This window comes from Nocardioides silvaticus (assembly GCF_003160695.1).
GTDB lineage: Bacteria > Actinomycetota > Actinomycetes > Propionibacteriales > Nocardioidaceae > Nocardioides > Nocardioides silvaticus.
Map to the genome: position 1 here is coordinate 166916 of NZ_QGDD01000009.1, position 57096 is coordinate 224011.

At 71.9% G+C, this 57096-nt stretch carries 54 protein-coding genes (2 of these 54 only partly in view); 37 read left to right on the forward strand and 17 right to left on the reverse strand.

Going from position 1 to position 57096, the window contains the following annotated elements; genetic code table 11:
- The 11 genes from ileS to DJ010_RS18470 form a co-directional block, all read left to right on the forward strand.
- Nucleotides 1–755, forward strand: partial view of an isoleucine--tRNA ligase gene (gene ileS, locus DJ010_RS18420; RefSeq protein ID WP_109696636.1) — the final stretch only. 2479 nt of this gene lie to the left of the window's left edge; only the last 755 of its 3234 coding nucleotides appear in the window; the start codon falls outside the window, past its left edge; the stop codon is at nt 753–755.
- Nucleotides 755–1450, forward strand: a complete 696-nt coding sequence (locus DJ010_RS18425) for an AzlC family ABC transporter permease (protein ID WP_109696469.1) — start codon at nt 755–757, stop codon at nt 1448–1450. Before ileS ends, DJ010_RS18425 begins: the two co-directional genes overlap by 1 nt.
- Nucleotides 1447–1755, forward strand: coding sequence for an AzlD domain-containing protein (locus DJ010_RS18430; RefSeq protein WP_109696471.1), 309 nt, complete (start codon nt 1447–1449; stop codon nt 1753–1755). The genes DJ010_RS18425 and DJ010_RS18430 overlap by 4 nt, the downstream gene beginning before the upstream one ends.
- Before the next feature lie 4 nt (nt 1756–1759).
- Nucleotides 1760–2851 (forward strand): succinyl-diaminopimelate desuccinylase, encoded by a 1092-nt coding sequence (dapE, locus tag DJ010_RS18435; protein ID WP_109696473.1) that lies wholly within the window; start codon nt 1760–1762, stop codon nt 2849–2851.
- The gene (locus tag DJ010_RS18440; RefSeq protein WP_109696475.1) at nt 2848–3576 is read left to right on the forward strand and encodes an LOG family protein; all 729 of its coding nucleotides are present in this window, start codon (nt 2848–2850) and stop codon (nt 3574–3576) included. The genes dapE and DJ010_RS18440 overlap by 4 nt, the downstream gene beginning before the upstream one ends.
- Nucleotides 3569–4012 carry a DivIVA domain-containing protein gene (locus DJ010_RS18445; RefSeq protein WP_245927690.1) on the forward strand — a complete coding sequence of 148 codons (444 nt, stop codon included), beginning with the start codon at nt 3569–3571 and terminating at the stop codon, nt 4010–4012. The genes DJ010_RS18440 and DJ010_RS18445 overlap by 8 nt, the downstream gene beginning before the upstream one ends.
- A gap of 101 nt (nt 4013–4113) precedes the next feature.
- Complete coding sequence (locus DJ010_RS18450; protein ID WP_091024313.1) at nt 4114–4281, forward strand: DUF3117 domain-containing protein; 168 nt, start codon at nt 4114–4116, stop codon at nt 4279–4281.
- The gene (locus DJ010_RS18455) at nt 4278–5882 is read left to right on the forward strand and encodes a leucyl aminopeptidase family protein (RefSeq protein ID WP_109696477.1); all 1605 of its coding nucleotides are present in this window, start codon (nt 4278–4280) and stop codon (nt 5880–5882) included. Before DJ010_RS18450 ends, DJ010_RS18455 begins: the two co-directional genes overlap by 4 nt.
- Nucleotides 5879–6217 (forward strand): hypothetical protein, encoded by a 339-nt coding sequence (locus DJ010_RS18460; RefSeq protein WP_109696479.1) that lies wholly within the window; start codon nt 5879–5881, stop codon nt 6215–6217. The genes DJ010_RS18455 and DJ010_RS18460 overlap by 4 nt, the downstream gene beginning before the upstream one ends.
- A gap of 43 nt (nt 6218–6260) precedes the next feature.
- Nucleotides 6261–6632, forward strand: coding sequence for a MerR family transcriptional regulator (locus tag DJ010_RS18465; protein ID WP_109696481.1), 372 nt, complete (start codon nt 6261–6263; stop codon nt 6630–6632).
- 33 nt (nt 6633–6665) lie between these two features.
- The gene (locus DJ010_RS18470; RefSeq protein WP_109696483.1) at nt 6666–7673 is read left to right on the forward strand and encodes an aldo/keto reductase; all 1008 of its coding nucleotides are present in this window, start codon (nt 6666–6668) and stop codon (nt 7671–7673) included.
- Between the two features lie 15 nt (nt 7674–7688).
- On the opposite strand, the gene DJ010_RS18475 is transcribed toward DJ010_RS18470, so the two are convergent.
- A complete protein-coding gene (locus DJ010_RS18475) occupies nt 7689–8357 on the reverse strand; it encodes an O-methyltransferase (protein WP_245927693.1) in 669 nt (222 codons plus the stop codon).
- A 149-nt stretch (nt 8358–8506) separates the two neighbouring features.
- Here DJ010_RS18475 and sigE point away from each other — a divergent pair, with 149 nt between their 5' ends.
- Genes sigE through DJ010_RS18490 form a run of 3 tightly spaced genes read left to right on the forward strand, consistent with a single transcriptional unit; the run spans nt 8507 to nt 11081 of the window.
- On the forward strand, nt 8507–9118 hold the full coding sequence (gene sigE, locus DJ010_RS18480) for an RNA polymerase sigma factor SigE (RefSeq protein WP_281271148.1): 612 nt from the start codon (nt 8507–8509) through the stop codon (nt 9116–9118).
- The gene (locus tag DJ010_RS18485; protein ID WP_109696487.1) at nt 9115–9663 is read left to right on the forward strand and encodes an anti-sigma factor; all 549 of its coding nucleotides are present in this window, start codon (nt 9115–9117) and stop codon (nt 9661–9663) included. The genes sigE and DJ010_RS18485 overlap by 4 nt, the downstream gene beginning before the upstream one ends.
- 41 nt (nt 9664–9704) lie before the next feature.
- The gene (locus tag DJ010_RS18490) at nt 9705–11081 is read left to right on the forward strand and encodes a S1C family serine protease (protein ID WP_109696489.1); all 1377 of its coding nucleotides are present in this window, start codon (nt 9705–9707) and stop codon (nt 11079–11081) included.
- A gap of 3 nt (nt 11082–11084) precedes the next feature.
- On the opposite strand, the gene DJ010_RS18495 is transcribed toward DJ010_RS18490, so the two are convergent.
- Nucleotides 11085–11363: a helix-turn-helix domain-containing protein gene (locus DJ010_RS18495; RefSeq protein WP_109696491.1), complete on the reverse strand. Its 279-nt coding sequence runs from the start codon at nt 11361–11363 to the stop codon at nt 11085–11087.
- A gap of 101 nt (nt 11364–11464) precedes the next feature.
- Here DJ010_RS18495 and DJ010_RS18500 point away from each other — a divergent pair, with 101 nt between their 5' ends.
- Entirely contained in the window at nt 11465–12127 is a 663-nt protein-coding gene (locus tag DJ010_RS18500) for a flagellar biosynthesis protein FlgA (protein ID WP_146207398.1), read from the forward strand.
- A gap of 2 nt (nt 12128–12129) precedes the next feature.
- Nucleotides 12130–13326 carry a CpaE/TadZ family protein gene (locus DJ010_RS22150; protein ID WP_109696494.1) on the forward strand — a complete coding sequence of 399 codons (1197 nt, stop codon included), beginning with the start codon at nt 12130–12132 and terminating at the stop codon, nt 13324–13326.
- Between the two features lie 6 nt (nt 13327–13332).
- Here the strand turns inward: DJ010_RS22150 and DJ010_RS18510 are convergent, their stop codons facing one another.
- Together DJ010_RS18510 and DJ010_RS18515 are read right to left on the reverse strand one after the other, a co-directional pair.
- Nucleotides 13333–14700, reverse strand: a complete 1368-nt coding sequence (locus DJ010_RS18510) for a hypothetical protein (RefSeq protein ID WP_109696496.1) — start codon at nt 14698–14700, stop codon at nt 13333–13335.
- Nucleotides 14697–15062, reverse strand: a complete 366-nt coding sequence (locus DJ010_RS18515) for a cupredoxin domain-containing protein (RefSeq protein ID WP_245927694.1) — start codon at nt 15060–15062, stop codon at nt 14697–14699. Before DJ010_RS18515 ends, DJ010_RS18510 begins: the two co-directional genes overlap by 4 nt.
- A 159-nt stretch (nt 15063–15221) precedes the next feature.
- Between DJ010_RS18515 and DJ010_RS18520 the strand changes: the two genes are divergently transcribed.
- From DJ010_RS18520 to DJ010_RS22155, 3 genes are read left to right on the forward strand one after another with little or no spacing between them, the layout of a single operon-like run.
- Nucleotides 15222–16673 (forward strand): WS/DGAT/MGAT family O-acyltransferase, encoded by a 1452-nt coding sequence (locus DJ010_RS18520; RefSeq protein ID WP_245927696.1) that lies wholly within the window; start codon nt 15222–15224, stop codon nt 16671–16673.
- A 60-nt stretch (nt 16674–16733) separates the two neighbouring features.
- Nucleotides 16734–18362, forward strand: a complete 1629-nt coding sequence (pruA, locus tag DJ010_RS18525) for an L-glutamate gamma-semialdehyde dehydrogenase (protein ID WP_109696500.1) — start codon at nt 16734–16736, stop codon at nt 18360–18362.
- Nucleotides 18363–18387: 25 nt separating this feature from the next.
- Nucleotides 18388–18564 carry a hypothetical protein gene (locus DJ010_RS22155; RefSeq protein WP_158283059.1) on the forward strand — a complete coding sequence of 59 codons (177 nt, stop codon included), beginning with the start codon at nt 18388–18390 and terminating at the stop codon, nt 18562–18564.
- A gap of 4 nt (nt 18565–18568) precedes the next feature.
- On the opposite strand, the gene DJ010_RS18530 is transcribed toward DJ010_RS22155, so the two are convergent.
- Nucleotides 18569–19054, reverse strand: a complete 486-nt coding sequence (locus DJ010_RS18530; protein WP_109696502.1) for a DUF2505 domain-containing protein — start codon at nt 19052–19054, stop codon at nt 18569–18571.
- A gap of 1 nt (nt 19055) precedes the next feature.
- Nucleotides 19056–19538, reverse strand: coding sequence for a DUF2505 domain-containing protein (locus tag DJ010_RS18535; RefSeq protein ID WP_158283060.1), 483 nt, complete (start codon nt 19536–19538; stop codon nt 19056–19058).
- A gap of 59 nt (nt 19539–19597) precedes the next feature.
- On the opposite strand from DJ010_RS18535, the gene DJ010_RS18540 reads away from it, so the two are divergent.
- From DJ010_RS18540 to DJ010_RS18570, 7 genes are all read left to right on the forward strand, one after another.
- Nucleotides 19598–24529: an NAD-glutamate dehydrogenase gene (locus tag DJ010_RS18540; protein ID WP_109696505.1), complete on the forward strand. Its 4932-nt coding sequence runs from the start codon at nt 19598–19600 to the stop codon at nt 24527–24529.
- Nucleotides 24526–25239 carry a YggS family pyridoxal phosphate-dependent enzyme gene (locus DJ010_RS18545; protein ID WP_109696507.1) on the forward strand — a complete coding sequence of 238 codons (714 nt, stop codon included), beginning with the start codon at nt 24526–24528 and terminating at the stop codon, nt 25237–25239. The genes DJ010_RS18540 and DJ010_RS18545 overlap by 4 nt, the downstream gene beginning before the upstream one ends.
- Before the next feature lie 45 nt (nt 25240–25284).
- On the forward strand, nt 25285–27102 hold the full coding sequence (locus DJ010_RS18550; RefSeq protein WP_109696509.1) for an ABC transporter ATP-binding protein: 1818 nt from the start codon (nt 25285–25287) through the stop codon (nt 27100–27102).
- Nucleotides 27099–28922: an ABC transporter ATP-binding protein gene (locus DJ010_RS18555; protein WP_109696511.1), complete on the forward strand. Its 1824-nt coding sequence runs from the start codon at nt 27099–27101 to the stop codon at nt 28920–28922. The genes DJ010_RS18550 and DJ010_RS18555 overlap by 4 nt, the downstream gene beginning before the upstream one ends.
- Before the next feature lie 36 nt (nt 28923–28958).
- Complete coding sequence (locus DJ010_RS18560; RefSeq protein ID WP_211318871.1) at nt 28959–29684, forward strand: ABC transporter ATP-binding protein; 726 nt, start codon at nt 28959–28961, stop codon at nt 29682–29684.
- Entirely contained in the window at nt 29681–30757 is a 1077-nt protein-coding gene (locus tag DJ010_RS18565) for an ABC transporter permease (RefSeq protein ID WP_109696513.1), read from the forward strand. The genes DJ010_RS18560 and DJ010_RS18565 overlap by 4 nt, the downstream gene beginning before the upstream one ends.
- A 101-nt stretch (nt 30758–30858) precedes the next feature.
- A complete protein-coding gene (locus tag DJ010_RS18570; RefSeq protein WP_109696515.1) occupies nt 30859–32937 on the forward strand; it encodes a cation:proton antiporter domain-containing protein in 2079 nt (692 codons plus the stop codon).
- 169 nt (nt 32938–33106) lie between these two features.
- On the opposite strand, the gene DJ010_RS22945 is transcribed toward DJ010_RS18570, so the two are convergent.
- The 3 genes from DJ010_RS22945 to DJ010_RS18585 are packed head-to-tail and all read right to left on the reverse strand — an operon-like array spanning nt 33107 to nt 36627.
- Nucleotides 33107–34474 carry an FHA domain-containing protein gene (locus DJ010_RS22945; RefSeq protein WP_109696517.1) on the reverse strand — a complete coding sequence of 456 codons (1368 nt, stop codon included), beginning with the start codon at nt 34472–34474 and terminating at the stop codon, nt 33107–33109.
- A 1-nt stretch (nt 34475) separates the two neighbouring features.
- Nucleotides 34476–34952, reverse strand: a complete 477-nt coding sequence (locus tag DJ010_RS18580) for a hypothetical protein (protein ID WP_109696519.1) — start codon at nt 34950–34952, stop codon at nt 34476–34478.
- Between the two features lie 55 nt (nt 34953–35007).
- Nucleotides 35008–36627 carry an FAD/NAD(P)-binding protein gene (locus tag DJ010_RS18585; RefSeq protein ID WP_211318872.1) on the reverse strand — a complete coding sequence of 540 codons (1620 nt, stop codon included), beginning with the start codon at nt 36625–36627 and terminating at the stop codon, nt 35008–35010.
- A 259-nt stretch (nt 36628–36886) separates the two neighbouring features.
- Here DJ010_RS18585 and DJ010_RS18590 point away from each other — a divergent pair, with 259 nt between their 5' ends.
- Entirely contained in the window at nt 36887–37699 is an 813-nt protein-coding gene (locus tag DJ010_RS18590) for a protein kinase domain-containing protein (RefSeq protein WP_109696521.1), read from the forward strand.
- 114 nt (nt 37700–37813) lie between these two features.
- Entirely contained in the window at nt 37814–39469 is a 1656-nt protein-coding gene (locus DJ010_RS22950) for a hypothetical protein (protein ID WP_109696523.1), read from the forward strand.
- 88 nt (nt 39470–39557) lie between these two features.
- On the opposite strand, the gene DJ010_RS18600 is transcribed toward DJ010_RS22950, so the two are convergent.
- Nucleotides 39558–40448 carry a protein phosphatase 2C domain-containing protein gene (locus tag DJ010_RS18600; RefSeq protein ID WP_158283061.1) on the reverse strand — a complete coding sequence of 297 codons (891 nt, stop codon included), beginning with the start codon at nt 40446–40448 and terminating at the stop codon, nt 39558–39560.
- On the reverse strand, nt 40445–41143 hold the full coding sequence (locus DJ010_RS18605; RefSeq protein ID WP_109696527.1) for a vWA domain-containing protein: 699 nt from the start codon (nt 41141–41143) through the stop codon (nt 40445–40447). The genes DJ010_RS18600 and DJ010_RS18605 overlap by 4 nt, the downstream gene beginning before the upstream one ends.
- Nucleotides 41144–41255: 112 nt before the next feature.
- Here DJ010_RS18605 and DJ010_RS18610 point away from each other — a divergent pair, with 112 nt between their 5' ends.
- The 5 genes from DJ010_RS18610 (at nt 41256) to DJ010_RS18630 (ending at nt 47465) form a co-directional block, all read left to right on the forward strand.
- A complete protein-coding gene (locus tag DJ010_RS18610; RefSeq protein WP_158283062.1) occupies nt 41256–42584 on the forward strand; it encodes a protein kinase domain-containing protein in 1329 nt (442 codons plus the stop codon).
- A 9-nt stretch (nt 42585–42593) separates the two neighbouring features.
- On the forward strand, nt 42594–44477 hold the full coding sequence (locus tag DJ010_RS18615) for an FHA domain-containing protein (RefSeq protein WP_146207399.1): 1884 nt from the start codon (nt 42594–42596) through the stop codon (nt 44475–44477).
- Nucleotides 44478–44498: 21 nt separating this feature from the next.
- Nucleotides 44499–45041, forward strand: a complete 543-nt coding sequence (locus DJ010_RS18620; RefSeq protein WP_109696533.1) for a hypothetical protein — start codon at nt 44499–44501, stop codon at nt 45039–45041.
- Between the two features lie 77 nt (nt 45042–45118).
- Complete coding sequence (locus tag DJ010_RS18625) at nt 45119–45823, forward strand: YcnI family copper-binding membrane protein (protein ID WP_109696535.1); 705 nt, start codon at nt 45119–45121, stop codon at nt 45821–45823.
- Between the two features lie 10 nt (nt 45824–45833).
- Complete coding sequence (locus DJ010_RS18630) at nt 45834–47465, forward strand: copper resistance CopC/CopD family protein (protein WP_109696537.1); 1632 nt, start codon at nt 45834–45836, stop codon at nt 47463–47465.
- 3 nt (nt 47466–47468) lie between these two features.
- On the opposite strand, the gene DJ010_RS18635 is transcribed toward DJ010_RS18630, so the two are convergent.
- Nucleotides 47469–48371 carry a DUF8832 domain-containing protein gene (locus tag DJ010_RS18635; protein ID WP_109696539.1) on the reverse strand — a complete coding sequence of 301 codons (903 nt, stop codon included), beginning with the start codon at nt 48369–48371 and terminating at the stop codon, nt 47469–47471.
- A gap of 5 nt (nt 48372–48376) precedes the next feature.
- The gene (locus tag DJ010_RS18640; protein WP_109696541.1) at nt 48377–49489 is read right to left on the reverse strand and encodes a calcium:cation antiporter; all 1113 of its coding nucleotides are present in this window, start codon (nt 49487–49489) and stop codon (nt 48377–48379) included.
- Nucleotides 49490–49559: 70 nt separating this feature from the next.
- Between DJ010_RS18640 and DJ010_RS18645 the strand changes: the two genes are divergently transcribed.
- The 3 genes from DJ010_RS18645 to DJ010_RS18655 are packed head-to-tail and all read left to right on the forward strand — an operon-like array spanning nt 49560 to nt 53067.
- Entirely contained in the window at nt 49560–50540 is a 981-nt protein-coding gene (locus tag DJ010_RS18645; protein WP_109696543.1) for a phosphotransferase, read from the forward strand.
- The gene (locus DJ010_RS18650) at nt 50540–51118 is read left to right on the forward strand and encodes a TIGR03086 family metal-binding protein (protein WP_109696545.1); all 579 of its coding nucleotides are present in this window, start codon (nt 50540–50542) and stop codon (nt 51116–51118) included. Before DJ010_RS18645 ends, DJ010_RS18650 begins: the two co-directional genes overlap by 1 nt.
- An 11-nt stretch (nt 51119–51129) precedes the next feature.
- Nucleotides 51130–53067 (forward strand): TIGR03960 family B12-binding radical SAM protein, encoded by a 1938-nt coding sequence (locus DJ010_RS18655; protein WP_109696547.1) that lies wholly within the window; start codon nt 51130–51132, stop codon nt 53065–53067.
- A 12-nt stretch (nt 53068–53079) separates the two neighbouring features.
- Here DJ010_RS18655 and DJ010_RS18660 read toward each other — a convergent pair whose 3' ends face one another.
- Genes DJ010_RS18660 through DJ010_RS18675 form a run of 4 tightly spaced genes read right to left on the reverse strand, consistent with a single transcriptional unit; the run spans nt 53080 to nt 55974 of the window.
- Nucleotides 53080–53877 carry a hypothetical protein gene (locus DJ010_RS18660; protein WP_109696549.1) on the reverse strand — a complete coding sequence of 266 codons (798 nt, stop codon included), beginning with the start codon at nt 53875–53877 and terminating at the stop codon, nt 53080–53082.
- 20 nt (nt 53878–53897) lie between these two features.
- On the reverse strand, nt 53898–54566 hold the full coding sequence (locus DJ010_RS18665; RefSeq protein ID WP_109696551.1) for a hypothetical protein: 669 nt from the start codon (nt 54564–54566) through the stop codon (nt 53898–53900).
- Nucleotides 54567–54572: 6 nt separating this feature from the next.
- Nucleotides 54573–55277, reverse strand: a complete 705-nt coding sequence (locus DJ010_RS18670) for a hypothetical protein (protein ID WP_109696553.1) — start codon at nt 55275–55277, stop codon at nt 54573–54575.
- A gap of 7 nt (nt 55278–55284) precedes the next feature.
- Nucleotides 55285–55974, reverse strand: coding sequence for a DUF4190 domain-containing protein (locus tag DJ010_RS18675; RefSeq protein ID WP_109696555.1), 690 nt, complete (start codon nt 55972–55974; stop codon nt 55285–55287).
- Nucleotides 55975–56031: 57 nt separating this feature from the next.
- On the opposite strand from DJ010_RS18675, the gene DJ010_RS18680 reads away from it, so the two are divergent.
- A protein-coding gene (locus tag DJ010_RS18680) for a winged helix DNA-binding domain-containing protein (RefSeq protein ID WP_109696557.1) crosses the window boundary here: on the forward strand, nt 56032–57096 show its 5' portion. It continues 135 nt past the right edge of the window; 1065 of the gene's 1200 nt are visible here — the first part of the coding sequence; it begins with the start codon at nt 56032–56034; its stop codon lies beyond the right edge, outside the window.

The following is a 57096-nucleotide window of genomic DNA, read 5'->3' on the forward strand; positions in this document are numbered from 1 at the left end:
TGCCGGGCGCCCCCGCCGACCTGGAGCTGGTCGCCGCGATGGACCAGGTCCGCGAGATCTGCTCCGCCACGTCCGCGCTGCGGAAGGCCGGCGGGCTGCGCAACCGGCTGCCGCTCGCGACCCTCACGGTGGTCGTCGACGACCCGGCGGCGCTCGAGGGGTTCACCTCGATCGTCGCCGACGAGGTCAACGTGAAGCGGGTGCGGCTGCTCGCGACGGACTCGTCCGAGGCGGCGTCGTACGGCGTCTCGCAGCGGCTCACCGTCAACGCGCGCGCCGCCGGTCCGCGGCTCGGCAAGGACGTGCAGACCGCGATCAAGGCGTCGAAGTCGGGCGACTGGTCCGTGGCCGAGGACGGGTCGGTCGTCGCCGGCGGGCTGGCGCTGCTCGAGGGCGAGTACACGCTGGAGACCGTCGTCGGCGACGCGTCGGACGACACGGCGACCGGCATGCTGCCCGGTGGTGGGTTCGTCGTGCTCGACACCGCGGTCACCCCCGAGCTGGCCGAGGAGGGACTCGCGCGCGACCTGGTGCGCGCGGTCCAGCAGGCCCGCCGCGACGCCGGCCTCGAGGTGACCGACCGGATCGCGCTGACGATCGGCGGCGGTGCGGCCGTGCAGGCGGCCGCGCGGACGCACGAGTCGCTGATCGCCAACGAGACCCTCGCGACGTCGTACTCCGTCGTGGAGGCCGACGGCGGCACCGTGACGGTGGGCGAGGGCGAGCAGGCGTCGCTGGCGGTCGCCCGCGCCTGATGCTTCCTACCGACAACGGCGACCGGAAGGTCGTCGTCGACTCGCTCGGCGTCGGCATCGCAACGGGCGCCTACGGGGTGTCGTTCGGTGCGGTCGCGACCGCCTCCGGCCTCGACGTGTGGCAGGCCTGTGTGCTGTCGCTGCTGGTGTTCACCGGCGCCTCGCAGTTCGCGTTCGTCGGCGTCGTCGCGGCGGGCGGTGCGCCGTTGGCCGGTACGGCGACCGCGGTGCTGCTCGGCAGCCGCAACGCCTTCTACGGCGTGGCGTTGTCGCCGCGGCTGCAGGTGCACGGCTGGCGCCGACTGCTGACGGCCCACCTCGTGATCGACGAGTCGACCGCGATGGGTCTCGGGCAGCCGGACGCCCGGCGGACGCGGCTGGCGTTCCGCGTCACCGGTGTGACGATCTTCGTGCTCTGGAACCTGATGACGCTGGTGGGCGCGGTGGCCGGGGAGGCGCTCGGCGACCCTCGCGCCTACGGCCTGGACGCCGCGGTCGGTGCGGCGTTCCTCGCGCTGCTGTGGCCGCGGCTCACCGCGTGGCCGCAGCGCCTGGTCGCGGTCGTCGGCGCCGGAGCCGCGGTCGGCCTGGTGCCGCTGACGGCCGCCGGCGTGCCGGTGATCCTCGGCGGCACGGTGGCCGTCGTGGTCGGAATGCTGCTGACCGGACCCCGGACGGCGGAGGAGGCGCCGTGAGCGCGCTCTGGGTGGGCGTGCTGGCCGCAGCCGCCGGCTGCTACGCGCTCAAGGTGGCCGGGCTGTCGGTGCCGCGGGCCCTGGTCGAGCACCCTGTGGCCGAGCGGGTGGCCGCGCTGATCCCGGTCGGCCTGCTGGCAGCGCTGGTCGCCGTGCAGGTGCTGGCCGACGGCCGGTCGCTGACCGTGGACGCGCGGGTGCTGGCCCTCGGTGCCGCCGTCGTCCTGCTGGTCGTGCGCGCGCCGTTCCTCGTCGTCGTGTTCGGGGCAGCGGCCGTCGCCGCGCTGGCCCGGCTGGTTGGATGAGGGCATGACCGCGCTCGATCTCACCGCCGATGCCGTCACGCTGACCCGGCAGCTCGTGGACATCGAGTCGGTGTCGCGCAACGAGCAGCAGATCGCCGACGCGGTCGAGACCGCCCTGCGCGCGCTGCCGCACCTCGAGGTGGTGCGCCGCGGGCACACCGTGGTCGCGCGCACCACACTCGGTCGGGCCAGCCGGGTGGTGATCGCCGGGCACCTCGACACCGTGCCGGTCAACGAGAACCTGCCGAGCCGGCTCGACGAGGCGACCGGGATCCTGCACGGACTCGGCACCTGCGACATGAAGGGCGGCGACGCCGTCATCCTCCGGCTCGCCGCCACCGTGACCGAGCCGGTGCACGACGTCACCTACGTCCTCTACGAGGCGGAGGAGATCGAGTCGGAGCTCAACGGGCTGCGGTTGCTGAGCGTGTCCGACCCCGACCTGCTCGCCGCCGACTTCGCCGTGCTGATGGAGCCGTCGAACGCGGTCATCGAGGCCGGCTGCCAGGGCACGTTGCGGGTGGACGTGCGCACCACCGGCGAGCGGGCGCACTCGGCGCGCAGCTGGCGCGGGGTCAACGCCATCCATGCCGCGGCCGACGTCCTCAACCGGCTCGCGGCCTACGAGGCCCGCAAGCCGGTCATCGACGGGCTGGAGTACCACGAGGGGCTCAACGCCGTCGGCATCCGTGGCGGCGTCGCCGGCAACGTGGTGCCCGACGAGTGCGTGGTGTCGGTCAACTACCGGTTCGCGCCCGACCGGTCCGAGGAGGAGGCGCTCGCGTTCGTGACCGACTTCTTCGCGCCGTACGACATCACGTTGACCGACTCCGCGCCGGGCGCGCTCCCCGGGCTCGACCGGCCCGCGGCCAAGGCGTTCATCGAGGCCGTCGGCGGTGCCGACGCCGAGGTGAACCCGAAGTTCGGGTGGACCGACGTCGCCCGCTTCACCACGCTCGGCGTGCCTGCCGTGAACTTCGGGCCCGGCGACCCGATGCTGGCGCACAAGCAGGAGGAGCACGTCCCCGTGGCCCACATCGAACGGTGCGAGCGCGAGCTGCGTGCCTGGCTCCAGGGCGAGGAGGCCCAGCGATGACCCGACGTAGCGGACCGGGCCCCCGCCCGAGTGCGGGCCGCCCGGTGGGCTCGACCACCGACCAGCGGCTGCTGGACAGCCGCGGCGACAGCGACTGGGTGCACACCGATCCATGGCGGGTGCTCAAGATCCAGGCCGAGTTCGTCGAGGGCTTCAACGACCTCGCCGAGGTCGGTCCGGCGATCTCCGTCTTCGGTTCGGCACGGATCCAGCCGGACCACCCGGCCTACCAGCTCGGAGTCGAGGTCGGCAGGGCGCTGGTCGAGGCGGACTTCACGGTCATCACCGGCGGTGGCCCCGGTGCGATGGAGGCCGCCAACAAGGGCGCCTCCGAGGCCGGCGGCGAGAGCATCGGCCTCGGGATCGAGCTGCCGTGGGAGGCCAAGCTCAACGACTACGTGAACTTCGGGCTGAACTTCCGCTACTTCTTCGTCCGCAAGATGATGTTCGTGAAGTACTCCCAGGGTTACGTCGTCCTCCCCGGCGGCATCGGCACCCTGGACGAGATGTTCGAGGCGATGACGCTCTCGCAGACGCTCAAGATCACGACGTTCCCGATCGTGCTCATGGGCGTCGAGCACTGGACCGGCCTGCTGGACTGGATGCAGGGCACGATGCTGAGCGACGCCCGCATCAAGCAGTCCGACATCGACATGCTCACCCTCACCGACGACGTGGAGGAGGCGGTGGCGCTGATGGTCGCCGCCCGGGAGCGTCATGCCTGAGGCGATGATGTGGGTCTTCGCGGGGCTCATCGTGCTGGCGATGGGCGGCATCGCGATGGTCGCGGCCGGCCGCGGCGAGCCGATGGGGCCGGCGTACGACGACCGGCCGGACGCGCGCGTCCCGCTGGACCGCCCCGTCACGGGCGACGACCTCCGCCGGGTGCGGTTCTCGTTGGCGTTCCGCGGCTACCGGATGTCCGAGGTCGACGCTCTGCTCGCCCGGCTGGCGCACGAGCAGGAGCAGCGGGCGGCCGGGCCGGTCGACCACCCGACACCCGATCGGCGGCCCTACCTCCCGCCCGCACCCGCCACCGCGGCACCGGTGGCGATGCCCGACCCGCAACCCGCCGTCGAGCCGGATCGCCGACCCGGCCGGCGGTTCGGGCGTCGGGCCGGCCGGCACTCGGGTCGGCACGCGGCCGCGCCGGAGGAGTGAGATGCGTGCCTCTGCTGCGCGGCTGAGGGCGCATAAGCGATAATGGCCACGGCAACCCAGGAAGAGCTGGGTGACAGTACTGACGGGAAGTGGGGTGCCGCATGGCGGCGATGAAGCCTCGGACCGGTGACGGTCCGCTGGAGGTCACCAAGGAGGGTCGGGGCATCGTCATGCGGGTCCCGCTCGAGGGCGGTGGCCGCCTGGTCGTCGAGCTGAACGCCGAAGAGGCGGGCGCGCTCGGCGATGCTCTCAAGAACGTGGTCGGGTGACCGCAGCCGTTCTTCCCAGCCAGGCTTCACCTCCCGAGTTCGCGCTGAGCGAGCTCCTCCCGGGGGCCATCGTCGGCGTCGACTGCGTCGCCGTGCCGGTCCTCCCCGCCGCGTCCGGCGATCCTGCTGACTCCGACGAGCAGGGCGTACTGCTCGGGCCCGGCGCTGCCGACCTGGTCGAGTCGACCGGGATCGACCTGCTCGCCGTCGCCGAGCTGCACCGGATGAGCGGTGCCGTCGGCGAGGTCGTCGAGGTCCCGGTGCCGCTCGGCACCGCTGCCAACCACGCCCTGCGCCTGGTCCTGCTGGTGGGCGTCGGCGACGCCCGTCCGGTCGACCTGCGCCGTGCCGGGGCGGCGCTCGCCCGGGCGGTCCGCGACCGGTCCGCCCTCGCCACGTCGATCCCGGCGGTGGCCGCCGACGGCGCCGCTGCGCTCGACGCGTTCGTCGCCGGCACCATGCTCGGGGCGTTCACGTTCCACTGGCGCTCCACCGGGCCGGAGCACCAGCCGGTCCGCCAGGTCGTCATCGCGACCGACGCAGGCACGCTGGACGACGTCGACCAGGGGGCGCTCCACCGCGCGGTCGCCATCGGCGGCGCCGGCTGGCGGGCCCGGACCCTCGCGACCGTCCCCAGCAACCTCAAGAACCCCGCGTGGCTCGCCGCGCAGGCCGATGAGGTCGCCGCGCGGGCCGGTCTCGACGTCCGCGTGTGGGACGAGGCCGACCTCGAGCGCGAAGGGTTCGGCGGCATCCTCGGCGTCGGCCGGGCCTCCGCGACCCCGCCGCGGCTGATCCGCCTCGACTTCACGCCCACGGGCGTCTCGGCCCGGGCCGCGAAGAAGCTCCCGCACCTGGTGCTCGTCGGCAAGGGCATCACCTTCGACACCGGCGGCCTCTCGATCAAGCCCGGACAGTCCATGACGTCGATGAAGCGCGACATGACCGGCGGTGCGGTGGTCCTCGCGACGATGGCCGCTCTCGCCGACGTCGGCTGCCCGATCCGGGTGACCGGCCTGGTGCCGGCCGCCGAGAACGCGATCTCCGGCTCGGCGCTCCGCCCGGGCGACGTGATCCGGCACTGGGGCGGGCGCACCACCGAGGTCACCAACACCGACGCCGAGGGACGGCTGGTGCTGGCCGACGCGATGGCCTACGCCGCCGCCGAGCTCGACCCGACGGTCATCGTCGACGTCGCCACCCTGACCGGTGGCATGAAGATCGCGCTCGGGCAGCAGATGGGCGGCTTCTTCGCCACCGACGACGCCCTGGCCGACGCCCTCCGCGAAGCCGGGGAGACGGCAGGTGAGCCGGTGTGGCGGTTCCCGCTCTACGCCGGCTACGAGGAGCGGCTCGCGTCGAAGGTCGCCGACGCCGACAACAGCGCCGGGGCGCCGCAGGCGATCACCGCCGCGCTGTTCCTGCAGCACTTCACCGGCGGGCGGCCGTGGGCGCACCTCGACATCGCCTCTGTCGGCGACGTCGAGAAGGAGCTGCACGAGTGGACCGTCGGGCCCTCCGGTTTCGGTGCCCGGCTGCTGCTCACCTGGCTCGGCCGGTCCGAGCCGCTCGCCGGCATCATGACGAAGGAGAAGAAGTGAAGGGCCTGACCGTCCGCTGGTCGCTCGCCGACGCACCCGAGGGGGTCGAGGAGCAGCTGGCGTCGTACGTCGCCGGGACCTCGCACGCCCGCTTCACCGGCATGCCCGGACTGGCCTACAAGACCTGGCGGTCGGTGCCGGGGAAGTGGTTCGAGGGTTGCTACGTCTTCGCGGACGACGAGGCGCGAACCGCGTTCCAGGAGACGTTCACCGCGGGCGCGGCCGACGCGCCGGGCTCGCAGATCATCGGCAGCCCGCCGATCCTGATCGAGGCGTGCGAGATCGTGGCGATCGCCGAGGGTGCCGCCGGGTTCGTCGCAGCGCCCCGCGCCTGAGCCGCCTTGACTTGGAGTGCACTCCAAGGCTGACACTGGGCGGATGAGCTTCACGATCGCCGAGGCCGCCGAGCGGTCCGGGCTGACCGCCCACACGCTGCGCTACTACGAGCGCGATGGTCTGCTGCTGACCGGCGTCGACCGGTCGGCGTCCGGCCACCGCCGCTACACCGTACGCGACCTGGCCTGGATCGAGCTCATCACCCGCCTGCGCGCCACCGGCATGCCGATCCGCGAGGTGCGGAAGTACGCCGCGCTGGTGCGCGCCGGCGACGGGAACGAGGCCGAGCGCCTGGCGTTGCTGGTCGCGCACCGGGAGCGGGTCGAGGCCCAGCTGGCCGAGGTGACCGCCCACCTGCGCGCGATCGACCACAAGATAGGCATCTACGAGGGAAAGGTCGAGCAGGCGTCTTGACTTGGAGCGCGCTCGAAGACGTTCAGTGGTCGCATGACCACCAAGAACCGCACTCTCGGTAGCGACTCGCATCTCACCGTCTCCTCTCTCGGCCTCGGCTGCATGGGCATGTCGGAGTTCTACGGCACCGCGGACGAGGACGAGGCGATCGCCACGATCCACCGCGCCTTCGACCTCGGCGTCACCTTCCTCGACACGGCCGACATGTACGGCCCGTTCACCAACGAGCAGCTGGTCGGCCGCGCGATCGCGGCCGGCTCCTTCGGCCGCGACGAGGTGCAGCTGGCGACGAAGTTCGGCAACGAGCGGCTGCCTGACGGCACCCGGGTCGGCGTCAACGGCCGTCCCGAGTACGTCCGCGCCGCCTGCGACGCCTCGCTCCAGCGGCTCGGCGTCGACGCGATCGACCTCTACTACCAGCACCGCGTCGACAAGACGGTGCCGATCGAGGAGACCGTCGGAGCCATGGCCGAGCTGGTCAAGTCCGGCAAGGTGCGGCACCTCGGCCTGTCCGAGGCATCCGCCGCCACCATCCGACGTGCCCATGCCGTGCACCCGATCACCGCGCTGCAGACCGAGTACTCCCTCTTCACCCGCGACATCGAGGACGAGATCCTCCCGACGATCCGCGAGCTCGGCATCGGCCTCGTCCCCTACTCGCCCCTCGGCCGCGGCCTGCTCACCGGCACCATCACCGCTTCCGCCGGCGCCGCCGGCGAGGGCGACCTCCGGCGCTCGGCGTACTTCCCCCGCTTCCAGGGCGATGCGCTGGCCGCCAACCTCACCCTCGTCGACAACGTCCGCGCCATCGCCGAGGAGAAGGACGCCACCCCCGGGCAGGTCGCCCTCGCCTGGGTGCTCGCCCAGGGCGACGACATCGTGCCGATCCCCGGCACCAAGCGGGTCCGCTACCTCGAGGAGAACGCCGCCGCGGCCGCCCTCGAGCTGACCGACGGGGACCTCGCCGCGCTCGAGAGGGCGGTTCCGCGGGACGCCGTCGTGGGCGACCGGTACGGCGACATGTCGACGGTCAACGTCTGACGGGTCGGCGGAGGATCAGGCGTCCGCCTCGGGGACCCATTCCTTCTTGGCCAGCAGGAGGCCGTCGCCGACCGGGAGGAGCAGCGGCACCAGCCCGTCGGTGGCGGTGATCTCCTGGGTGAGCGACCGGATCGCGACGGTCTCGTCGTCGCGGATCGAGGGATCGGCGACGCGGTCGTGCCAGAGGGCGTTGTCGAAGGCGACGACGCCGCCGGGGCGGAGCAGGCGAAGGGCCTCGGCGAGGTAGGCGCCGTACTCCCGCTTGTCGCCGTCGGCGAAGACGAGGTCGTAGTGACCGTCGGTCAGCCGGGGGAGCACGTCGAGCGCCCGGCCGGCGATGGTCCGGACCCGCTGCGGCGCGATGCCCTCGTCCTTGAACGTCTCGCGCGCCAGCCGCTGGTGCTCGGCCTCGACGTCGACGGTGGTCAACACACCGTCGGGGCGCATGCCGCGCAGCAGCCAGAGGCCGGAGACGCCCGCGCCGGTGCCGATCTCGACGACCGCCCGCGCGTCGAGCACGGCGGCCAGGAAGCGCAGGGTGGCGCCGACGCCGGAGCCCACCGCGACCGCACCGACCTCCTCGGCGCGGGCCCGGGCGGCGAGGAGCACGTCGTCCTCGACGACATAGGTCTCGGCGAAGGTCCAGCTGGCGGGGCTGATCGGATCGAGCGGTGAGTCGGCCACGAGGCCACGGTAACGGTCCGCGCAGCCGGAACATCGGGAACGCGCCGGTCGTTGGAACCGTCAGGAACGCTCAGGGACCCGACCGCGGTTTCACAGGGTTTCCTCAGGACACGGGCGTAGCGTCGAGGGACGAGGGAGGCAGCACCCAGGTGCGAAGAAGGGCAGGAACCATGAGTGCCGAACGGCCGGCTGCGGAGCCGACGCTCGACTGGGAGTCGATCGTCGAGCAGCACTCCGACCGCGTCTTCCGCCTTGCCCTGCGTCTGACGGGCAACCGCCACGACGCCGAGGACCTCACCCAGGAGGTCTTCGTGCGGGTGTTCCGCTCGCTGCACACCTACCGGCCCGGCACGTTCGAGGGCTGGCTGCACCGGATCACCACGAACCTCTTCCTCGACCAGGCCCGCCGCCGCCAGCGGATCCGCTTCGACGCGCTGTCCGACGAGCGCGCGGCGCGGCTCGCCAGCCCGGGCGTCGGGCCCGACGCGGCCTACGCCGACCGCACGTTCGACGACGACGTCGAGGCCGCCCTCTCCGCGCTCCCGCCGGAGTTCCGCGCGGCCGTCGTGCTCTGCGACATCGAGGGCCTCACCTACGAGGAGATCGCCGAGATCCTTGGCGCCAAGCTCGGCACCGTCCGTTCCCGGATCCACCGTGGCCGCGCCATGCTGCGCGCGGCGCTGGCCCACCGCGCCCCGCAGGGCGACCGCACCCGGTACGCCGGGCCCGCCCCTGCCGCCACCGAGGCGGGACGGTCATGATCGGTCACCTCGGGGCCCGCGCCAGCGCGCTCCTGGACGGCCAGCTCTCCCAGGCGGAGGCGGAGGAGGCGTGGGCGCACGTCTACGAGTGCCATGCCTGCCGTGACCTCGTCGAGCGCGAGGGCTGGGTGAAGACCCGGCTGGCCGGGCTCTCCGGCGGCGTGGGTTCCGCCTCGCCCGACCTCAAGGGATCGCTGCTCAACCTGACCCCCGGCGAGCAGTTCCTCGTCGACGCCGGCGGGCGCGGCAGCGTCCGACGCGGCATCGGCGTCGCGGTCCTCGGCGGAGGCGCGTTGGGTGCAGCGATGGTGGGGGTGCTGGCCCTCGGGTTCGCCCCGGGCTCGCCCTCCAGCGACCGTCGTCCCCCCGCCCGCATCGAGACGCCCGTCGCCAGCGATGACGGCGCGACCGGGACCCCCGCTGAGCGGGCGTTCCCGGTGCACGTCAACACGCCGGTCGGCACCGCCGTCACCCTCGCCGACCCGGGCGGCCTCCCGGCCGCCGCCGTGGTGCCGGCCTGGGTACAGCAGCTGCTCCCGCAGTAGCCGAGCACCAGGCGTTAGTGACCATCGGCGATGATGGTTCCGTGAACGACGGACCCGATCAGGACCCCGGACAGCGCTGGGCGCCCCCGGGCGACGGCGCGACCCCGCCGGTCCCGCCCGGCCCGCCCATGGAGCCGGTCGAGCCGACCTCGGCCGACCCGTCCCACGCCGAGCCTGTCTTCTCCGACACCGCACCGATCCAGACGTCAGTGGTGGAGCCCGTGGCCCCCGGCGCCCACCGCGCCGCCTATCCGCCGCCCCCGCCGACCCAGCCCCTAGCCCCGTCACCCGCGGCGTCACCCGCGGCCGGGCGCAACCGGCCCTCGGGCTGGGTGTGGCCGGTCGTCGCCGCGACCGCGCTCGTCGTGGGCGTGGTCGGTGGCGTGGTCGGCGGCATCGGCTACGCGCAGTGGGACGACGAGGAGCAGCGAGCGACCGTCCCGACGGTGGACTACGCCGACCTCGAGACCCAGGCGCCGCTCGAGAAGCCCGGCAGCGTTGCGCGGGTCGCCCAGGAGGTGCTGCCCAGCACGGTCCAGATCGTCGCCGAGTTCGAGGGGGCCGAGGCCGGGGCGACCGGCTCGGGCTTCGTGCTCGACGACAAGGGGCACGTCGTCACCAACAACCACGTGGTCGCCGATGCCGCGGAGAACGACGGCCCGATCGAGATCGTCGACCAGGACGGCAACAGGCAGAACGCGACCGTCGTCGGCCGCAGCCCCGTCTACGACCTCGCGGTGCTCCACGTGGCCGGCGCCGAGGACCTCAAGCCCGCCGCGCTCGGCAAGTCGCGCGCGCTGCGCGTGGGGGAGCCGGTGGTCGCCATCGGCGCCCCGCTCGGCCTGAGCTCGACGGTGACCTCCGGCATCGTCAGCGCGCTCAACCGGCCGGTGACGACCGGCAGCACCGCCGACGACTCCTCCTACATCAACGCCATCCAGACCGATGCGGCCATCAACCCCGGCAACTCGGGCGGACCGCTGGTCAACCTGAAGGGCCAGGTCGTCGGTGTGAACTCGGCGATCGCCACCAACGGCGGCGGCAGCTTCGACGACGAGGCCGGCAACATCGGTGTCGGCTTCGCGATCCCGGTGGAGCAGGTCATCACGACGGCGCAGCAGATCCTGGACTCGGGAGAGGCTCAGTACCCGGTCATCGGCGCCCGCGTGCAGACCGGCGGCCCGGCCGAGTACGACGGCGCCACCATCGACGAGGTCCTCGCGGACTCTCCGGCCCAGGACGCCGGGCTCGAGAACGGCGACTTGGTCACGCACGTCAACGGCGTCCGCGTCACCGACGGCATCGGGCTCATCGTCGCGATCCGCACCCACCTGCCGGGCGAGACCATCGAGTTCACGGTCACCCGCGACGGCGACGAGCAGACGATCGCGGTCACCCTCGACGGCGAGGTCGGCTAGGCGCTAGCCGGCCTCCCCGGCCTGCTCCGGCTCGTCGACGACCGGCTGGTCCGGGGTCTCGGTGTCGACGAACGGGTGCCGCTCGACGTACTCCTCGGTCGCGCGGTAGAGGCCCGCGATGTACTCCTCGAGCTTCTCCGCCTCCACCCGCCACTGACCGCGCCCGCCCAGCTTGATCGCCGGCAGCTCGCCGCGCCGCACCAGCGCGTAGACCTGCGCGCTCGAGGTGTTGAGGGTCTCGGCGACGTCGGTCAGCGTGAGGAAACGGGGGGGCCCGGCCATGGCGCCCATCGTCGCACCGTCCCGGGCGCGATCGCAGCACCGCCCCGCGGGCTGTGGACGAGCAGGTGACGCGGCGGCCTGCGGCGCTGCATCATGTGCTCGTGTCCAGTCTCGGGAAGGCGGGCACGTCGACGCCTCCGGTCGCCACCCGCGCGACCCGGGCGGGGTGGCGTGACCCGCGGTTGTGGATCGGCCTGCTGATCGTGGCCGGCTCGGTGGTGCTCGGGGCGCGCCTGCTCGCGGCTGCCGACGAGTCGGTGCCCGTCTGGGCGGTCGTGGGAGATCACGGCGCCGGTGCGCCGGTCGGGAGCGACGACGTCGTCGCGGTCCGGGTGCGGTTCTCCGACGACGGCGACCTCGACCGCTACCTGCCCGCCGACGAGCCTCTGCCCGACGGCATCGTCCTCGCTCGCCCCATCGGCGGCGGCGAGCTGCTGCCGAGAGCGGCGATCGACGCCGACTCGGACGCCGGCACGGTGCAGGTGCCTCTCGACCTGGACCCGAGCCGCGTGCCGCCGTCGGTCGGCGCGGGCTCCGTGGTCGACGTGTGGGTCGGCGGCACCGGCGTCCGCGGCAACCGCGTGGCGGGCGAGGTGGCGCTCTCCGCGGTGACGGTGGTCGCGGCGCCGCCCGTCGAGGAGAGCTTCGCCGTCACCGGCACCCGTCAGCTCGTGCTCGCGGTCGCCGAGGACGACGTCACCGACTTCCTCACCGCGCTCGACAGCCTGGACGACCCCGTCGTCCGCGTGCTGAACAGGGGCTGACGGTGATCGTCACCCTGCTCGTGTCGACCGGCGCGGCGTGGGAGGGCCCGACCCTCGCCGCGCTCAACGACCATCCCGGCGTCGTCGTGCTCAAGCGTTGCGTCGACCTCGACGACCTGCTGGCGACCGCCAGCGCCGGTCAGGCGCAGGTCGCCGTGCTCGGCGCCGAGCTGCCCGGCCTCGACGGGCCGACGGTCGGCCAGCTCCGGCAGTACGGCGTCCGCGCGGTGGCCGTCACGCCTGAGGACGACGTGGCGCGGGCGCACGCGCATCGGATCGGGATCGACGCCGTCGTCGCTCCCGGCGACGTCGACGACCTGGTGGCGGCCGTCCTGACCGACCCCGGTCCCGCGCTGGCGGCGCCGCCCACCCTGCCCCCGCCGTCCGCGGCGGCAGCGGACCCACCGAGCGCCACCCGCCCCGGCCGGGTGGTCGCCGTGTGGGGACCGGGCGGAGCGCCCGGCCGGACCACGCTCGCGACCGCGCTCGCCGCCGAGCTGGCCCGCCGTCGGCTGACGACGGTGCTCGTCGACGCCGATCCCTACGGCGGAGCGGTGGCCCAGCAGTGGGGCGTGCTCGACGAGGTCTCCGGGCTCCTCTCGGCCGCGCGCCTGGTCGCCGGCGGATCGGTCGACGAGCGGTTCGCGACCGTGCAGCGCCGGTTGTCGGACCACTTGCTCGTCATCACCGGCCTGCCGCGGCCGGACCGGTGGGTCGAGGTCCGTCCCGGCGCGCTGGGTGCGATCGTCGAGCGGGCCCGGGCCGACGCTCAGGTGGTGCTCGACACGGGCTTCAGCATCGAGCAGGACCCGGCCGCCGATCCCGGTGCCCGACCCGAGCGCAACGGTCTCACGGTGGAGGCGCTCGAAGCAGCCGACGAGATCGTGGTGGTGGGCTCCGCCGACCCGGTCGGCCTGGCCCGGCTCGCCCGCGCGGTCGCGGACGCGCACGAGCTGCTGCCGGCGCCGGCGCTGCGGGTCGTGGTCAACCGGATGCGGCCCACGCTCGGCTGGCGTGAAGCCGACGTCGTCGGCATGCTCGCCGGCTTCGGCCGCACCCTCGGCGTGCACTTCCTGCCCGACGACCAGCCGGCGGTCGATCGCGCCCTGGTCGCCGGCCGCACCCTGCTGGAGTCCGGCGAGTCGCCGCTCACCCGGGCGGTCGCCACGCTCGTCGACGCGATGGCGGGCGTCGGCTAGGTCCGGCTACGCGGCGAAGAGCAGGTAGAGGCCGCCGGCGGTGAACCCGACCATGGCGAACAGCAACGGGAGCTGGCCGGTGATCTGGTGCCGCCGGGGGAGCAGCGCGATCGCCCGGTCGTGCGCGACGACCGCCGCCGCGACGTGCCCGACGACGACCGCTCCGACCTTGATCGTCGCGAGCACCGACGGGTGGTAGGAGAACCAGTACGACGGTTCGACGGCCGCCGTGCCGAGGATGTCCCACCCCTTGCCGAACGGGTCGCTGGCGCGGGCGAGGGTCTGGGTGCCCACGTCGACGAACAGCGTCAGGTAGTGGGCGATGATGTAGGCCGCCACGATCGGCACGATCGAGTGCGCCAACCGGCGCGGCAGCTCGGACCGCCGTACGTCCGGGCCGGCGGCGGTGAGTGCCGCGCCGCCGGCGAAGATCAGGCCGGCGCCGACGCAGAACACCAGCAGCGCCAGGTTGTTGAGCGTGTAGCCGGTGATCGAGGCCTCCTGGATCGTGCGGATCCAGTACGTCGACTCGCGGAACGAGTCGAACGCCGTGCTGCCGAACAGCACGGCCACGACGGCGACCAGTCCGGGACGGGACGGGATCGTCGCGCAGCCGGCGAGCGGGCTGCGCAGCCGGAACCGGCCCTCCTCGTCGCGACCGAGCACCGACAGCGAGCCCACGAGCGTCGAGTAGACCTCGAACGGGTCGGCGTTCTCGTAGAACTTCGACCCGAACACGGCGCCGCCGATGAGCATCACCGCGACGTAGATGGCGCACCACAGCCGGACGGTGCCGAGGTCGGTGGGCGTGCGGTTGACCAGCTCCATCCACACGAAGGAGTAGAGACCGATCGCCGCGGGCCAGTGCCCGAGCCAGGCGGGGTACTCGAGGACGCCGCGCGCCGGGTCGCCCCCGGAGACCCGCGCCAGCACCGCGTTGACCGTGCGCATCGGACTGATCGCCCGCCACACAGGGCCGAAGAGGAGCGACGCGAAGATCACGCCGACCCAGACCCAGACGTAGATGATCCCGAAGAACGGGTTGGTCAGCTGGTCCTCGCCCGCCACGGCGGTCGCGGCGGTGAAGACGAAGGCGATGATGCCGATCAGGCGCAGCGCGACCAGGCCGTAGGTCACCCGCGCGGCCGGGGTCTCCTCGGCGTCGTCGACGTCGGGCTCGTCGACGCTGCCGTCCCTCTCGGCCGGTTCCAGCCCGGTCGCGTAGCGCGGGGTGCGCCAGGCGACGACCAGCACGGTGAAGGAGACGACCAGAGCAGCGACAGCGCCGGAGATCGCCAGGCCGAGGGAGATCGGCAGGTCGGCCTGGCCGCCGATGCCGTGGGCCTCGACCACCCCGGTGACGCCGCCGATCACTTCACCTCGAGCTGGACGATCACCTTGTCGAGGTCGTGCGACTCGACCACGACGATGCCGGGGCGGTCGAACTGGATCTCGAACTTGTTCTCGCCCTCGACGTAGTCGAACTGCTGCTCCGGGTCGGAGTGGATGTGGATCTCGCCGGGCTCGTCAGCGGTGACGTCGAGGTCGATGGGCTGGCCCGCCTCGACCTCGACCCGGTCGCCGTTCGGCGAGACCTCGCCGTCCTCGAACGTGATCTCGATGACAGCCGGTTCGTCGGAGCCGCCGCCGGATCCGTTGTCGTCGTCGGAGCAGCCGGCGAGGGCCGCCGCGGCCACGACTGCGAGCGCGATCCACCGCGTCGTCGTACGTCTCAAGGGGTTCCTCCTGCCGGTGCGCGGCCCAACGGCCGCGCGCGGACAAATGCGGGCCTGGGAGCAGTCCTCTGCCAGAATCTCACGCAGCAAGTCATGGGGGCTCGACCGGGGGCCAGAACCAGCCAGACCCAGAAGGTGGGATCAGCCGTGGTCGATCGTGTGCGCACACGCGATCTGGCGTTCCTGACTGCCGAGACCCCCGAGACGCCGCTGCACAACGCGACGATCGAGATCTTCGACCCGGGCGACTCGGGGTTCGACTACGCGCGGCTGGTCGAGCTGATCCGCGACCGGATCGCGTTCGTCCCGCGCTACAGGCAGCGCATCCAGCACGTGCCCGGGCACATCGCGGCCCCGCTGTGGGTCGACGACGAGAACTTCGACCTCGCCTTCCACGTTCGACGCTCCGCGCTGCCCCGCCCGGGCACGTCGAGCCAGCTGCTCGAGCTCGCGTCGCGGATCGTGTCGCGGCCGCTCGACCGCAGCCGTCCGTTGTGGGAGATCTACTTCGTCGAGGGGCTCGAGGGCGGCCGGGTCGCGCTGCTCTCCAAGACCCACCAGGCGCTCGTCGACGGGGTGCAGACCGTCGACCTCGGCCAGCTCCTGCTCGACACGCAGCCGACGCCGCGCGAGTTCGAGCCCGACGACTGGACGCCGCACCGGCCGCCCGCGCCGGCGAAGCTGGTCGCGCACGCGGTCCGCGACGCCGTGACCGACGCCCAGACGGTCGCGACCTCGGTGCGCGGCACGACCAAGGCCGTCGTCAGCGAGCTCGACGCCCGGACCCGTCGGATCCGCAGCGTCGCCGGCGCTCTCACCGGGCGCCGCCCGAAGGCCCGCGGTGTCTTCGGCGGCGAGCTGTCGCAGCAGCGCCGGGTCGTGACCGTCGAGACGCGGCTGAGCGACTACCGCACGGTGCGCCAGGCCCACGACGGCACGGTCAACGACGTCATCCTCGCGACCGTCACCGGCGGCCTCCGCGCGTGGCTGATGACCCGTGCCGAGTCGATGGGCGGGCTGCGCCAGGTGCGCGCGGTCGTGCCGGTCTCGGTGATCGACGAGGAGCTCGAGGCGACGTCCCTCGGCAGCCAGATCGCCGCCCACTTCGTCGACCTGCCGATCGGCGAGGCCAGCCCCGTCGTGCGCCTGCACCAGGTGTCGTACTCGTTCCAGGCGCACAAGGAGACCGGCCGCTCGGTGGCCGCCAACCGGCTCGCGGGCGTCGCCGGCTTCGCGCCGACGACGTTCCACGCCATCGGCTCGCGGGTCGCGGCCGACGAGCTGCGCCGCGGCTACCAGCTCTCGGTGACCAACGTCCCCGGCCCGCAGTCGCCGCTCTACGCCGCGGGCGCGGAGATGCTGGCGAGCTACCCCGTGGCGCCGCTCGTCCCCGGGCACCCGCTCGTCATCAGCGTGACGTCCTACAACGGCGGCGTGTTCTACGGCATCACCGCAGACCGCGACCTGGTGCCGGACGCGGACCTGCTTGGCATCTGCCTGCGCGAGGCCCTCGACGAGCTGCTCGAGGTCTCGTCCAGCGGCCGGCAGCGCGCCCCCCGCGGTCGTCGTACGACGAAGTCGGCGCCGCCGCGCGCCCGGCGCAAGGACTGACCCCGGCCCCCGGTCGCCGCCGGTTGGGTCGGCGCCCGATTGTCTGACAACATCGGGGGCATGGACGCCATCACGTTCCCGCCGGCTCCCGTCAACGAGCCGAACCTGACCTACGCGCCCGGCACCCCGGAGCGCGACGCCCTGGCTGCGGAGATCGCGCGGCAGGAGGCGACCGAGCACCGGATGGACGCCTACATCGGTGGTGAGTGGGTCGCCGGGGGTGGCGAGGAGATCGCGGTGATCCAGCCGCACGACCACGCCCACGTCCTCGGCGTGCTGAAGAACAGCACCCAGGCCGACGCGCGCCGCGCGGTCGACGCCGCGAACGCCGCGGCGCCGGAGTGGCGGGCGATGTCCTTCGACGAGCGGTGCGCGGTGCTGCTGAAGGCGGCCGAGCTGCTGGCCGGTCCGTGGCGGCAGAAGCTCAACGCCGCGACCGTGCTGGGCCAGTCGAAGACGGCGTTCCAGGCCGAGATCGACGCCGCGTGCGAGCTGATCGACTTCTGGCGGTTCAACGTCCACTACGCCAAGCAGATCCTGACCGAGCAGCCGATCGCCAACAGCCCGGGCATCTGGAACCGCACGGACCACCGGCCGCTGGAGGGCTTCGTCTACGCGATCACCCCGTTCAACTTCACGGCGATCGCCGGCAACCTGCCGACCGCGCCGGCGCTGATGGGCAACACGGTGGTCTGGAAGCCGTCGCCGACCCAGCAGCACGCGGCGTCGCTGACGATGGAGCTGCTGACCGAGGCCGGCCTGCCGCCGGGCGTGATCAACATGCTGCCCGGTGACGGGCTGGCGGTCTCCGAGGTCGTGCTCGCCGACCCCGACCTGGCCGGCATCCACTTCACCGGCTCCACCCCGACCTTCCAGAGGCTCTGGCAGACCGTGGGGCAGAACCTGACCTCCTACAAGACCTACCCGCGGCTGGTCGGGGAGACCGGGGGCAAGGACTTCGTCATCGCCCACCCCTCCGCGGACCCCGACGTGGTCACGACCGCGCTGATCCGCGGTGCGTTCGAGTACTCCGGGCAGAAGTGCTCGGCGGCCTCCCGTGCCTACGTCGCGCGGTCGGTCTGGGAGCGGATGGGTGATGACCTGATCGCCAAGACCGAGGCCCTGTCGATGGGCGACCCCACCGACTTCTCCCACTTCCTCGGCGCGGTCATCGACGACCGGGCGTTCAAGAAGCACACCACCGCGATCGAGCGCGCCAAGGCGACCTCCGGGCTGCAGGTGGTGGCCGGGGGCACCACCGACGACGCGGTCGGCTGGTTCGTCCGCCCGACGATCGTGGTCGGGGAGGACCCGGTCGACGAGATCTTCACCACCGAGTACTTCGGCCCGATCCTGGCGGTGCACGTCTACGACGACGCCGACTTCGAGAAGGTCGTCACCCAGGCCGAGGCGGCGGCGCCGTACGCCCTCACCGGTGCCGTCATCGCCCAGGACCGCGGTGCGATCGCGTGGGCGCGGGAGGCGCTGCGGTTCGCGGCCGGCAACTTCTACATCAACGACAAGCCCACCGGTGCCGTGGTCGGCCAGCAGCCCTTCGGCGGCGGCCGCGCCTCCGGCACCAACGACAAGGCCGGTGCGGCGTCCAACCTCCTGCGCTGGACCTCGCCGCGCTCGATCAAGGAGACCCTGTCCCCGCCGACCGACCACCGGTACCCCTACATGGGCTGAGCGGGTCACCTGCGACGATGGCCCGGTGACTCCCTGGCACCTCGGCTCCCTCCACCCCGTGGAGCAGGTGCTGACGATCGTGCTGGCGTTCGGGCCGTTCCTGCTGCTCGGGGGCGTGATCTTCCTGCAGCGTCGCAAGGACGCCCGGGAGGAGGCCGAGGAGGCCGAGCGCGCGGAGCGCGACGGGAATGGGCCGTTCTAGCTCCCTAGCGGGCCAGCCACTCGACGCCGGTGCGGTTCTCGGCGCGCAGCGCGCTGCCGAGGATCTTGCCGATCAGCGCCTCGATCTTGCCCGCGACGAGCGGGATCCGGACGCTGATGTCGAGGGTCACCGTCTCAGTGGTGACGCCGTCGGCCTCGGTGAGGACCGCGGTGCCGACCATCTCGCCGGGCTTGCCGGGGATCGTCACGTGGATGTCGCCGTGGTCGGGTGATGTCCACGTCTCCGACTGCACGATGTCGACGTCCGAACCCACGAACTTCTGGGCGAACTTGGGCACCCGGTCGGTCGGCTGGCTGTACTCGATGCGGACCTCCATCGGGTCGCCCTGCACGCCCTTGATCGAGACGGCGTGCCGGGTGGCGCCGGTGGCGACGCAGACCTCGTTGCGGAACGCCTCGTCGGCGAGCATCGCGGCGACGTCGGCCAACGGTGCGTCGTAGGTGAGCTCCTGGACGATCCTCGTCGACACCTCAGCGGTCCCCTTCCAGCCAGGCGGCTCCCACCGCCTGCTCGATCTCCATGCCCTTGCCGATGTTGTCGGCCATCACCTGCTCCAGCTTGCCGCCGACGAGGGGGACCTTGACGGTCACCTCGAGGTCGGTCACGTGCTTGGTCGTCGCGCCGTCGGCCTGGAGGCTGACGGTGCCGACGCCCTTGGTCGGCTTGCCGGGAGCGAGGATCTCCACGGTGCCCGCGGTGGGGGAGGTCCATACCTCGGTGACGACGGCCTGGGTGGTCTCGCCGGTGATCTTCTTCGCGATCGCCGGCAGGCCGGCGGTGTTCTGGACCTGGTCGACGACGACGCGGCAGCCCTGGCCCTGCGGGGTGATCGTGACGTCCGAGGACACGACACCCTGGGCCTCGGCGACCTTCTCGCGCCACGCCGGATCGGTCAGCATCGCGTAGACATCGGCGGGCGGCGCGTCGTAGGTCGACGTGTGCTGGAACCTCATGCCGCCCATCCTGCCCCAAGATGTTGTGAGGGGTATCTGCCGGTCCTAATGTGAACCGTGTGTCAACGACGACGCACCACACAGACCGTGACCAGATCCTCGGACAGGCCGCAGAGGTGGCCCGCCATGGCAAGGGCGCCTCGGCGCCGCCCGGCGACGACCTGCAAGCCCTGCTGGCGGCGTACTACCGCCACGTGGCCACCGACCAGCTCGCCGACCGCTCCGACGTGGACGTCTACGGCGCCTACGCCTCGCACCACCACCTCGCCGCGGAGCGCAAGCCCGGCACCACCAAGGTTCGCGTCTACACGCCGACGGTGGCCGAGCACGGCTGGTCCGCCGGCGGGCACTCGGTGGTCGAGGTGGTCACCGACGACATGTCCTTCCTCGTCGACTCGCTCACGATGGAGCTGGCCCGGCAGCACCGCGACGCCCACCTGGTGCTGCACCCGACGCTCGACGCGCACCGCTCCGAGTCCGGGACGCTGACAGCGCTGCACCCGGTCGCGGCCGGGTCGACCACCCCACACGAGAACGGCCTCCGCGAGTCGTGGATGCACGTCGAGATCGACCGCCTCACCGACGAGGCGGGCGAGGCCGACCGTCTCGCCGACGACGTACGACGCGTGCTCGCCGACGTGCGCGCGGCCGTGGACGACTGGGAGGAGATGGTCGCCCAGGCGCGCGCGGTCGTCTCCGACCTCGAGCAGACGCCGCCGCCGCTGCCGTCCGGCGAGCTCGAGGTCGGCAAGGAGCTGCTCTCCTGGCTGGCCGACGAGCACTTCACGTTCCTCGGCTACCGCGAGTACCGGCTCGAGCAGGTCTCGACCGAGGACGGCCAGGAGGACGTCCTGCGGCCGGTGCCCGGGAGCGGGCTCGGGATCCTCCGCGACCAGGCGTCGAAGGCGAGCTCGACGTCGTTCAGCCGGCTCTCGGGGCCGGTGAAGGCCAAGGCACGGGAGAAGAGCCTGCTCGTGCTGGCGAAGGCCAACTCGCGCGCGACCGTGCACCGGCCGGCGTACCTCGATTACGTCGGCATCAAGGTCTTCGGCCCCGACGGCGAGGTCGTCGGGGAGCGCCGGTTCCTCGGCCTGCTCTCGAGCGCGGCCTACACCGAGTCGGTGCTGCGGGTTCCCTTGGTGCGCGAGAAGGTCAAGAAGGTGCTGGAGCTGACCGGGCTCGACCCGCGCAGCCACGACGGCAACGCGCTGCTCGACACCCTCGAGGGCTACCCCCGCGACGAGCTGTTCCACACCCCGGTCGAGGAGCTGGCGCCGATCGCCGAGGCCGCGATGCAGGCTCGCGAGCGACGCGCCGTACGTCTCTTCATCCGACGCGACACCTACGGCCGGTACCTGTCCGTGCTGCTCTACCTCCCGCGCGACCGCTACAACACCAGCGTCCGCCACAAGTTCGTGAGGATCCTGTCGCAGGTGATCGCCGGCGGCCGGATCGACCCCGACTCGATCGAGTTCAACGTGAGCATCAGCGAGTCGACGACGGCGCGGGTGCACTTCGTGGTGCGGATGCCGGCGGGGGAGACGATCCCGGACGTCGACACCGCCGACCTCGAGCGCCGGCTCATCGAGGCGTCCCGCTCGTGGCACGACGACTTCGTGTCGGCCGTGCTGTCGGAGTACGGCGAGGAGGTCGGCGCCATCCTCGGTCGCCGCTACGTCGACGCGTTCCCGGAGGCCTACAAGGAGGACTTCCCCGCCCGCACGGCCGCGGTCGACCTCGGCCGGCTGGAGGCGATCCAGGGCGAGTCAGGCATCGACCAGGCGCTCTACTCCGAGCTCGACGCCCCCGACGGCGAGGCCCGGCTCAAGGTCTTCCGCGTGGGCCCGCCGCTGTCGCTCTCCGAGGTGCTCCCGATGCTCTCGTCGATGGGGGTCGAGGTCGTCGACGAGCGCCCCTACGGCCTGGTCGGGCTCGACCGGGTCTCCTACATCTACGACTTCGGCCTGCGGTACGGCGGCCCGCTGCCCGACCAGGCGCGCGAGCTGTTCTCGGACGCGCTGCGCGCCATCTGGGACGGCTACACCGAGACCGACGGGTTCAACACGCTCGTGCTGCGGGCGTCGCTCACGTGGCGGCAGGCGATGCTGCTGCGTGCGTACGCCAAGTACATGCGTCAGGGGAACTCGCCGTTCGCGATCGACTCGATCGAGTCCGCCCTCGCGGTCAACGTCGACCTGGCGCGGATGCTCGTCGAGCTGTTCGAGACCCGCTTCGACCCGGACCGCGACGACGCCGGCCGTGACCAGGCGCAGGCCGAGCTGGAAGAACGGATCACCGCTGCCCTCGACCAGGTGGTCAGCCTCGACCACGACCGGATCCTGCGGTCCTACCTGGTCCACATCAAGGCCACGTTGCGCACGAACTACTTCCAGCACGAGCCTGGCGGGCAGCACCCGAAGTCCTACCTGTCGCTGAAGCTCGAGCCGTCGGCGATCCCGGACCTGCCGGAGCCGCGACCGAAGTTCGAGATCTTCGTCTACTCGCCGCGGGTCGAGGGCGTGCACCTCCGCTTCGGAGCGGTTGCTCGTGGTGGCCTGCGCTGGTCGGACCGCCGCGACGACTTCCGCACCGAGATCCTCGGTCTGGTCAAGGCGCAGATGGTCAAGAACACCGTGATCGTCCCGGTCGGGGCCAAGGGCGGGTTCTACGCCAAGCAGCTCCCGGACCCCTCCGACGACCGCGACGCGTGGCTGGCCGAAGGCGTCGAGTGCTACAAGACGTTCATCCGCGGCCTGCTCGACGTCACCGACAACCTGGTGACCGGTGAGCACGTGCTGCCGCCGCGCCGCGTGGTCCGCCACGACGGAGACGACTCCTACCTGGTCGTCGCCGCCGACAAGGGCACCGCGACGTTCTCCGACATCGCCAACGGCGTCTCCGCCGACTACGGCTTCTGGCTCGGCGACGCGTTCGCGAGCGGTGGGTCGGTCGGCTACGACCACAAGGCGATGGGCATCACCGCGCGCGGTGCGTGGGTGTCGGTGCGCCGGCACTTCCGCGAGTTCGGCGTGGACTGCCAGGAGCAGGACATCACCGTGGTGGGCGTGGGTGACATGTCGGGCGACGTCTTCGGCAACGGGATGCTGTGCTCGGAGCACATCCGGCTGGTCGCGGCGTTCGACCACCGCGACATCTTCATCGACCCCGAGCCGGACGCCGCGACGTCGTATGCCGAGCGGAAGCGGCTCTTCGACCTGCCCCGGTCCAGCTGGCAGGACTACGACGCGTCGCTGATCTCGGAGGGCGGCGGCGTCTTCCCGCGGTCGGCGAAGTCGATCCCGATCAACGCCCGGATCCGGGCTGCGCTGGGCATCCACCGGCCCGTCGACAAGATGACGCCCGCCGAGCTGATGCGGGCGATCCTGCTCGCCCCCGTCGACCTGCTGTGGAACGGCGGCATCGGCACCTACGTGAAGGCGAGCACCGAGACCCACGCCGACGCCGGCGACAAGGCCAACGACGCCATCCGGGTCAACGGCACCGAGCTCCAGGTCCGCGTGGTCGGTGAGGGTGGGAACCTCGGCTGCACGCAGCGCGGGCGCATCGAGTTCGCCCAGAACGGCGGCCGGATCAACACCGACTTCATCGACAACTCCGCCGGCGTCGACACCTCCGACCGCGAGGTGAACCTGAAGATCCTGCTCGACCGGGTGGTGGCCGACGGTGACCTGACCGAGAAGCAGCGCAACAAGCTGCTCGCGTCGATGACCGACGACGTGGCCGACCTGGTGCTGCGCGACAACTACGAGCAGAACATCGCGCTCGCCAACGCCGCCCGCAACGCACCTTCGCTGCTGCACGTGCACGAGCAGTGGATGCAGGAGCTGGAGAAGCGGGGTCGGCTCGACCGCGGGCTCGAGGCGCTGCCCACGAAGGCCGAGGTGCGCAAGCGGATCGAGGCCGGTGGCGCCCTCACCCAGCCGGAGCTGTCGGTGCTGATGGCCTACACCAAGATCGTCCTGGCGGAGGAGCTGCTGGCCTCCGACCTGCCGGAGGACCCCTACCTCCTGCTCGACCTGGTGTCGTACTTCCCGAAGGCCGTCCGCGAGGGATTCAGCAGCCAGGTCGAGGAGCACCCGCTGCGTCGCGAGATCATCGTGACCCAGGTCGTCAACGACCTGGTCAACGGCGCCGGCATGACGTACTGGCCGCGGCTGGCGGGGGAGACGGGAGCCTCGGCCGCCGAGCTCACCCGGGCGAACTTCGTGGCCCGCGAGATCTTCGCGTCCCTGCCGCTGCGTCAGGAGCTGGCGACCTACGACAACAAGATCGACGCGGCGGTGCAGACCCGGATGCGGGTCGACATGCGCACCCTCGTCGAGCGCGCCTCGCGGTGGCTGGTGACCAACCGTCGTCCTCCGCTCGACAGCCAGGCGACCGTCGACCTGTTCGCGGAGCCGGTGCAGGCGACGATGCTCGAGCTGCCCGACCTGCTGGTCGGCCGCGAGCTCGCGGCCTACCACGAGCGCCGCACGGCACTCGAGGGTCAGGGAGTGCCGGAGGACCTGGCTGCCCGGGTGGCGTCGTACGACGTCGCGTACGCGCTGCTCAACGTGGTCGAGATCGCCACTCGCGACGGGCTCGAGCCCCGCGACGTCGCGCGGGTCCACTTCGCGCTCGGTGAGCGGCTCGGCATCTCGGTGCTCCAGCAGCGGATCGTCGGGCTGCCGCGTGCCGACCAGTGGCAGACGATGGCCCGGGCCGCGCTCCGGGACGACCTCCACTCGGTGCACGCCCAGCTCACCGCGGAGGTGCTCGCGAGCACGACGGCCGACGACGAGGTGGTCTTCCGCGGCGCGCCCGAGGAGCTCCGGGAGGAGGCGGCGCGACGGGTGTCTGAGTGGGAGGAGTCCACCGGCGGAGTCGCCGCGCGCGCGGTCGACACGCTCGGCGCGATCTGCGCCGACGAGGACACCGACCTCGCCCGGGTGTCGGTCGCGCTGCGCGTGGTCCGGGGTCTGCTGGCGTGAGCGCGAGCGGGACCGACGTCCACGAGGAGGTACGACGCGGGGTCGCCCGGGTCCGGGAGCGGATCGAGGCGGCCTGCGCCCGCGCCGACCGGAACCCTGCCGACGTCACCCTCGTCGGGGTGTCGAAGTTCCAGCCCGAGGACCGGGTCCGGGCCGCCATCGAGGTGGGGGTGCTCGACCTCGGCGAGAACTACGCCCAGGCCATGCGCGACCGGGTCGAGTCGCTGTCCGACCTCGCCGGCACGGGCGTCCGCTGGCACCAGATCGGTCCGCTCCAGCGCAACAAGGTCAACATGGTCGTGCGGGTGGCGTCGTACTTCCACGCGCTCGACTCGGTGGCGCTCGCCGACGCCCTCGGCAGCCGCCGCGACCCCGCCGACCCGCTCCACGTGCTGGTGCAGGTCAACGTCGCCGGGGAGGAGACGAAGTCCGGGGTCGGGCCGGCCGAGGTCCCGGACCTGCTCTCCGCTGTCGCGAAGCATCCGTCGTTGCGGGTCGCCGGGCTGATGGCGATGCCGCCCGCCCCGGAGTGTCCCGAGGACAGCCGAGAGCACTTCGCGGCGCTCCGCGAGGTGGGGGAGCGGCTGGGCGTGCCGGGCCTGTCGATCGGCACCACCGACGACTTCGAGGTCGCGGTCGAGGAGGGAGCGACGATGGTGCGGGTGGGTCGCTCGCTGTTCGGGGAGAGGCCGGCGCGGACGGCCGGATAAGCATTCGTGCTTCGTCGGCGTCACGACCTAGAGTCGTGGTCACCGATGACGACTCCCACGCCCCCGCACACGGGTCGGCCGGAGCGCGACCCGCTCGGACCGGACCCGGACAACCCGCCACCCGCGGGCGTCCACTCCTTGTGGCGACTCCGCTCCTACCTGCGACCCCACCGCGGCGCGCTGGTGGTCATGCTGACCACCGCGCTCGCCGGCATCGGCGTCGCCATCGCGATCCCCCTGGTCATCCGGGCCCTCATCGACGGACCTGTCACCGACGGCGAGATCGACCCGGTCCTGCCGCTCGGTCTGCTCGTGCTGGCGCTCGGCGTGCTGGAGGCGTTCCTGACCTGGTTGCGGCGCTGGATCCAGTCCAACGCCGTCCTCGGCGTCGAGACCGAGATGCGGCGCGACCTCTACGCCCACCTGCAGGCGCTCCCGATGAGCTTCCACAACCGGTGGCAGTCCGGCCAGCTGCTCTCCCGGGCCACCACCGACCTGTCGTCGATCCGGCGGTTCTTCGGGTTCGGGATGCTGTTCCTGCTCATCAACATCCTCCAGGTCACCGCCGTGACCGTCGTGCTGCTCGCGATGTACTGGCCGCTCGGCCTGGTCGTCGCCTTCACGGCCGCGCCGATCATCTGGCTCTCGATGCGTTTCGAGAAGGAGTACGTCGTCGTCTCGCGGCGGGTGCAGGACGAGCAGGGAGACCTGGCGACCCGGGCCGAGGAGGCCGCGGTCGCGATCCGCGTGATCAAGTCCTTCGGCCGCAGCCGCTACATCAGCGAGCAGTACGAGACCGCGGCCCGCCAGCTGCACGCCACCTCGATGGAGAAGGTCCGGCTGTCGGCGCGCTTCTGGACCTTCCTCGAGGTGATCCCCAACTGCGCGGTGGTCCTGGTGCTGCTGCTCGGCGCGATCGGCGTGGGGCGCGGCGCCCTCACCCCTGGTGAGCTGGTCGCGTTCATCACCCTGATGCTGTCGCTCGTGTGGCCGGTCTCCTCGCTCGGCGTCATCCTGGCGATGGCCCAGGAGGCCATGACGTCCGCGGCCCGGATCCTGGAGATCTTCGACACCGAGTCCGCGATCGTCGGCGGCACGCGCACCATCGACCGGCCGCGCGGGCACCTGCGCTTCGAGCACGTCGACTTCGCGTTCCCCGACGCGCCGGACGAACCGGTGCTGCGCGACGTGAACCTCGACATCAGGCCCGGTGAGACCGTGGCCGTGGTCGGGGCGACCGGCTCGGGCAAGACCAGCCTGACCGCGCTCGTGCCGCGGCTCTTCGACGTGACCGGGGGAGCAGTGAGCATCGACGGTGTCGACGTGCGCGAGCTCGACCTCGTCCACCTGCGCCAGCTGGTGGCGACCGCGTTCGAGGACCCGACGCTGTTCTCGATGAGTGCCCGCGAGAACCTCACCCTCGGTCGCGCCGACGCGACCGACGCGGAGGTCGACGAGGCCCTCGACGTCGCGCAGGCCGGGTTCGCACGTGACCTGCCGTGGGGGCTCGACACCCGCATCGGCGAGCAGGGGATGGCGCTCTCCGGCGGCCAGCGGCAGCGGCTCGCCCTGGCGCGGGCGGTCCTCTCGCGCCCGGCCGTCCTCGTCCTCGACGACACCCTCTCCGCGCTCGACGTGCACACCGAGGCACTCGTCGAGGAGGCGCTGCGCCGGGTGCTGGTCGACACCACCGGTCTGATCGTCGCCCACCGCGCCTCGACCGTGCTGCTCGCCGACCGGGTCGCCCTGCTCCAGGACGGCACGATCACCCACGTCGGCGAGCACCGCGAGCTGCTGGCCACCGTGCCGGCGTACCGCGAGCTGCTCGCCGCCGACCCGTCGCTCGAGGAGGCGTCGCTGTGACCGCGTCGGAATGGCGCGGGATCGCCCAGGCCGACGAGGACGAGGCCGCGCTCGAGCGCATCGAGCGCAGGTTCACCGGCGGCTCCGGCCAGCTGCTCCGGGAGCTCCTGCGCCCCTACAAGTGGGCGATCTGGGGCCTGGTCGCCATCGTCCTCGTCGAGAACGCCGCGCGGCTCTCGATCCCTTACCTGGTCAAGGAGGGCATCGACACCGGCATCCCGCCGATCCGCGCCGACAACGACCTTGAGCCGCTGTTCGTGATCGTCGGGATCGTGCTGCTCGCGACGCTCACCCAGGCCGTCGCCCGCAACCTGTTCCTCGTCCGCTCGGGCAAGGTCGGCCAGGACGTGCTCTTCGAGGTGCGCCGCCGCGTGTTCCGCCACTTCCAGGCGCTGAGCCCGGCCTTCCACGACGAGTACACGTCCGGTCGGGTGATCTCGCGCCAGACCTCCGACGTCGATGCGATCTACGAGATGCTCGAGACCGGCTTCGACGGGCTGGTGACCGCCGCCCTGACCCTGGTCGGCACCGCCGGGCTGCTGCTCTTCCTCGACTTCGAGCTCGGCCTGGTCGCGCTGGCCTGCGGCCCGTTCCTCTACTGGATCACCAACTGGTTCCGGAAGTCGTCGGCGAAAAGCTACCGGGTGACCCGCGAGAAGGTCGCGCTCGTCATCGTCCACTTCGTCGAGTCGATGGGCGGCATCCGCGCGGTCCAGGCGTTCCGCCGCGAGCCCCGCAACCAGGAGATCTTCGACGACGTCAACGACCAGTACCGCAGCGCCAACCTGGTCGCCTTCCGGCTGGTCGCCTGGTTCATGCCCGGCATCCGCCTCATCGGCAACGTCACGATCGCCGTCGTGCTCGTCTACGGCGGCTACCTCGCCTATCACGGCGAGGTCACCGTCGGCGTGCTCGCGGCGTTCCTGCTCTACCTGCGGCAGTTCTTCGAGCCGATGATGGAGATCAGCCAGTTCTACAACACCTTCCAGTCGGCCTCGGCCGCGCTCGACAAGCTGGCGGGTGTGCTGCGCGAGCAGCCCGGGGTGCCCGAGCCCGACCGGCCCGAGGCGTTGCCCGCGGCCCGGGGGGACCTGCACTTCGCGTCGGTCGACTTCGCCTACGTCGACGACCGCAAGGTGCTGCACGACCTCGACCTGCGGGTGCCCGCCGGGCAGACCCTCGCGGTCGTCGGCACCACCGGTGCCGGCAAGACGACGGTCGCCAAGCTCGCGACGCGGTTCTACGACCCCACCGGCGGCCGGGTGCTCCTCGACGGCGTCGACCTGCGCGACCTCAGCTCCGACGTGCTGCGCCGGGCGGTCGTGATGGTCACCCAGGAGAACTACCTCTTCTCCGGGACCATCGCCGACAACATCCGGTTCGGCCGGCCCGACGCGACGATGGAGCAGGTCGAGGCGGCGACGAAGGCGCTCGGCGCCCACGACTTCATCTCCGCGCTCCCCGACGGCTACGAGACGCACGTCGCCAACCAGGGCGGCCGGCTCAGCGCGGGCCAGCGCCAGCTGGTGGCGTTCGCCCGCGCGTTCCTCGCCGATCCCGCGGTCCTCATCCTCGACGAGGCCACTTCGTCCCTCGACGTACCGTCGGAGCGGCTGGTGCAACGTGCGCTGCGGACGGTGCTCGCCGGTCGCACGGCCGTGATCATCGCCCACCGGCTCTCGACCGTCGAGATCGCCGACCGGGTGATCGTGATGGAGCACGGCCGGATCGTCGAGGACGGAGCGCCCGCGGACCTGGTAGCAGCCGGGGACGGCCGGTTCTCCGACCTCCACAACGCCTGGCTCGACTCGCTGGCCTAGCGCGAGCACTTGACCCGGTCCCTAGGCTCGGCTGACGTGACTGCGATCGCAGCGAAGGGTCTGACCAAGCGGTACGGCGACCTGACCGCGGTCGACGCGCTCGACCTGACCGTCGCCGCCGGCGAGTTCGTCGGGGTCCTCGGGCCGAACGGAGCCGGCAAGACCACCCTCCTCGAGATGCTCGAAGGGCTGCGGAAGCCCGACGCCGGGGAGGTCTCGGTGCTGGGGGAGCCGGCGTGGCCACGCAATCGTGCGCTCCAGCCCCGGATCGGGGTGCAGCTCCAGGCCTCGGCATTCTTCGAGCGGCTCACCGCGCGCGAGCAGATCCACACCTTCGCGGCGCTCTACCGGGCGCCGGGCAGCGCAGCCGACGAGTGGCTCGAGCGCGTCGGCCTGGTCGCGAAGGCTGACACCCGGGTCGAGGACCTTTCCGGCGGCCAGGCACAACGACTGTCCATCGCCTGCGCCCTGGTCCACGACCCCGAGCTGGTCTTCCTCGACGAGCCGACGGCAGCCCTGGACCCGCAGGCGCGCCGCAACCTCTGGGACCTGCTCGCCGACATCAACGACAGCGGCCGCACCGTCGTGCTCACCACGCACCACATGGACGAGGCCGAAACCCTCTGCGACCGGGTGGCGATCGTCGACCACGGCCGCCTGCTCCAGCACGACACCCCGGCAGCGCTCGTCGCGGCGCACGCCGGCGGGGGCAACCTCGAGGACGTGTTCCTCGCGCTGACCGGCCGGGAGTACCGCGCATGAGGGCCTTCGCCCACACGCCGTTCGGGGCGCTCTCGATCGCGATCCTGCGGGGCTTCGTCCGGGACCGCGCCGCGCTGTTCTTCGCCGTGGTCTTCCCGCTCATGTTCCTCGTGCTGTTCGGCGCACTGCTGTCCAACCAGGACCAGTCCGAGATCGACATGATCACCGTCGGGGACGTGCCGCTGCTCGAGGACCTGCCCGCCGACGCGCGGGAGGCGTTCGAGACCACGTTCGAGGTCGAGGAGTCCGACGACCTCGACGCCGCGCTCGCCGAGGTGCGCGACGGCGACGCCGACGTGGTGGTCGAGCAGAAGGGCGACACGCTGGTCGCCCACTACACGCAGACCGAGCAGGTCAAGGCGGCCATCACGCAGAGCACGCTGAAGGCGTACGTCGACGGCGCCAACATCGCGGCCTCCGGCCAGCCGGCCCGCTTCGGCTTCGCGGCGGAACGCGTCGAGGACGAGTCGCTGACCACTATCCAGTTCTTCACCCCCGGCCTGCTCGGCTGGGCGATCGCGACGAGCGCCGCGCTCGGTGCGGCCGCCACCCTGCAGGGCTGGCGGCAGACCAAGCTGCTGCGCCGACTCCAGCTGGCGCCGGTCTCGACCGGCACCGTCGTCGGCGCCCGCGTCGCCGTCACGATCGCGATCGCGCTCGGGCAGACTGCGATCTTCCTCGGCCTCGGTGCCGCGACGCTGGGGTTGAAGCTGACCGGGTCGTGGTGGATGTCGATCCCGCTGGTCGTGGTCGGCACTCTCTGCTTCATGGCGATCGGGCTGCTGGCCGGTGCGATCGCGAAGTCGACCGAGGGTGCGGTCAACATGGCCAACTTCTTCGTGCTGCCAATGGCGTTCCTCAGCGGCTCGTTCTTCCCGCTCGACGCGACCCCGCCGTGGTTGCAGCGGGTGAGCGACGTGCTCCCGCTCAAGCACCTCAACGAGGGCATGCTCGACGTCCTCGTGCGCGGTCAGGGTCCCTCGGCCGCCCTGGTGCCGCTCACGATCCTGGCCGCGTTCGCGGTGGTCGTGACGCTGCTCGCGGCGCGCCTGTTCCGCTGGGACACCGCCTAGGGGCGAGCGCTCATCCCCACGACGGATTTCATCCGTTCGACCCGCAGGCTGACTGCCGCTGGGCCTAGGCTGCTCGGGTTCGACACTCTCCAGGAGGCTTCATGTCCCACGTCATCCCGCTGGCCGCCGCAGTTCCTGGGCCGGTGGTCGACTTCTCGGTGATCCTGGCGCTGCTCGCGCTCATCATCGTGGTGGCGAAGGCCGCCGGCGTGCTGGTGTCGAAGATCGGAGTGCCGCCGGTCGTCGGCGAGATCGCCGCCGGCGTGCTGCTCGGCCCGAGCCTGCTGGGCGTGGAGCTGAGCGGCGACATCTTTCCGGTCGACCAGCGAGGGTTCCTCGACATCCTCGCCCGGATGGGCCTGGTGCTCTTCATGTTCGTGGTCGGTCTCGAGCTCGACGTCTCGCTCGTGAAGGGGCGGGGCAAGGTCGCCGGCTCGGTATCGGTGTCCTCGATCGTGCTGCCGTTCACCCTCGGCATCGGACTGGCCAAGCTCTTCGTCGAGACCGAGGCGACGGCCGGGCTGAAACCGGACGGCGTCGACTTCTGGCCGTTCGCGCTGTTCATGGGAGCCGCGATGTCGATCACGGCGTTCCCCGTGCTCGCCCGGATCCTCACCGACCGCCGCATGCACCGCACCGAGACCGGCGGCCTCGCGCTGGCGTGCGCCGCGACCGATGACATCATCGCGTGGACCCTCCTCGCGGTGGTGCTGGCGGCCTCGGGCATCGACGGCGGCCACGGGCACCTGCCCTCGTGGGGCATCTACCTCGCCGTCCCCTTCGTGCTGGTGGCCCTGTTCGTGATCCGGCCGGCACTCACCTGGCTCACAGGCGCGTACAAGAAGGCGGGGGAGCTGACGCCCACGATCCTCTCGGTGGTCCTCGTCGGGATGCTGCTGTTCTCCGCGACCACCGAGGTCATCGGCATCCACTACATCTTCGGCGCGTTCCTCTTCGGCGCGATCATCCCGCACGAGAACGCCGCCGCCCTGCGCCACGAGATCCTGGTGCGCCTCGAGCAGATCTCGGTGCTGCTCCTGCTGCCCGTCTTCTTCCTGCTCTCCGGGCTGAAGGTGAACATCCAGGGCCTCGGGTCAGAGCACGTCCTCCCGCTCCTCGCGATCCTCGCGGTCGCGATCATCGGCAAGTACGTCGGCGCCTACGTCGGCGCCCGGCTGCAGAAGGTCCCGCACTGGCAGGCCAGCTCCCTCGGCCTCCTCATGAACACCCGCGGCCTGACCGAGCTGATCATCCTCAACGTCGGCCTCGAGAAGGGCCTGCTCAGTCCCGAGCTGTTCACGATGATGGTCATCATGGCCCTCGTCACGACGGTCATGACCGGTCCGCTGCTCGGCTTCACCTACCCGCAGCGCCGCGTCGCCCGCGACATCGCCGAGGCGGAGCGCGCCGCGCTCGGTGAGGAGGCGGTGGACCGGGTGCTGGTGCTCAGCCGGCCCGTCGCCGACAACAAGGTCCCGCTGGAGGTCGCGGTCGCGATGCTCGCGGGCGCCCGTCCTGCCGAGATCGTCGTCGCCGACCTCCAGCCGCAGGGCCGGCTGCTCGACCTCGGCAGCGGCCTGTCCGGCGAGCTCGCCGAGATGGCCGCGGCCATGGAGAGCCAGCAGGTGCTGATCAAGCGCGGCGAGGAGCTCGGCGTGCCGGTCCGGGTCATCGCGCACCCGAGCGCGGATGTCGAGCAGGACCTGGTCGAGCTGGTGCAGGTGCTCGCCCCGCAGGGCCTCGTCGTCTGGTCCGACGACCCGTCGATCGAGGCGGTCCTCGCGGTGGTCGACTGCCCGTCGGCCGTCATCGCCGACGGCACCGAGGCCTTCCCCGAGGGCGCACCGGTCTCGGTCGCCTGGAGCGCCGACACCGACGGCGACGCGGCCGTCGTCCTCGGTGCCCGGCTCGCTCTCGCCCGCGGCGTGGCCCTCCAGCTGCCGACCGAGGGCGGGCGCCGGCTCACCACGATCCGCACCGCGCTCGAGGAGCGCGGGGTGCGGGTCACCGAACCGAGCAAGCCCGATCCCGACTCCGGCCTGTCGGCGGCCGTCATCGACGTCGCCGCCCACGGCGCCACGCCCCAGGCCACCATCGGCGCCCGGAGCGAGCCGGACGCCGTACCCGTCGACTTTGCGGCGGTGCCGCTCGGTGAGACGGCCGGAGTGACGGCGGAGTAGCGGCCGCGGGTACGTCACGGCGTCTCGATACGCCGTCGCTCGTTCCTCGCGACGGCTACTCGACGACCGGAAGGTCGCTCGTTCCTCGCGACGGCTACTCGACGACCGGAAGGTATCGACGACCGGAAGGTCGCTCGTTCCTCGCGACGGCTACTCGACGACCGGAAAGTCAGGCGCCGCCGGCGTGGGTGTTGTACGCCAGGGTGCGGTGGCCGATCCGGATCCGGGTGCCCTGGACGACGATGTGCTCCGCGCCCGGTGGCAGCCGCTGCCAGTCCGGCGTCTTCGGCACATGGACGTAGGTGCCGTTGGTGGAGTTGTTGTCGACCAGCACCACGTCCCAGCCTCGCAGCTCGAGGCGCGCGTGGACGCGCGACACCTGGTTGGACTGGTCGATGATCGGCAGGCCGCGGTAGTCGCCGCTGACGACCCGCTCGTCGGCGCTCGGGTCGCGGCCGAGCAGGTAGGGCGTGTCGAGCTGGAAGACCGAGCCGTCGTCGAGCACGACGACCCCCAGCGGAGGCCGGACGCCGTTCACCAGCACCGGCGTCTGCTGCACCATGTTGATGCCGCAGACCGCGCAGAACAGCTGGCGCGGGTCGTTGAAGTGACGGTTCTTGCAGTAGACGCCGCGCACCTCCTCCTTCGCCGGACCGGCCGGCTCGATGACGCTCGCGTCGTCGACGATCGGCAGTGGCTCGAAGTCGTCGTCCTCGAGGTCGCCGATGAGCACCGACTGGAACCCGATCTGCTCGTCGGGCTGCGCCGGCGGCAGCGGCCGGCCCACCGGGGGAGCTGCCGGGTGCGGGTGGTCGTGGCCGGCGTGGTCGTCCGCCAGGACGGGCTCGGGCGCCGGCGGTGCCGCCGGCGTGGGGAAGGCGGGCGGAGGTGGGGCAGCAGGTGCAGCCGGGGGTGCCGGGGGAGCGACGACCTCCTGCGGAGCGGTCGGCTCCGGGGTCTCGGGCCACACGCCGGGCTCGGCAGCGACCGGCTCGGGAGCGGCCTGGGCGGCAGGCACGTCCGTCGTGCTGGCCGCCATCGCCATCGACGCGCCGCTCGGCGGACCTGCTGGTACGGCGAACGCGCCGGCCCGGATGACGCCGCCGTCGAGGCGGAAGCCGGCGCCGGCGTCGGCCGCCGTGGCGCCCGGCAGGGTCACGCTCACGGTGTCGACCGGCCAGGGGATGAGGCGCTCGACCCAGGCGAGGGAGTCGGCGCCGGAGATCTGCTCGTCACCGACCGTCACCACGACGTCACCGTCGACGAAGACGGCGAGCCCGGTGGAGTGCGGGGCCAGCGCCGCGAAGCCCGGCGACTGGTCGACCGAGGTCGACAGCATCAACGCGTAGCCGCGCACGAGCTGACGGCCCTGGCCGCCGTTGGCCGCCACCATCTGCGCGTGGTCGACGTACGGCCGCACGACCTCGGGGTCGGTGGAGCCGACCAGCAGCACGACCGGTCCGATCCGGGCGAGGGTGCCCTCGCCGGGCCCGGGGACGACGGTGGCGCGGGCCCAGTCCTCCGCTGACTGCTTCACGTCAGATGATCCTTCCGCCGAAGAAGCGCCACCGGATGAACGGCACGCGCATGGGTCCGTTGGTCCAAATCCAGATGAACAGCCAGATCACCGAGAAGTCGATGAAGAACGCCCAGAAGAAGAACGACGGGAGGTCGCCCTCGTCGACGCCGACCGGCAGCCCGGGAACCAGGCCCAGCTCCAGCAGGATCCAGACCAACGCACCCTCGTTGATCGCGGTGATGAGGCCGAACATCGTCGGCCAGTCCTTCTCCCACCGGAACTGCTGGATCAGGTGGTAGAGCAGCTCCCAGAGGATCCCGAGCACCAGCACGGTCGCCAGGATGATGAAGGTGATCCGGTAGTAGGTCCCGTCGAACCCGGGCACGCCCGGCAGGCCGTCGGGCAGCAGCGGCGTGATGAGGAACGTGATGATGCTGCCGAAGACGACGAGCATGAAGATCCGGGTCTGTATCCGCCCGTTCAGGGTGGGCAACATCAGCAGGCTCCTCGGGTCGGGAGGGCGGTCACAGTGACGGAGGGCTGGGGCCGGGTCACGGCTTGCTCCCGAACAGCCACTTCCACCACTGGATCGTCGAGCGGACCGGCCCGATCCGCTTGCAGAACTTCCGCTTCGCCAGGTCCTGGTAGATCTCCTGCGCCGCGACCTGCAGCCCGAGGAACGTGTCGACGCCGGGGAAGTAGCCGCCCAGCGTGGTGGCGCCCGACGCATACATGGCGCCGTTGCCGTTGCGGGTCCCGATCAGCTCGAAGTTGCGGTCGACGTTGAGCCGGCCGGTCGGGTTGCGGCTCGCGCCGCCGTGCTCGAGCAGGTCCTTGAGCAGCCGGTGCTCGGCGATGTCGGCCTCGAGGCCGGTGCAGTCGATGACGAAGTCGACCTCGACCGGGACGGTCCCCTGCGCCGTCCGCACGTGGTTGACGATGCGCTCGCCGTTGGGCTGCATGTCGTCGACGGTGCCGACGAGCACTTGGTACCAGCCCTCGCGCCGGCCCTGGTTCATCTGCTTCTGCCAGAGCTTGCGCCACGGCGTGTTGGTGCCGCCCATCCGCTTGTAGATCTCGGCCCGCTGCTCGCCCTCGAGCCCGCGGACCTGCTTCTTGAGCTGGCCGCCCCACACCGACTTCGGGTAGTTGAAGCCCTGGTAGGCCCAGCCGTTCTCGCCGCGGCGTCGCATGAAGATGCGGGTCTTGCCGCCGCCCGGCCGCGGGTCCTCCTCGTTGCCGTAGCCGTCGTTGGTGCCGTGGTAGTAGGTCCGGAACAGGTGCACGATGTTGGTCTGCGCGCCGTGGAGGAGCCGGTCGTCCATCAGCCGCTGGAGCACCCGCGAGGCCACGATGCCGCCACCGCGCACCATGACGGTGCTGGGCTGCTGCATGAGCCGCTCGTAGACGTGCTCGTGCGACTCGTAGGCGTTGACGATGTGTCGGTAGTCGTTGTGCTCGGTGCGGTAGCGCTGGAGCTCGGGCAGGAACTTCAGGCCGGGGTAGCCGACGGCGAGGTGGACGTACTGCGAGCGGAAGGCGACCCGCTTGGTGGCCGACGCCCCCTCGGGTGGGGTCAGGATCGTGAAGTAGCCGCCGCCGTACCGCCGGCGCACGATGCGGACCAGGCCCTTGACGAGCATCTGGTCGTAGTCGATGCGGTTCTTCTCGCGCTCCATCGTCTCGAAGGCCTGGCCGGCCTTCGGCGTGTAGTAGTCGGAGAAGATCGGCTCGCTGAAGAGGCCCCAGAGGAGCTTGAGGTTGAAGGTCCGCATCGCCTCGGCGAAGCCGTACGACGGGAAGCCCCAGATGTTGTCGGGACGCGAGGCGGAGTCGGAGCGGAGCCGCTCGCCGCGGGGGATCTGCGAGACGCGGGTGAGGTACTCATACGTCTGCCAGGGGTGGTCGAGCGTTCCGAGCACACGCATCTGCGACGTCGGGACGCCGGCGATCCGCAGGTAGTCGACCGTCACGAAGCTGCCGATCCCGGAACCGACGGTCACGAAGGGGACATCCACGATCGGGATGCCGGCAGCGGCCACGAGCTCGTCGGTCCAGAAGTCCGTCTGGAGCATCTCGTCGGTGAGGTCACCGGCGGGCATCGGCTGGGCAGGCAGGTACGTGCTGGGGTCTGTGGTCGGTACCACCGATGCTGCAGTGGGCTCGATCAACGCGCCTCCTTCGTCGTTGGGAGGTTCCGTGTCGGTGCGTCCGGAACGCTACACCGGCTACCCGTCACTCTGCTTCCGAATCCTTGAGGGGGGAAGCATCTGGCGGAAAACCGTTCGCGAGGATGAATCGCCCGTGCTGGTGCCGGTTTTGACTGGCGCTCCTCGTGGCACGTGCCATGCTGTGAGCGACAACGTGCGACACCGCTTCCCGCGCGTGCGAGAGGGTGGCGTTGTTGGGAACGAGACCCAGGAGGAGCGCGTGCAAGGCATCGCGGACTATGAGTTCATCCGGGCGCTGGGCGAGTCGAACTACGGCACCAACTACCTGGCGAACGCGCCCGCTCGTCTGGGCATCGCCGCCGAGCAGGTCGTCGTCAAGGTCATCGCCGGCCCCACCTCGGACGACGCGTTCCGGCGCGCGACCCGCGAGCTGAAGCACTTCAGCGTGGCCGACTCCGACCGGCTGGTCGCGGTCTACGACGCCGGTCGGCACGGCGGGGCGTTCTACTACGCGATGGAGTACCTGCCCCTCGGCTCGCTGGCGAAGCCCAACGTCGCGCTCGACCCCGGGCGGGCGGTCGCGGCCGTCCGCGACGCCGCCCTGGCGGCCCATGCCCTGCACGAGCGAGGCATCGCCCACCGCGACATCAAGCCCGACAACATCCTCATCGCCGAGGACGGCGGCCGGCTCTCCGACCTCGGCCTGTCGCAGCTGCTGTCGCCGGGCATGGTGATGACCGGGCTCGGCCAGATCGGCCTCGAGTTCACCGACCCCTCGATCATGCTGGGTTCTGCCGCGTCGCGGGCGAGCGACATCTGGTCGCTCGGCGCCTGCCTCCACTTCGCCCTCACCGGGCGGGGGGTCTACGGCGACCTGCGCAGCACCGAGCCGCTGCTGCTCGTCCGCTCGATCCTGGCCTCGCAGCCGACGCTCGCGGCCGACCTGCCGCCGGCGGCCGCCGAGCTGATCGGTGCCTGCCTCGCCTCCGACGTCACCGGCCGGCCGCGGACCGCGGCCGAGGTGGCCGAGCGCGCCTCCGCCATCGCCGCCGGGTTGGGCGCCGGGGTCTGACCCTCCGATCCAGGGGGAACGATTCGTCGGGTCCTGCCGCGAAGGGGGACGCAGGACGCCTAGGATTCTCGGGCCGAGCGACCGGCGACGAAGTCCATTCTTTTGGGGAGATCCATGGAACTGCACGAGAGCCTGTACGCCCTGGGCAAGAGCCAGGGTCGGGAGCTCTTCAACGACGCCGACAGCTTCCGCGGGGCGCTCGACGACTACCTCGACGAGGACAGCGCGACGACCGGGGACATCAACCTCCTGGTCGACGCGGTCCGGCTCGGTGCGTTCCAGGCCATGATGACCATGCTCGACAGCGGTGCCGACGCCGACCGAGCGGTCTCCGAGGCAGGCAGCCGGCTCGCGCGGGACCGCGGCAGCGCCGACGTCGGTGGCGCGATGTGGGCCCTCGCCGTCCTCGGCTACGCGACCGGCAAGGTCTCGGACGCGCAGGTGCGCAGCTACCGCACCCAACACTCCTCGGCGCCGACCCCGCCGCCGGTCGGACCGCCGACCGTGCTTCCTCCCGCCGCTCCCGGCAGCGCCCCCGCGCCGGCCCCCGGCCCCGGCGTCCCGCCGCCCACCGGCTCGCCGGTCGGCTCGCCGCCGCCCCCGGGCGCCACCACGCCGCCGCCGACCGCTCCGGTCTGGCCCAGCTCGGGGCCGAACCCGGCCGCGCCCGCGCCCGGCCCGGCCGCTCCGGTGCCGGCGCCCGCGGCGTCGTACGGCGCTCCGCCTCCGTCGTACGGCGGCTACGGCCACGCCGCGACCCCGCCGAAGAAGAGCCGGCTCCCGCTCGTGCTCGCGCTCGTCGGCGGGCTCGTGGTGCTCGCCGTCATCGCCGTGCTGATCCCCGTGGTGTTCCTCGCCGACGACGACAAGAAGCCGGACGACCCGGAGGCGTCGAGCGACGGACCGACCTCGCCGACCACCCCCGAGGGCCCCGACGTGTCGTTCGAGGCGCTCAACGAGCGCTACCAGAGCCTGGGGTCGCGGGTGACCTCCGGCATGGACGGCTGCGAGGCCGCCGGGCTCCAGTCGGGCCAGGCCGAGAAGATCCAGTGCACGTTCCCGCAGGGAACGCTGGTGCTGACGACGTACGCCTCCGGTGACGAGCTGACCGCCGCTCGGAAGCGCCGCCTGAACGACAAGGAGGGGACGATCGTCTCCGACGTCGACTCGGGCGCCTACTACCGCTTCGACCCGACGACGGCGAACGCGGAGAGCACCGACCCGCCGATCATCTACTGGGACAGCCAGGCCGGCATCCAGTCCGCCGAGCTGACCGGCAACACGGGCGTCAAGGCCGACCAGCTCGACCCCGCCTTCGACGCGGTGGCGGCGACGGTCACCCCGCCCGACGGCCTCACCGACGTCGCGGTGCAGGACTTCGCCAGCACCTTCACCGTCATCAACTGCACCCGGATCCCGACCGAGACCGACGGCGAGGCCGAGGAGAGCGAGTGCCGGCGCTCCGGCCGCCGCACCTGGGTCGGCAAGTTCAACAAAGTCGGCGACCTGCGCCGCTACCGCAGCAACGCCAAGACCTTGGCCAAGCAGGACGGCGACCTCGTCGTCGACTACTGGTACACCGACGCCAACAGCAACGGTCAGCAGGACTCCGACGAGCCGGAGCAGGGCAAGATCTACGGCTACATCGAGGAGCAGGACACCGACGACTACGGCGTCCTCTACATCGACGACCTCGACTGCCGCTGCTACCTGCAGATGTACGACAAGGGTCAGGGCGACCCGTTGAAGCTGTACAACCTGATCTTCTGAGCTCGGTCGTCGAGCAGCCCGAGCCGCCAGGCGAGGGCGTATCGAGACGCGCGCCCATGCCCACGATCACCCTCGGGCGCGCGGACGGTCAGGGGCGGTCGAGGGTATCGGCGAGCTCGGGGAGAAAGGTGCGCTCGGGGTCGACCGGGCGCTCCCCGGCAGCGGCGCCGAGGTCGGCGCGGGCGATGATCGCCATGGAGGTGTCGTCGCCGCCGATCTGGGCGGGTTCGTCGAGCCAGGAGGGGAGCTGGTCGCGGACCCAGTCGAGGCCACGGGTGCGGCCGAAGTCGACGAGCTGCTCCCCGGTCTGGCGCCACCAGCCGCCCGCGTCGACGCGGGAGGTGCCGAAGCCATCGGTGCAGAAGAAGGCGAGGGCGATGTCCTCGACGCGGGTGTCGATGACCGCGGTGCGGAGCGACCGCAGCGGCTCGGGCTCGCAGAGCGAGCTGGTGTGCAGGCCGTCGAGCTGCGGGTCGTCGGGGAGGGCGCGGGAGGCCTCGCCCTGGTCGCTGACGATCACGGCGTCGCCGTCGCCGATCTGGAGAACGATCATCAGGTCGCCGGAGACGGCGGCGGCGAGGAGCGTGGTGCCGTAGGGCCGGAGCGGGTCGTCGGAGGCTGCCGCCTGGCGCGGGTCGCCCAGGTCGAACGGGTTGGCCGCGACGTGGTGGCGGACCTTGGTCTCCCAGCTCTCGACGATCGCAGCGGCAGCGGCGGTCACGACGTCACCCGCGCTCTCGGGGTCGGTCAGGTCGCCGATCACCCGGCGCATCTCCTCGACCGCGCTGACGGCAGCGAGCGCGGAGCCGATGTCGCTGCGGAAGTGGGCCCGGTGGCCGTGGCCGTCGGCGACGGCGGCGACCGCCTGGCGGCCGTCGGTCCAGGTCAGGACGGCGTCCTGCAGGGGGAGGTCGTCGCGGACGTGCACCGATCCGATCCGAGAAGCGGACAGGACCGTCCACTGCGTGCCGAGTGTCACCCGAGCGTGCTCCAGATCGGGTCACCGATCGGGCTCGGCGGCACCGCCGACAGGCCGCCGCCACCGACGACCGGCCGCGACGCGACCTTGCTGGCAGCCTTGGAGGCCCAGACGATGTACTCGACCAGCTGCTCGGGGTTGTCGGCGCGCAGCAGCGGGACGTCCTCGTCACCGATGAACCGGCGCAGCGAGTGCATGTCGGCGTCGCGGCCGACGCCCAGCGCGAGCCGGACGGCGGTCGCACCCCACCGGTTGTTGAGGAGGGACTGCAGGCCCTCGGCGAAGGTGGTGCCGCTGCTCTGCGTGGGCCGACCGTCGGAGACCAGGATGATCGCCGGAGGATAGGCGCTCGAGCCGTCGTCGAGCTCGGAGAGGGCGTCGGTCAGCGTCAGCAGCGCGCTGCCGAGCTCGGTGAAACCGCGCGGCACGGCCTCGAGCCGTTCCCAGTGGATCTGGTCGACCGGCGTCGGCTCCTCGATGACCCAGCGCGGCTCGTTGGCGAACGCCAGCACCCGGATCAGCATCTCGGCGTGCGGGTTGGCGCGGGCCTCGTCCTTGAGGTGGGGGAGCACCTCGGAGATCGCGTTGTTCAGGGCCTGGATGCGGCCGCCGCGCATCATCGAGCCGGAGACGTCCAGGACGAAGATGAAGTGGAGGGGCTTTCGCGCCAAAGCGCCGCCCAAGCGGTCACTCATGCCATCTCCTGCTTACCGGGGTTTGGACGCCGCCGTCACTGAACAGGTTATAGATTGTCACACACACAATCGTTCCGGAGCGGAACGTGATGCACGGAGGTCGGCGACACCGATGGTGCTGGCAGAAGGCGTCGAGGTCGACCTCGGGCCGTTGGGCCGCGCACGGGTGACCTCTCTCCTCGGCCAGGGCGGTCAGGGCTACGTCTTCGAGGTACGACGCGACACCGGCGAGCCCCTCGCGCTGAAGTGGTACAAGCCCGAGAGCGCCACGACCGAGCAGTACCAGGAGATGCAGCAGCTGGTCGAGATCGGCTCGCCGCACCGTCGGTTCCTGTGGCCGCTGAGCATGGCCCGGGTGCACAGCCAGCCGAGCTTCGGCTACGTCATGCACCTGCGCGACCCGAAGTTCCTGGAGCTGAGCTACCTGCTGCTCAACGCCGATCGCGACGGCAACCCGCTCGACGTCTCGTTCTCCTCGATCATCGAGCTGTGCCGCCAGCTGAGCTACAGCTTCCTCCGGCTGCACGCCCGCGGGCTCTGCTACCGGGACATCTCCTTCGGCAACGTGTTCTTCGAGCCGACGACCGGCGACGTGCTGATCTGCGACAACGACAACGTCGGCATCGACAACGGCACCGGGCGGGTGCTCGGCACGCCGTACTTCATGGCGCCGGAGGTCGTCCGCGACACGACCTACCGCACGCTGCCCAACACCGACACCGATCGGCACTCGCTGGCGGTGCTGCTGTTCTACTCCCTCTTCCTCGGCCACCCGCTCGAGGGTCGCCGCACCGATGCGGGCGTGCGCGACGCGCACTGGCTGATGACCCACTTCGGCACCGACCCGCTGTTCTGCATGCACCCGACCGACCGGTCCAACCGGCCGGCCGAGATCGTGCAGCAGTACTGGAAGATCTATCCGCAGTTCCTCCGGGACCTCTTCGTCCAAGCGTTCGTCGACGGCATGGAGCGGCCGGGCGCCCGCGTCACGGAGGGCCAGTGGATCAAGGCGATGGACCGACTGCGGGACGGCCTGCTCGCCTGCCCGACCTGCGGCACGACGAACTTCTGGTCCAGCGGCGAGCCCGACCCGGTGTGCTGGCAGGACGGCACCGTCGTGAGTCCGCCGTACCTCCTCCAGGTGGGTCGCCGCACGGTCGCGGTCGGACCGCAGGCCGCGATCCGGTCCGACCACCTCGCCTCGGGCGTCGACCACCCGGTCGTGCTGGGCGACCTGCGCCAGCACCCGCAGGCCCCCGAGCGGTGGGGTCTCCACAACGCCTCCGACGTCGCCTGGCCGGTTGCCTACCCCGGCGGCCAGAGCTTCTCCCTCGACCCGGACCGCACCATCGAGCTGGTCCCCGGTGCGCGGATCCAGATCCGCAACGCCACGGTGCACGTGCGCCAGCCCGACCCCGACGCCACGATCCTCCAGGCGTAGGTGGGCCTCATGACTCCGTTGGTGGTCGAGGTGGACGGTCGCGTCCTCCGCCTCGAGGGAAGCTCCGTGATCCGGATCGGACGGGCGATCGACGCCGAGATCGTCCTGACGGCCGGGTCGGTGTCCCGGCAGCACGCCGAGCTCCGGCCGGTCGACGGGCTGTGGGTGCTGGTCGACGCGGGGAGCCAGTTCGGCACCTACGTCAACGGCGTCCGGGTCGCCGAGCACACGATCCGCGAGCGCACGGTGGTGCGGTGCGGGCCGGTCGCGACGGGCTCGGAGCTGACGATCACGCCGGCCGAGCAGGTCACCGGCGGCGCGGGGCAGGCGCCCAGCGCTCCGCCTCCGCCTCCGCCTCCGCCCCCGGCCCCCGCGGAGTCGTTCGACTCTCCCACGATGCCGCCCGCAGCGGGGGAGCGACCGACGATCGACTCGCGGTTCGCCCCGCCTCCGCCCCAGTCGCAGCAGCCCCGGCAGCAGCCGTCACAGCAGCCCCCACCGACCGTGCCCGGACCGTCGGGCACCCAGGTCGCCCGGCCGACCGGGCCAGCGCCGGCCCACGTCATCCCGCCCGGCCTCGACCAGACCCAGGTGCTCGCCGCGCAGTCGGCGCCGCCGGCCGCGCCCGGAGCGCCGCCGCCGGTGCGCTCGGGGCCCGACCTGCTGCTGGTCGCGGAGGGCAAGGAGCACCGGTTCCGGCACCCGGCGCAGATCTCCATCGGCCGGCTGCCCGACTGCACGGTGGTGCTGACCGACCCCGCCGCCTCCCGGATGCACGGCACGGTCGCGGCGGTGCCGGGCGGCTGGACCTACACGAACCAGTCGAACGAGGGCACGTTCCTCAAGGGTCGCCGGGTGACGAGCACGAAGTTCGACGAGCGCACCGAGCTGCGCCTCGGCCACCCGGTCGCCGGTCCCGAGCTCACGCTGGTGCCGATCCTGTCGGCGGTGGAGGAGGAGAAGCGGATCGCGCGTCGCCGCCTCGGCCGCAAGCTGCTGATCGGCGGCGTCGCGGCCGGTGTCCTCGTGCTGGTCCTCGGAATCGCGGCGGTGACGGTGGTCCTCAGCCGCGACGACGATGACGACCCGACGGCGAGTGACCGGGAGTCGAGCCCCACTGCCGAGACCACCACCTCGACCACGCCGACCGGCCCCGCCTCGCCCGAGGAGCTCACCGACGCCGAGCTCGACGCGGCCAAGGCCGCGACCGTGAAGATCATCGCCGAGAGCCACGCACTGGCGGACCCGAGCCAGGAGTTCGCGTACGCCGGCTCGGGGTCGATCATCCGCTCGGACGGGCTGATCCTCACCAACGCCCACGTCGCGGCGCCCGAGTCGCCGGGCATCGTCGAGACCTACGGACCCGAGGCGGCGATCGCGAACCCGGAGTTCCTGCTGATCTCCCTGACCGACGGCGCGACCGACACCAACGCCCCGCCGGAGTACCGTGCCCGCGTCGTCGCAGCGGACGGGTTCCTCGACGCCGCGGTGATCCAGATTTACGCCAACGCCGACGGCTCCGACCTCGAGGGCGAGCTGTCGCTGCCGACGGTGCAGATCGGCGACTCGGACCCGCTGCGGGCCGGCGACGACGTGACCGTCCTCGGGTTCCCGGCGGTCGCGGACTCCGGTGACTCGATCACCGTGACCAGCGGCCTGATCTCGACGGTGATCAACGACCCGAACCTCGGTCCGCGCTCCGAGTACGACACCGACGCCCGGATCGCTCCGGGGAACTCCGGCGGCATGGCCATCGACAACGAGGGTGTGCTGATCGGCCTGCCGACGGCGCTGGAGTTCGACCCGAGCGGGTCGGGCGTCACGAGTGGCCGGATCCGCGCGGTCGACGTCGTCAAGGACCTCATCGCGGAGGCCGAGGCCGCGGTCGGCTGACGGCTCCGGCATCATGGTCGGGTGCTGATCCTGCGCCGGGTGCCCCGCTCCGGGGCGCGCCTGTCCGCGGGACTGACCGCGGCGGAGACCACCGCCGCGCTCGCGATCGCCCACACTGCCGCCGGCGGCACGCTGCCCTCGGCCGGCTGGCTGCTGACGATCGCCGCGACGGCGTACGGCGCCGGCCTGCTGGTGCTCCGCGGCCGGTTGCCGGTGCGCGTGGTGCTGCCCGCCCTCGTCGGCGCCCAGGTGCTCCTCCACGCATGGCTCGTGACGCTGACCTCCGGCACCGGTGCGCACCCGCACGGCGCCGGCTCCGACCTGCTCGGGCTCAGCTGGCCGATGCTGCTCGCGCACCTCGGTGCCGGACTGGTCGCCGCCGTGGCCTGGGTGCTGCGGCGACGCGCGGTCGAGGTGCTGCTGGGCTGGTCGGAGACGCCGGCACCGGTCGTCGTCGATGTCCGGCGCACCGCGGCGCGGTGGGTCGCGCCCCTACTCGAGCGCGTCCACCTCACCGCCCGGCCGACGCGCGGTCCGCCGTCGGTGCCGGCAGCAGCCGCCTGACCGACTCGACTCTCGGGTCCCAGTCCGGTCGGCCGGCTGCGCCTGCGTGCACCCACCGACTCGAGACAAGGAAACCCATGCACATCCGATACATCACCCTGCCCGTCGCAGCCGCGGCGGGTGCTCTTGCGCTGACCGTCGCGCCGGCGTCGGCACACGTCACCGTCACGCCGAGCACGACGGCCGCCGGCTCCTACGCGGTGCTCACGTTCAGCGCCGGCCACGGTTGCGAGGGCTCGCCGACGACCTCGATCGCCATCAAGATGCCGGAGGAGGTCTACGCGGTCACGCCGACGCGCAACCCCTTCTGGACCATCGAGAAGGTGATGGCCGACCTCGACGAGCCGATCACCGACGCCCATGGCAATGAGATCACCGAGCGCGTCGACCAGGTCGTCTACACGGCCGACCAGCCGCTGCCCGACGGGGAGCGGGACACGTTCGAGCTCTCGCTGCAGCTGCCGGACGCCGAGGGCGAGACGCTGGCCTTCCCGGTCGTGCAGACCTGTGAGCAGGGCGAGAACCCGTGGACCGAGACCGTCGCGGACGGCGAGGACCCGGAGTCCCTGGAGTACCCGGCACCCCTGGTGACGATCACGGCGGCCGAGGGAGACGGCCACGGCGGTGCGGAGCCCGCAGCCGTCGCGACCGACGACGCAGGGGGCACCGGCGACTCCGACGAGTCCGGCGACGGCAACGGGCTCGCGCTCGCAGGTCTGGGCACCGGGATCCTCGGCATCCTCCTCGGGGGCCTCGCCCTGGCGCGGAGCCGGAAGGCCTGAGGACCACCTCGTGATCGGGCGTGTGCTGACGGCGGTGCTGCTCGCCGGGCTCCTCGTGGGCTCGGGGGCCGCGCCGGCGTCGGCGCACGCCTCGCTGATCTCCTCCGACCCTGCCGAGGGCGCGGTCCTGCCCGAGGCCCCGGACCGCGTCACCCTCACCTTCGACGAGCCGGTGTCCGTGGTCGACGACGGCGTCAAGGCCTACGACGCGGCGGGGGAGCCGCTCGACATCGACGCGGGCGCACGGGACGAGGAGGTCATCGCTGACCTGCCCGGCGACCTCGCCGACGGCACCTATGTCGTGGTCTGGCGGGTCGTCTCCAGCGACGGACACCCGATCGCCGGGTCGCTGACCTTCCACGTGGGCGCACCGAGCGAGTCGGTGGCGCCCCCGCGCGACGGCGGGACCGCCGACGACTCGGCGATGCGCAATGTCGCCAGCGTCGTGCAGGCCATCTCCTACGTGGCGCTGCTCCTGGCCGGCGGCTTGACCCTGTTCCTGTCGTGGACCGCCCGCGGCCTCCGCCTCCGTGACGACGTACGACGACGCCTGCTCCTGCTCCAGCGCGGCTCCGCGGCCGTCGCGGTCGTCGTCGCGGCACTCGGCGTGCTCGTCTCCGGCGCCTACCAGCGCGGTGCCGGGACCAGCGGGTTGCTCGAGGGCGCGTCGCTGGACCCGGCACTGGTCGGCGACGACCTCACCGTGCTCGCGCTGCAGGTCGTCGGCCTGGGCCTGGCCGTGGTGCTCGCCGGTCGGCCGTCACCGTCGCTGGCCGGCGACATCGGTGCAGCGCTCGCGGTGTGGTCGCCCGCCCTGGTGGGGCACACCCGCGCCTACGAGCCGGTGTCGCTGCTCGTCCTCACCGACGCCCTGCACCTCAGCGCGGGCGCGGCCTGGCTGGGAGGACTGGCCGGCCTGGCGGTCACGCTCCCGTCCCTCGCCGGTCGCGAACGCGAGTCGGCGCTGCTGCTGAGCCGGTTCTCCACCATCGCCGCGGGTCTGCTGGTGGTGCTCGCCGGTGCCGGCGCCCTGCTCGGCTGGCGGATCCTCGGCTCCTGGGGCGGGCTGGTCGACACCACCTACGGCCGGCTGCTGCTCGTCAAGGTCGGGATCGCACTCGTCGTGGCTGCAGTGGCCGGGTGGAACCGCTTCGTCCTCCTCCCGCGGGTGACCGACGGGCCCCACGAGGCCCGCCGGCGGGCGACGTACGCCGTGCGCCGGGTGGTCCTCCTCGAAGGGACCCTGCTCGTCGCCCTGCTCGGCGTCACCGGGTTCCTCGTCGAGCAGCCGCCACGCGCCGAGCCGGCCGCGGCGACGGCACCGGCGTCGACCGTCGCGAAGGCCGTGGTCGACGACCTGCAGGTGCTCGCGACGCTCGACGCGGGCGAGGGCCGGCAGCGACAGCTGGTCGTGCAGGTCCAGGACCTGGGCGGGGAACCCGTCGACCTGCACACCCGACCCGACGTGGTGCTGCGCAGCGCCGACGTCGACCTCGGTGCGGTCCCGGTCGTCCCGACCGGCGCGGGCACCTTCGTCGCCGACATCAGCTTCCCCACCGCGGGGGAGTGGGAGGTCCAGGTGAGCCTGCGGATCGACGAGTTCGAGAACCCGGTCACCACGCTGTCGGTCGAGGTGGAGTGACCCCTACGAGGTGACGGTCGCCGTCACCGGCACCGTGTGCAGCAGGCCGTCGACGCGCACCTGGACGAACAGGTGGTAGTCGCCGGGTCGCTCGAACGTCGTGTGGAACGTGAGCCGGGTGCCGTCGTCGGTCACCTCGGGCGCGCCGTACGGGTGCACGTGGACGAACACCTGGTCGGCGGGCCGATCGGCGACCCGGAACCCCGAGACGTGCGCGGACGTGCCGAGGTAGGACCCCAGGGTGACCGGCTCCCCGTCGACGGTGGTGACCACCAGGTGCAGGCGGCCGTCCTCGCCCGCCTCGACCGGACCGTCGACCGCGACCCGCACGATGCCGTCGTCGCTCTGGTCCGACGCGGTCGCGACGGTCGGCCGCCACCGGCCCGGCACCGCGACGGTCTCGCCCAGGACGACCGGGCGGTCGGCACCAGCCGGCTGGAAGTCGGCGAGCACGCGGTAGTCGCCCGGTCCGTCCAGGTCGACCGGCACGGTCCAGGTGCTGTCACCGGTGAGGGAGGGGTGCACGTGGCGGTAGACACCGAGGTCGGTGCGCACGACGTAGAGGTGCACCAGCTTGGTCTGCACCTCGGTGAGGTCGGTGACCGGCTGCCCGTCGCGGTCGAGGATCCGGAAGCTGAGGTCGCCCGGTCCGTCGGTCCCGCGCGGCAGCCGCACGTCGGAGAGCCGGTAGCCGCCGGCGGAGGCAGTGGTGCCGTCGCCGATCGACGCCGCGTCGCTCTCGCCGGGTGCGTGGGTGTGCCCCGCGCCGTCCGAGGGCGGGTTGAGCACGATCCGGTCCGGATCCGGCTCGGCAGCCGGCTCGTCCCCCCCACACGCCGCGGCCGACAGGCTCAGCGCGCCGGCGGCGAGCAGGGCGAGCAGTCGGCGGGCGGGCAAGAAGGACATGACTCTCATGGTGCCGCAGCCAGGAAGAGGAACGCCGCGAACAGGACCAGGTGCACCCCGCCGGCGAGCGGCTTGGCGCGGCCCGGCACCACGGTGAGCACGGAGACGATGACCGACAGCACCAGCAGGACGATCTGGAGCGGGTCCAGTCCGAGGGCCAGCGGGCCGTCGAGCCAGATCGACGCCACGGCGATGGCCGGGATCGTGAGGCCGATCGACGCCATCGCCGAGCCGTAGGCGAGGTTGAAGCTGGTCTGGACGCGGTCCCGGACAGCTGCGCGCACCGCCGCGATCGACTCGGGCAGCAGCACCAGCAGCGCGATGACGACGCCGACCACCGCGTGCGGCAGGCCGAGCGAGGCCACGGCGTCCTCGATCGCGTAGGACTCGACCTTGGCGAGCCCGACCACGCTCACGAGCGCGAGCGCCAGCAGGGCCAGGCTGAGCACCGCCTCCCGGTTGGTCGGCGGGTCCGCGTGGCCGTCCTGGTCGAGGTCGACCGGGCCGTCGGCCCTCGAGGAGTCCGCGACCGGCAGGAAGAAGTCGCGGTGGCGCACGGTCTGCGTGACCACGAACATGCCGTAGAGCGCGAGCGAGGCGACGGCCGCGAACGCCAGCTGCTCGCCGGTGAACACCGGTCCGTCGGCGCTCGTCGTGAAGCTCGGCACGACCAGGGTCAGGCCGGCGAGCGTGACCACGGTGGCGAGCGCCGAGCCGGTGCCCTCCGGGTTGAAGGCCGCCAGGTGGTGGCGGAGGGCTCCGACGACGATCGCGAGACCGGCGATGCCGTTGACGGTGATCATCACCGCCGCGAAGACCGTGTCCCGCGCCAGGGCCGACGTGTCGCCCTTGCCCGTCACCATCAGCGTGACGATGAGTCCGACCTCGATGACCGTGACGGCGACAGCCAGCAGCAGCGACCCGAACGGCTCTCCCACCCGGTGGGCGACGACCTCGGCGTGGTGCACGGCCGCGAGCACGGCCGCGACCAGCGCGACCCCGACGACGATGTTGCCCAGCGTGCCCGGGTGCGTGCCCCAGGCGAAGACCAGCACGATCGCGGCGGCCGGAGGGCTCACCAAGTTCCAGGACAGGCGGCCGGCCGTCGTCGTCATCATCGTGGTAACGAGTCTAGGGACTGGTCGGCAGAGGGATGCGCGCGCGGTCGGACAGGAGCACCATGGAGGCATGGCGGCGCTGATCGACCGGGCCGCGATCGACTCGGCGACCGGGCACGGCCAGCTGGGCGAGGACGGGCGTTCGGGCGCGGCCCTCCGGCGCCTCACCCTCGGTGACGGCCGCCGCGTGGTCGTGAAGACCTACGACGCCCGCACCGACTTCGTCATGCAGATCGTGGGGGACCAGCACGGGCGCGAGGTCGAGCTGTTCCTCTCCGGCGCACTCGACGACCTGCCGCCGACCGTGCGGCACCCGATCCTGGCTGCCTGGTACGACGACGAGGGGCGCGGGGTCGTCGTCATGCGGGATCTCGGCGACGCGGTGCTGACCTGGGACCATGTGCTCCTCTCGGCCCAGCTGCGGGTGGTCCTCGGCGGGCTCCACGACCTGCATGCGACCCACCGTGGCCGCACCGAGCCGACCGCCACGGCTCTCGACAGGGTGGTCGGCGTCTTCGAGCCGGACCGGATCCGACCCCTCTCCGGACTGCCGCTCGTCGACGCGGCCCTGCGTGGCTGGGAGCTCTTCGCCGACCTTGCGCCGGGCGAGGTCGGCCGGCGGGTGCTCGCCCTGTCCCAGGACGGCGGGCCCCTGGTCCGCGCGCTCGCGGGGTGCACGCCGACCCTCCTCCACGGGGACGTCGCGACCGTCAACATGGCGCTCGACGCCGACGGTCTGGTCCTCTTCGACTGGGGGATCGCGACGGTGGGCCCGGCCGAGCTCGACGTCGCCCGGCTCCTCGTCGGTTGCGCCCACACGTTCGACCTGTCCTTTGACGGGTACCTCGACCTCCAGCGAGAGGTGGCCGGCGCGGACCACGACGAGGACGCGCTCGACCTCGCACTGCTCGCGGGCCTGACCTGGATGGGCTGGAACAAGGCGCTCGACGTCGTCGACCACCCCGACCCCGCCGTACGTGCTCGGGAACTGGCGGGGCTGGACTGGTGGCTCGCCCGAGCCGAGCGTGCCTTCGAGAAAGGACTGGTGTGATGGAGACGGAGGAGATCTACCGCAGGACCGTGGACTGGTGGCGGTCCTGCCTGGACGGCGTCGGTGACGGCCAGTGGGGCGACCCGACGCCGTGCGCGGACTGGAACGTGCGGGAGCTGGTCAACCACGTGACAGGTGAGGACCTGTGGGCCGGGCCGCTGCTCGAGGGACGCACGATCGAGGAGGTGGGCGACACCTTCGACGGGGACCTGCTCGGCGATGCGCCGCTCGAGACCGCGCGCTCGGCTGCGGACGCAGGGGTCGACGCCGTCACCCGGCTGCTCCCGCAGCGCGAGACCGTGCACCTGTCCTACGGCGAGGAGCGCTCCGAGGAGTACGTCCGGCAGCTCTCGGCCGACCACCTCGTGCACGGCTGGGACCTCGCGGCGGCGACCGGGGGCGAGGTCCGGATGGATCCCGACGTGGTGGCCGAGGTCGCTGACTGGTTCGCCGAGCGGGAAGAGCTCTACCGCGGCGCGGGGATCATCGGCGAGCAGGGCCCGCTGGACGGCGACCCCCAGCACGACCTGTTGGCGCGCTTCGGTCGCGATGCGGGCTGGAGGCCACCCGGCTCGTAGAATCGACTCCTATGCCTGAGTCCCTCTTCCCCCGTCTCGAGCCGCACCTGCTCTCGGTCTCGAAGCCGATCCAGTACGTCGGCGGCGAGCTCAACTCGGTGAGCAAGGACTGGGACGACACCCAGGTGCGGTGGGCGCTGATGTACCCCGACGCCTACGAGGTCGGCCTGCCCAACCAGGGCGTGCAGATCCTCTACGAGGTGCTCAACGAGCGGCCCTGGATCCTGGCCGAGCGCACCTACGCGGTGTGGCCGGACATGGAGGCGGTGATGCGGGAGCACGGCATCCCGCAGTTCACGGTCGACGGCCACCGCCCGGTCGGTGCCTTCGACGTGTTCGGCGTCAGCTTCTCCACCGAGCTCGGCTACACCAACCTGCTCAACGCCCTCGATCTCGCCGGCATCCCGCTGCACGCGATCGACCGCACCGACGAGCACCCGATCGTCGTCGCCGGCGGGCACGCCGCCTTCAACCCCGAGCCGATCGCCGACTTCGTCGACGCCGCCGTCCTCGGCGACGGCGAGGAGGTCGTGCTCGCGATCTCCGACGTCATCCGCGAGTGGAAGGACGAGGGCCGGCCCGGCGGTCGCGAGGAGCTGCTGCGCCGGCTCGCGGTCAGCGGCACCGTCTACGTCCCGCAGTTCTACGACGTCGCGTACGCCGGCGACGGCGCGATCGCGAGCGTCGTGCCCAACCGTCCCTGGGCGCCGGACCGGGTCCGCAAGCACACGCTGATGGACCTCGACGCGTGGCCCTACCCGGCGAACCCGCTGGTGCCGCTCGCCGAGACCGTGCACGAGCGGTTCAGCGTCGAGATCTTCCGCGGCTGCACCCGCGGCTGCCGGTTCTGCCAGGCCGGGATGATCACCCGGCCGGTGCGCGAGCGTTCGATCGAGACCATCGGCGCCATGGTCGACAACGGCGTGAAGAAGACCGGCTTCGAGGAGGTCGGCCTGCTGTCGTTGAGCTCCGCGGACCACACCGAGATCGGCGACGTGGCGAAGGGCCTGGCCGACCGCTACGAGGGCTCCAACGTCTCGCTGTCGCTGCCCTCGACCCGCGTGGACGCCTTCAACATCACGCTGGCCAACGAGTTCTCCCGCAACGGCCGGCGCTCCGGCCTCACGTTCGCGCCCGAGGGCGGCAGCGAGCGGATGCGCAAGGTGATCAACAAGATGGTCACCGAGGAGGACCTGATCCGGACGGTGGCGACGGCGTACTCCCACGGCTGGCGGCAGGTGAAGCTCTACTTCATGTGCGGCCTCCCGACCGAGACCGACGACGACGTGCTGCAGATCGCCGAGCTGGCGAAGAAGGTCATCGCCAAGGGCCGTGAGGTCTCCGGGCGCAACGACATCCGCTGCACGGTGTCGATCGGCGGGTTCGTGCCCAAGCCGCACACCCCGTTCCAGTGGGCCGCACAGCTCGACCACGAGACCACCGACGACCGGCTCCGGCAGCTCCGCGAGACCGTGCGCACCGACAAGCGCTACGGACGGGCGATCGGGTTCCGCTACCACGACGGGCGCCCCGGCATCATCGAGGGCCTGCTGTCCCGCGGCGACCGCCGGGTCGGCCGGATCATCGAGGCCGTGTGGCGCGACGGCGGCCGCTTCGACGGTTGGAGCGAGCACTTCTCGTTCGACCGCTGGGTGGCCGCGGCCGAGACCGCACTCGCCGGCACCGGCGTCGACCTCGACTGGTTCACCACCCGTGAGCGGGAGTACGACGAGGTGCTGCCCTGGGACCACCTCGACTCCGGCCTCGACAAGGACTGGCTGTGGTCGGACTGGGAGGACGCCCTCGCCGTGGGCGACGGCACCTCCGACGTCGAGGTCGAGGACTGCCGCTGGACGCCCTGCTACGACTGCGGCGTGTGTCCCGAGATGGGCACCGAGATCCAGATCGGCCCGACCGGCCGGCAGCTGCTGCCGCTCAGCGTCGTCTGATCTGCAGCGGGATCAACCCTTCGGCAGGAACCCGCGGTAGAGCTTGCCGTCGGTGCGGACGACGAGGCAGGCGACCTTGTCTCCCTTCTTCGGTGCCACCATCTCCGTGAAGGACAGCAGCGTGTACTTGTCCCCGCGGAACAGCTCCTTCTGCGCGGGGGAGAACAGCGGGAAGCAGCTCTTGTTGCCCTGGTCGCCGTCGGTGAAGTCGTAGTCCCGGGCGTCGCGCTCGCTCAGCACCCGCACCTCGAGCACCTGGGCGTTGTGCGCGCCGTCGCAGGAGGTGATCTCCAGGTTGGACAGGCCGGCGTTGCTGCCGGGGTCGAACCCGGTGCCGATGAGGCACTGGTCGCGCTTCAGGTCGTTGGCGAAGACCGGGGTCGGGATGTCGATCTCGGGGATCTCGATCTCCGGGATGTCGATGCTGAAGTCGGAGAAGGTCGGGATCGTGATGTCCGGCGCCGTCGTCGGGGTGTCGCTCCCGTCGAGGATGTCCGCCAGGACGGCGATCCCGCCACCGCCGCAGGTGACCAGCGTGACGACGCCACCGATGAGCCAGCCGAGCCACCGGCTGCTGCCGGTCGCGCTGGTGATGGCATAGGGGGTGCTGAACGAGGCGGGGTTCGCGCCGCCGTACGGGACGCTCGGCGCGTTCGGGTCCTGAGTGGCACCGCCGTACGGCACGTACGGCGCCGGCGGGTGCGGGTCGAGCGGAGCGGCAGGCGCGGTTGGCTCGGCGTCGGGCGTGGCGTCCGGCTGGTACGGCGTGAAGCCGTCCTGGTCGCCGTAGGGTCCCTGGTCCTGTCCCACGAGGGGCAGCGTAGGGCCTGCTAGGAGGGCTCCGCGCCGGATTCGGAGGTCGGGTCTTCCAGCGAGCCGTGCAGCGCGCCGCCGTCCTGGCGGACGAGGAGACAGGCGACCTTGTCGCCCGTGACCGGCTCGGCGGTCTCGGTGAGCGCGATGAGGTAGAGGTCCGAGCGGTTCAGCAGCTTCATCTGGGCCGACGTGAACAGGTCGCGACAGGTCTTCACCGCGCCGTTGTCGTCCTCGAAGTCGTAGGCCGCAGCCTCGTCCGCGTCGAGCTTCTTGACGGCGATCACCTCCGCGTCGTGCGCCGTCGAGCAGTCGACGACCTCCAGGTCGGAGACCGGGTCGTCGTTGCCCGGGTCGAGGCCGGCGCCGATCAGGCACTGGTCCTCGTCGAGGTCGTTGGCCCTGACCTCGTCGCGCGCGGAGCCGGCGGAGTCGTCGCTCGTGACGATCGACGCGACCAGGGCCGTCACCGTGCCGCCGCAGGTCAGCGCCACGACGAGGATGCCGACGATCCAGGGGAGCGCGCGACTGCGGCTCGACGACACCGCCGGCCCGTAGTCGGTGGTGCTGCCGGCGTACGGCACGTAGGGCTCCGTGGGCGAGGATCCCTCCGGCTCCGGGGCTGGAGCCCGACCCGGCTCGTACGGCGTGAAGCCGCCCTCGGTGTCGTAGGGGTCCTTGCCCATGGGAGCTCAGTCGACGATCGGCTCCTCGAGCTCGTCGCCGTTGGCCAGCTCGAGGTAGCAGATGAAGTCGTCCCCGGCGTCCGGCTCGGTGGCCTCGAAAACCAGGCCGACGTCGTAGGTGCCGGTCGCGTAGGCCGCGGCGTACTCGTCGTTCAGGTACTCCTCGCAGACCGCCGCCGGGAAACCGGGCTCGAAGTTGTCGACGTCGTCGCCGGTGAACTGCCGGGCAACGGCGATCTCGGCCTCGTGCGGCTCGTCGCAGTCCTTCTTGAAGAGGGTCGCGTCGTTGTCGTCGAGCTCGTCGACGTTGACGCACTGCCCGACGTCGGCGCTGTCGATGAAGACCGTGCTGGTGCCGAACCAGGTGAAGAACCCGACGATCCCGACGAACGCCAGCGTGCCGGCGGCCCCGATCGCGATCGCGGACACCGCTGCCCAGCGGCCCTTGCGGACGCCGTTCTTGGTGCGGCCGAGGCCGACCAGCCCGAGGACCAGGCCGACGACGCTGGTGCAGCAGAGCAGGCTGAGCACGAAGCCGGTGATCGAGACGGCGTCGGTGCTGGGACCGGTGCCGACGGGGCCGTACGGCGACGCGGGTGCGCCGGCGTACGGGTTGGGCGCGGGCGCGCCGTACGGCGTGTAAGGGGACTGCTCCCCGGGCTCCCTGGGCTCGGGGTCGGACGGCGGCCCGGGCGGAAAGGGGCTGCTCACTAGCGGCTCAGAGGATCTTCTCGTCGAGCTTGTCGTCGGACTCGACGTAGCAGACCAGGTGGTCGCCGACCTCGACGTCGTTCGGGTCCTCGGTGAGGGCCTTGAGGTCGGCGAAGACGTCGAGTCCCGCCTCGGTGATCTTGGTGACCTCTTCCTCGGAGAGCACCGTGGTGACGCAGTAGGCGGTCATCTCGCTCTCGATCTGCTCGAGGTTCTCGTCGGTCACCTCAGCGACACCGACGATCTCGCCGTCGTGGTCCTCGGTGCACTCCTTCTCGTACATGAGCACGGAGTTGCTGTCGTCGTCGTCGATGTCGACGCACACGCCGGCCTCGGCCTCGTCGACCTCGACGATCGACTGGAACCAGGCCACGCCGGCGACTGCTGCGATGCCGATCCCGACCCACGCCAGCAGGCCGACCAGGCCCAGGACCAGACCGGTGATGGCGAGGCCGCGACCCTTGCGCTGGCCGCCCTTGGTCCGCTTGAGGCCGACGATCCCGAGGATGAAGCCGACCGGGGCGCAGCAGATCAGACTGGTGACCAGCGAGGCGATCGAGACCCCGTCGGTCTTCGCCGGCTGCTGGCCGCCGCCCGGGGCGGCGTACTGCCCGCCGCCGTACTGGCCACCGCCCCCGCCGTAGGGGTTCTGGGGCTGCTGCTGGCCGTAGGGGTCGTTGCCGTAGGGGTTGCTCACGGGGGGCAGCCTAGGGGACCGGGCTCGGATGTCGGCGTTGATTGGCACGATGGCGGCGTGCGCACGATCGACGACGAGGAGCGCCGGGCCCGGCTCGCACGGCGCCACGGCCTGCTCACCGGGCTGCCCGACGCCGCCGCTGCGACCCGGGCGATGACCGTCCTGCACGCGACCGAGGCCGCCACGGTGCACCTCTCGCTGTGGGCACGGGTTCCGGGCATCACCGTGGCCGACGTCGACGCGGCGTTGTACGACGACCGCGCGCTCGTCAAGCAGCTCGCCATGCGGCGCACGCTGTTCGTCTTCCCGCGCGATCTGCTGGGGGCAGCGTGGGGGAGCGCGGCGACCCGGGTGGCGGTCCAGCAGCGCAAGCAGCTCGCCAAGTGGGTGGTCGAGGCCGGTCTCGCCGCCGACCCGGACGCGTGGATCGACCACGCCTGCGCCGAGGTGCTGGCTGCCCTGGCCGACGGCGTGCCGCGCACGACCCGTGAGCTGCGCGCGCTGGTGCCGACCCTGGAAGGCCGCATCCAGCGCGGCACGCCCGACAAGAGGTGGAGCGGCGAGTTCCCGATCGCCGCCTGGGTGATGACCACGCTCGGCGCCGAGGGGCGGGTGCTCCGCGGCCCCAACGCCGGTCACTGGCGGCTCAACAAGCCCAGCTGGGTGCGCTCCGACCACTGGCTGCGCGACGCCGAGCCGGCCTGGCCGGAGGACAAGGGCTACGCCGAGCTGGTGCGCCGCTGGCTGGCCACCTTCGGCCCGGGCACCGAGGCCGACATCGTGTGGTGGCTGGGTGCCACCAAGACCATCGTGCGGCGGGCGCTGGCCGACATCGGAGCGGTCGAGGTCGGGTTGCACCCGTCGCCACGCTCAGGGACCCCGCCGACCGGCTGGGTGCTGCCCGACGACGTCGACCCGGTGGACCCGGTCGAACCGTGGGCGGCACTGCTCCCGACCCTGGACCCGACCGTGATGGGCTGGAAGGAGCGGGCGTTCTACCTCGACCCGGCCGACACGCCGTACCTCTTCGACACCAACGGCAACGCCGGCAACACCGCCTGGTGGGGCGGCCGGGTCGTCGGCTGCTGGGTCCAGGACGAGGACGCCGTGGTCAAGGTGCTG

Excerpts from the sequence above, each read along its gene's own strand:
- DJ010_RS18425 (WP_109696469.1), top strand. The coding sequence starts at position 755 with ATGCTTCCTACCGACAACGGCGACCGGAAGGTCGTCGTCGACTCGCTC.
- dapE (WP_109696473.1), top strand. The coding sequence starts at position 1,760 with ATGACCGCGCTCGATCTCACCGCCGATGCCGTCACGCTGACCCGGCAG.
- DJ010_RS18440 (WP_109696475.1), top strand. The coding sequence starts at position 2,848 with ATGACCCGACGTAGCGGACCGGGCCCCCGCCCGAGTGCGGGCCGCCCG.
- DJ010_RS18445 (WP_245927690.1), top strand. The coding sequence starts at position 3,569 with ATGCCTGAGGCGATGATGTGGGTCTTCGCGGGGCTCATCGTGCTGGCG.
- DJ010_RS18450 (WP_091024313.1), top strand. The coding sequence starts at position 4,114 with ATGGCGGCGATGAAGCCTCGGACCGGTGACGGTCCGCTGGAGGTCACC.
- DJ010_RS18465 (WP_109696481.1), top strand. The coding sequence starts at position 6,261 with ATGAGCTTCACGATCGCCGAGGCCGCCGAGCGGTCCGGGCTGACCGCC.
- DJ010_RS18470 (WP_109696483.1), top strand. The coding sequence starts at position 6,666 with ATGACCACCAAGAACCGCACTCTCGGTAGCGACTCGCATCTCACCGTC.
- DJ010_RS18485 (WP_109696487.1), top strand. The coding sequence starts at position 9,115 with ATGATCGGTCACCTCGGGGCCCGCGCCAGCGCGCTCCTGGACGGCCAG.
- DJ010_RS18495 (WP_109696491.1), bottom strand. The coding sequence starts at position 11,363 with ATGGCCGGGCCCCCCCGTTTCCTCACGCTGACCGACGTCGCCGAGACC.
- pruA (WP_109696500.1), top strand. The coding sequence starts at position 16,734 with ATGGACGCCATCACGTTCCCGCCGGCTCCCGTCAACGAGCCGAACCTG.
- DJ010_RS18535 (WP_158283060.1), bottom strand. The coding sequence starts at position 19,538 with ATGAGGTTCCAGCACACGTCGACCTACGACGCGCCGCCCGCCGATGTC.
- DJ010_RS18550 (WP_109696509.1), top strand. The coding sequence starts at position 25,285 with ATGACGACTCCCACGCCCCCGCACACGGGTCGGCCGGAGCGCGACCCG.
- DJ010_RS18565 (WP_109696513.1), top strand. The coding sequence starts at position 29,681 with ATGAGGGCCTTCGCCCACACGCCGTTCGGGGCGCTCTCGATCGCGATC.
- DJ010_RS18570 (WP_109696515.1), top strand. The coding sequence starts at position 30,859 with ATGTCCCACGTCATCCCGCTGGCCGCCGCAGTTCCTGGGCCGGTGGTC.
- DJ010_RS18580 (WP_109696519.1), bottom strand. The coding sequence starts at position 34,952 with ATGTTGCCCACCCTGAACGGGCGGATACAGACCCGGATCTTCATGCTC.
- DJ010_RS22950 (WP_109696523.1), top strand. The coding sequence starts at position 37,814 with ATGGAACTGCACGAGAGCCTGTACGCCCTGGGCAAGAGCCAGGGTCGG.
- DJ010_RS18605 (WP_109696527.1), bottom strand. The coding sequence starts at position 41,143 with ATGAGTGACCGCTTGGGCGGCGCTTTGGCGCGAAAGCCCCTCCACTTC.
- DJ010_RS18610 (WP_158283062.1), top strand. The coding sequence starts at position 41,256 with ATGGTGCTGGCAGAAGGCGTCGAGGTCGACCTCGGGCCGTTGGGCCGC.
- DJ010_RS18615 (WP_146207399.1), top strand. The coding sequence starts at position 42,594 with ATGACTCCGTTGGTGGTCGAGGTGGACGGTCGCGTCCTCCGCCTCGAG.
- DJ010_RS18625 (WP_109696535.1), top strand. The coding sequence starts at position 45,119 with ATGCACATCCGATACATCACCCTGCCCGTCGCAGCCGCGGCGGGTGCT.
- DJ010_RS18635 (WP_109696539.1), bottom strand. The coding sequence starts at position 48,371 with ATGTCCTTCTTGCCCGCCCGCCGACTGCTCGCCCTGCTCGCCGCCGGC.
- DJ010_RS18640 (WP_109696541.1), bottom strand. The coding sequence starts at position 49,489 with ATGATGACGACGACGGCCGGCCGCCTGTCCTGGAACTTGGTGAGCCCT.
- DJ010_RS18645 (WP_109696543.1), top strand. The coding sequence starts at position 49,560 with ATGGCGGCGCTGATCGACCGGGCCGCGATCGACTCGGCGACCGGGCAC.
- DJ010_RS18650 (WP_109696545.1), top strand. The coding sequence starts at position 50,540 with ATGGAGACGGAGGAGATCTACCGCAGGACCGTGGACTGGTGGCGGTCC.
- DJ010_RS18655 (WP_109696547.1), top strand. The coding sequence starts at position 51,130 with ATGCCTGAGTCCCTCTTCCCCCGTCTCGAGCCGCACCTGCTCTCGGTC.
- DJ010_RS18665 (WP_109696551.1), bottom strand. The coding sequence starts at position 54,566 with ATGGGCAAGGACCCCTACGACACCGAGGGCGGCTTCACGCCGTACGAG.